The organism is Halobaculum sp. EA56 (assembly GCF_051195075.1).
GTDB lineage: Archaea > Halobacteriota > Halobacteria > Halobacteriales > Haloferacaceae > Halobaculum.
Genome location: NZ_JBNTJX010000006.1, coordinates 1 through 55468, shown reverse-complemented (window position 1 = coordinate 55468; position 55468 = coordinate 1). Strand labels below are relative to the sequence as shown.

Here is a 55468-nt window from a genome sequence, read left to right as displayed (position 1 = left end):
GAACGCCGCGAACAACCCCCGCTCGACCGTCGGAACGGTCACCGAACTGCACGACTACCTCCGCCTGCTGTACGCCCGGGTCGGCCACCCGCACTGCCCGGAGTGCGGCCGCGAGGTGGGCGAGCAGTCCGCCCAGCAGATGGTCCGCCGGGTGTTCGACCTGCCGGAGGGCACCCGCGCGAAGGTCGCCGCGCCCGTGGTGCGCGACCAGAAGGGCGCCTTCGAGGACCTCTTCGAGGACCTCGTCGCCGACGGCTACTCGCGCGTCGAGGTCGACGGCGAGGAGTACGACCTCTCGCTGGACCGCCCGGACCTCGACGAGAACTACGACCACACCGTCGACGTGATCGTCGACCGCGTGAAGGTGCGCGAGGGGGACCGTTCCCGGATCACCGACTCCGTCGAGACCGCGCTGGAGGAGGCCGACGGCGTCCTGAAACTGATCCTCCCGGACCCGCCCGAGGGCGACGACCTCGACGTCGACTTCGGCGGCAACGAGTCCCGCTCGACGGGCGACCTCGCCGGCGACGGCGACGACCGCCTCGTCGTCGAGTTCTCCGAGGACCTCGCGTGCACCCACTGCGGCATCGACTTCTCGGAGATCGAGACGCGCTCGTTCTCGTTCAACTCCCCGCACGGGGCCTGCCCCGAGTGCGAGGGGATCGGCTCGACGAAGGAGGTGGACGAGGACCTCGTCGTCACGGATCCCTCGAAGCCGATCAAGCACGTGTTCGAGCCGTGGAGCTACAACCGCTCGTACTACCGGACCCGCCTCGACAACGTCGCCGAGCACTTCGGCGTGAGCGTCGAGACGCCGTTCGAGGAACTCACCGAGTCCCAGCGCCGGCAGTTCCTCTACGGCACCGACGAGGAGGTGGAGTTCGAACAGCAGACCCGCAACGGGGTGCGCCGGAAGACCCAGAAGTTCGAGGGCGTCGTCCCGAACCTGGAGCGGCGTCACGTCGAGACGGACTCCGACCGGACGCGCGAGCACATCGAGGAGTTCATGGCCGTCACCACCTGCCCCGAGTGCGAGGGGACGCGCCTGAAGCCGCAGTCGCGCTCGGTGTACGTCGACGGCACCTCGATCACCGAGGTGAACCGGCTGTCCATCGGCGACGCGCTGGAGCACTTCGAGGGGATGGAGGAGACGCTCACCGACCGCGAGCGCACCATCGCCGAGGAGATCCTCAAGGAGATCCGCGCGCGCCTCGGCTTCATGGAGGAGGTCGGCCTGGAGTACCTCACGCTCGACCGCGAGGCCTCCACCCTCTCGGGCGGCGAGAGCCAGCGCATCCGGCTCGCCACGCAGGTGGGTTCCGGGCTCGTGGGCGTGCTGTACGTCCTCGACGAGCCGTCCATCGGGCTCCACCAGCGCGACAACGACCGCCTGCTCGACACGCTGGAGGGCCTGCGCGACCTCGGGAACACCCTGCTGGTCGTCGAGCACGACGAGGCGACGATGCGCCGCGCCGACAACGTGATCGACATGGGGCCCGGCCCCGGCAAGCGCGGGGGCGAGGTCGTCGCGCAGGGCGACTTCGACGACATCGTGAACACGGACGAGTCCGTGACGGGCGACTACCTCGCGGGCCGGAAGGTCGTCGAGGTGCCGGAGACGCGCCGCGAGAGCGACGCCGCGCTCACGGTCGAGGGCGCCCGCCAGCACAACCTCAAGGACATCGACGTCGACATCCCGGTGGGGCAGTTCACCGCGATCACCGGCGTCTCCGGCTCCGGGAAGTCGACCCTGATGCACGACGTGCTGTACAAGGGGCTCGCCCGCGAGATGAACGACAACACGGAGGTCGACCCCGGCGAGCACGACCGCATCACGGGGATGGACACCATCGAGGGCGTCCGGCTCATCGACCAGTCGCCCATCGGACGCACCCCCCGGTCGAACCCCGCGACCTACACCGACGTGTTCGACTACATCCGTGAGCTGTTCGCCGAGACCAAACTGGCGAACCAGCGCGGGTACGACAAGGGCCGCTTCTCGTTCAACGTGAAGGGCGGTCGCTGTGAGGAGTGCGGCGGGCAGGGAACCGTCAAGATCGAGATGAACTTCCTGTCGGACGTGCACGTCCCCTGCGAGGAGTGCGACGGCGCCCGCTACAACGACGAGACGCTCGACGTGACCTACAAGGGCAAGACCATCGCGGACGTGCTCGACATGAGCGTCGACGAGGCGTACGACTTCTTCGAGTCCCACTCCGGGCTGGAGCGTCGCCTCGGGCTCCTGAAGGACGTCGGCCTCGGCTACATGCAGCTGGGCCAGCCCTCCACCACGCTCTCGGGCGGGGAGGCCCAGCGCGTGAAGCTCGCCGAGGAGCTGGGCAAGAAGGACGCCGGCGACACGCTGTACCTGCTGGACGAGCCGACCACGGGGCTACACAAGGCCGACGAGCGGAAGCTCATCGACGTGCTCCACCGGCTCACCGACAAGGGGAACACGGTCGTCGTCATCGAGCACGAGCTCGACCTCGTGAAGAACGCCGACCACGTCGTCGACCTCGGCCCCGAGGGCGGCGAGGGGGGCGGCGAGGTCGTCGCCGAGGGTACCCCCGAGGAGGTCGCGCGGATCGACGAGTCGCACACGGGTCGGTACCTCCGCGACTACCTCCCGACGGTGGACGCCGAGGGGCCCCGAAGCGACCGGCGGATGCCCGCGCTCGCGGCCGAGGGCGGGGCCGACGACGCGGACGCCGACGAGGAAAGCGAACCGGTCGAGGCCGCCGCGACCGACGACTGAGGCGAGACGCGAGGCGGAGCGAGGTACGACCGGCGGGAGTACCTCGTTGCGAACGGGGAGCGGAGCGACCCGTGAGCGAGCCGAGCGTCTCGGTCGACCGCGGCGAGGTCCTCGTGCCGAGCCGCGCAGGAAGACTGCGAGACGCGAGGCGCAGCCGAGCGTCTCGGAGAGACGGCGGAGCGGTCCCGCGTCGCTCCGCCAGGAAACGTGTGAATCGTGAACGAAGTCGACCGTCGTCCGTGGACCGCGCGGTCGGCGGCCGAACGGAGAACGGTGGACGCCGACCGGACAGCCCGCCTCAGTCGCGCTGTCGGTCCGTGTCCTCGGCCTCGGGGTCGCCGTATCGCTCGCGCACCTCGTCCTGATACGCGCGGACGTACGCCTCCTGGCTGTCGCCGCCGGCGGTCGCCTCGACGTCGACGAGCAGGTCCTCCAGGTCGTCGCGCGGCTGGTGGGAGAGGTCGCGGAAGCACTCCTTGCAGAGGTACTCGAAGTCCTTGTCGCGGCGGTTCCACCGGTCGCCCTCCTTGTCGTACTCGCGGGCGTCCTCGCGCGGTAGGGACTCGCCGCAGGCGATGCAGGTCACGGCCGTCCGGTCCCGGTCCCGCCGGGAACCCCACATGGTTCGTACTGCGGCGGCTGCGAACTTAGCGTTTGTCGTGCGGACAACGTTCACGTCTCACGATCGCACGGCCGCCCCGTGACCCGTCGACGGCGCTGGGTCGACGTGCGGGCACGGGACGCGGCGGCCGGTCACGAGCGGGCGATTTATCCGCCGGACGCGCGGAGTCGGGGTATGGACGTCAAGTCACGCCACCACCTCCGCAGCGACGCCGTCTCGGAGATCCGCGAGACGCTCGCCGGGACGCTCGGCGTCGACCTGGAGGGCGACTCCTTCGAGCTGGTCGAGCTCACCGACTCGCCGTTCGACCTCGTGCTCGTCGACGGCGACCCCGACGTGCTGTACTACGAGGGCGACGGCGGCGAGCGCGAGCCGTTCGTCACCGTCCGCGGGGCGAACGCCCACCCGCCCGAGCGCGGCGTCGTCACCGTCGACGCCGGCGCGGTGTCGTTCGTCTCCGACGGCGCCGACGTGATGCGGCCCGGGATCGTCGAGGCCGACGACTCGATCGGCGAGGGCGACCTCGTCGTGATCGCCGAGGAGACCCACGGGAAGGTGCTCGGCGTCGGGCGCGCGCTCGTCGACGGCGACGACATGGTCGGCGACTCCGGCAAGGTCGTGAAGTCGCTCCACCACGTCGGCGACGAGCTCTACGAGTTCTCCGTGTAAACTACCCCACCCTACTTCGCTCGGTCTGACGACCTCGCTTCGTTGAGGGTGGGGCTTTCGCGTGGACTCCCGCTCTGGCCGGAATCCCCGGCAGGAGGGTCATACTCTCCGTTCGCGTTCAGCGTCCCGCGATTCAAGCGCACGCCTACGGGTGCGCCTCCGCCGTCTCCAGTTTGGTTCCGGCGGAGATACCGCAGTCCGATGTTTTTCGCCGCGTTGTAGTCGGCGTGGTTCGCGTAGCCACATCTCAGGCACGCGAATCCCTCACCGTCGCGGTTGTCCGGGTGCGTGAACCCACAGTGTGAGCAACGGCGTGACGTATTCTCCGGGTCTACTTGCTCCACGTCGATGCCGTGCAGTTCGGTCTTGTATTCGACGTACTCGTACAACCGCTCAAACGCCCACTTGTGCCCCCACGAGGCACCGGAGAGGCGGTCGCGGATGCCGGTCAGCTCCTCGAAAGCGATGACCGTACAACCGTTCTCGACGGCTTCTTCGATGATGCCGTTCGCAATTCGGTGGAGCATCATCTTGAACCGTCCCGTCTCCTTCCGTCCGACCGACTGGATGTTCTCGTGTGCCGCTCGCGTCCCGCACTGTTGCAGGTCGCCACGTCGGTTCTCGTATTCGCGCCGCCAGTGGTCGAACTCCTCGCCAGTCCAGAACGTGCCTGTCGAAGTGACTGCGAGTTGGTTCACGCCGAGGTCAACGCCGAGGACTGTGCTGTGCCCGGTCGTTGCCTGTTCCGGCTTGTCAGACTCCACCCCCGCCTTTGTGCGGAGATGAAGGTACCACTCGCCGTTCTTGTGGTGGAGTTCTGCACCCGTTACCTCGTAGTCGTCGTTGTCGAGATACCGGCTGTGGGGCGTGTCGCGTTCCTCGTCGGGTAGGACGTACTCGACTTCGATACGTCCGCCCACGGTTGCCAGCGACACGTACTCGTCGTGGAAGGTTGCACATCGTTTGTCGTAGACTGCGGTCGGCTTTGAGAAGTGTGGTTTGCCAGCGTACTCGCCCTGCCTCCAGCGAGCGACGACGCTCTGTACGGCGTCGGCGGCCTTGTTGCGGGCGTTCTGGACGAGATTCGCGTGCAACCGTGTCCGGTCGCGTACCTCGTCGTAGGTTTCTGCCTGCAACTGAGCCTTGCTCGTGGTTTTGTAGTCGCCCTGCCAAGCGTGGTCAACGACGTAGTTGGCGGCCCACAGAAACTCGTCTACGGTGTCGCGGAGAAGTGCGGTGTCGTCACTGTCCACGTCGAGTTTGACCGGGACAGTGCGCCGCACCTCTATACGTCAGATGTGTGGTTGGTGGTTTATTAGATCTGGGGAGAAAGGGAGGCTACAGTCTGTGGTCTGTTGTGGAGTTGTCGGCTTCCTCTCCGGGCTACTCGTTCGTGGTTCGAAAATCTCCGATTTTCGTCATCACGAAAGACCTCCGGTCTTTCGAACGACTTCGCTCACTCCTTGGAGGCCGGAGGCTCCGCCTCGAAACTACTGACCCGGCCCGCTACCCCTCGGTGCCGACGCGAGCCGGGCGCGCGCCGCGCTCCGGCAGTCAGGCGAAGAACACGACCACCGCGACGGCGACTGGGCTGCACACCAGCAGGCCGATCCCGTAGAAGAACACGCGCACGTCCGAGGGGAGCGACTCGGGCGCGTTGTCGGCGGCGTCACTGACGGTTCCTGCGACGCCCATCGAGTCCGCGTTGAAGACGGCGGTCGTCGTGCGGACGTTGCCGCCGCCGCCGACCGCCCACAGCAGCGTCGCGAGGCCGGCGGCGAACGTCACGACCGCCGCGGCGGTGCCCGCGACCGCGACGAGGACCGCGACGGTCCCGCCGGCGGCGAGGAGGCTGTACCGGAGCAGTCCGCGACGGAGGAGGGTCCAGTCCATGCGGTTTCGTGATCGCGTTCCGACAAAACGGTTCGGGCGAGGCGGCCGCCCTGGCGACTCCGTCGCGCCCCTGTCCCGCGCGCCGTCGGACCTATTCGGCGCCGGCCTCGTCCCCGTTCGCGTCCCCCTCGGCGCCGTCCTCGCCGGCGTCGAGGTCGTCCTCCTCCAGCTCGTCGGCGTACTCCTCCATGAGGATCTCCTGGCCGCGGCGGGCCTCCTCGAACGTCTCCCGCAGGTCGGCGATGGGCGTCTCGGTGGCGTCGACGCGGAGGTCGTCGTAGTAGGTGTCGACCTCGCGCTCCTCGGTCGTCTCCACCTTCAGCGCGGCCGACTGCACCGGGAGGTGCTCGCGCTTGTCGCCGCCCTCCTCGTGGCCCGCCGCCAGCGCGTCGATCAGGCGCTCTGCCAGCGGCGCCTCGCCGAAGGCGTCGGACTCGTAGGCGCTCGCGACCGCCTCCACCACCTCCTCGCCCGCGAGGAGGTTGCCAGCGACGGTGTAGTTCTCGCCGCTCGTGTGGCCGTACCAGCCGTGACACTCCTCGCCGGAGAACGTGAACGTCCCGTCGGCGTCGACGCCGTGGAGCTGCCGCTGTTCGGCTCCGTCGTCGGCGTTGAGCAGCGACTGCAGGGCGTCCTCGACGGCGAGCCCGTCGTCGACGTACTCGATCCCCTTCCGGCCGAGTTCGACGTTGACGAGCGACTGCGTCGCCACCGCGCCGTTCTCGGAGGCGAACGGGCAGAGAGTCCCGACGCCCGGCAGGCGGGTCGTGACGGCGACGCCGAAGCGGGTCTGCCGGTCGCCGTCCTCGTCGGTGTACTCCTCGCGGACGCAGATGCTGAAGGTCATGTCGTCCGTCGGTGGGCGCGGTCGGAGCAAAAAGGCGGGGTTCCCGGAACGTCCGGCTCGGGCGGTCCGCCCCGGTCCGGTTTCGAGGGCCGGCGACGACCGCGCGGGGGCGGGCGGGCGACCGCCGCGCGTGTGACGCGCGTCCGACGTACAAACTTAACCGTGGAGCGAGTTTGTGGCCGTACATGGGCATCATGAGCAAGATCCTCGGCGGCGGCGGCACCCACAGCTCCGAGGACTACGTCGAACTGGACCTCGACGACTTCGAGAGCGCCCGCGGCGGCGCGGGGATGCAGGTGCACATCGCGGAGATCGGCGACCAGCGCGACGTGATCGACATCAAGGACGCCGTCTACGACGGCGACTTCGTGATCGCGGACATCACGCGCCACTCGACGACCGACCAGACGGTCGAGCGCATCATCGACGAGCTGCGGCAGGTCGCCAACGAGGTCGACGGCGACATCGTCCAGAAGGGCGACGACCAGCTCATCATCACGCCGACCGGCGTGACGGTGAGCCGCGAGAAGCTCGGGAACTGAGCCGAACCGAGCCGAGCCGAACGGACCCGGTCGGCGTCCGCTCGCCCGTCTCCCTCTCAGGCGTCGAAGTCGGTCAGTTCGGACGCCGGGTCCTCCTCGCCGGCGGCGTCCGAGTCGCGCGCCTCGCGGTAGGCCGCGCGGTACCGTCCGATCTTCCGGAGCAGCAGCAGGGCGAACAGCCCGTCGAACAGGACGATGTACACGAACGAGGACGCCAGCGACGGCAGGCCGACGACGGCGTTCAGCACCGCCGAGCCGATGCCGACCGTGGAGTTGTACGTCGCGTGGATGACCGCCGCGATGATCAGCCCCTTGATCACGATCGGGCCGCGGTCGTCCGGGTTGAACTTCGCGAGCCCGAGGTAGTAGCCCGCGAACGCCGAGTAGATGACGTGGCCCGGTCCCGCCAGCGCCCGGGTGAAGGTGATGCTCCCGCCGACGCCGATGAGCCCGAGGCCGAGGTCCAGCCCGGTCTGCTCGATGCCGCGGGAGATGTACAGCGCGTTCTCGATGAACGCGAAGCCGAGGCCGGCCATCGCGCCGTAGACGGCGCCGTCGAGCACCGAGTCGAAGCTCTCGTCGGTGTAGGCGTACAGCCGGACCGCGAGCAGCTTCACCGTCTCCTCGACCGGGCCGACGACGAGGAAGAAGAACAGGACCGTCCCGAGAAAGCCCAGCGGCCGGAAGAACGGCTGGCCGTAGGAGTTGAGCACCGCGGCGAAGTTCGCCGTCAGGACGCCGAGCAGGAACGTCGCGCCGAGCAGGGTCAGGGGTTCGTTCGTCGTGATGTCCGAGCGGTACACGTACGCCGCCAGCGCGAACGCCGGGATCGCCGAGATCAGCGTGAGCACGCCGATCGCGGGGTCGGTGACCGCGGAGAACCCCCCGACGGCGAGTAACAGCACGAGCGCCAGGAGGATTATCACGGCCCGGGCGGTCCCCGAGAGCAGCCGGTAGAGCGCGACAGCGAGGCCGTCGAGCGATGTCCGTTCCTCCCACGTCGCCACGTCGTACAGGTCCGTCGAGGCGTCCGCGGCCTCCTCGACCGGGTCCGTCCGCTCCTTCTTGGCCATCGTGTGTCAACCCGGTCGACCGCCCGGGACTTGTGTCTTTTCGCGACGACGCGACCGCCGGGGGGACGACGGCCGGGCCGCCCGGGACGGCTCGCGCGTCGACCCGGGACTCCCTCGACCCCTCGCGCGGGACCGGTACGTTTGACACGGCGCCGGTCCAAGCCGACGTATGCACTTCGACCCGCGCGAACAGGCCGCGCTCCGCGAGGTCGGGCTCGACACCGACGACCTCCGGACCGCATCCGACCTCGTCGCCGAGGCGGTCGGGGAGGCGGCGGCCGACCTCGCCGACTTCTTCGGGGGCGGCGGCACCTACTACTCGGACATGGAGACGGCCCACGGCGACGGCGGCGTCCGCGAACACGAGGTCGACCACCTCGACGTGTACACCCACGCGGCGGACCTGCGGGGCTATCTGAGGTTCGACCGCTGGGGCGTCCCCGTCGAGGACGGCCGCGTGCTGAACGACGAGACGGTCGAACTCACCCTCGGCGACACCGTGAACGACCGGGTCCGGTTCGCGACCGACCCCGACGCGCTATGACCGCCGACGGGGGCGAGGGGGCGGGGGACGGCGCCGGCGAAGCCGCCGATACCGCCGACGGGGCGGCCGGGACCGACGACGGCGACGCCGCGGCCGCGTCCCGCCGCGTCCGGGTCAGGGGGATCTACTCGACCGCCCTGACGCGCTCGCTGCTGGACGCCGGCCACGAGGTCGTGCAGGCCAGCCCGCCGATCCGGCGGCGCTTCGAGGCGGACCTCCCGGCGGCCGACCACGACGCCAGCGTCGAGACGACCGACGACCGCCAGGGCGTCGGCGTCGCCGGCGACCCGGACGCCGTCGCCGACCTCCGCGCGCACCTGCTCGACGTTGGCCTGGACGCCCTCGCGTGGGACGACCCGGCCCCGCGCGGCGCGGTGTTCGACGGCGTCGTCTCGACGACGCTCGGGAGCGGGGCCGTCGTCGACCTCGGCGACGCGGGCGCGGAGGGGTTCCTCCCGTTCGACAACGCCGACGGCTACGTCGGCGAGGACGACGTCATCCGCGTGCAGGTGCTCGACCCCGCGGCGCCGTGGGCGGACGACCGCCCGGTGCTCGACACGCGGGTCCGCGCGATGGCCGGCCTCGCCACGCTCGTCCCCGGCCGCGAGGGCGTCCGCGTCGACGGCGCGGACGACGCGGCCGCCCGCGAGCTCGCCGGGATGACGGACCTGCTCTCGGTCGACGTGCCCGACGGGTGGGGGATCGAGTGGTCGCGCGACGCCCGCGAGGCGGACATGGACGCGCTGGGCGACGCGCTCGCGCGGGCGGGCGACCGGGCACGGACGCTCGACGCCGTGCTGGAGGAGCCGCAGGGGGAGCCGGGCCGCCTCGCGGCGCCGGCGGCGGGCGCGTGGGTGTGGTTCGGCCGCGAGTGCCGGTTCGCGCTGGACGGGATCCGCCGGGAGGTGACGAGCACGATGCCGGGCCACCACCGGACGAAGGCCGCCTCGCGGGCCGCCTCCGCCGGCGTCGACCTCGCGGAGGCGCTGTGTTCGTTCGACGGCGACGGCGTCGCCTTCGGCGACGAGGAGACCGAGGTCGACTTCCCGTTCGGCGTCGTCGCCGACCAGTTCGGGCCGCGCGAGGGCGACCGGGTCGCCATCGGCCACGGCAAGCCGGACGGCCGCCTCATCGTCCTCGGGCGCGGCGAGGTCACCGAGGTGGACCCCGCGGCGGGGTCGCTCACGCTCGAACGGCAGATGAGCGCGGGCGGCACCTACGACGCCCTCGACGCGCGCCGGGAGGCCGGCGACGTGGCGACGACGACGTTCCGCGAGGGGCGGTGGTGGTACCCGACGGTCTACCGCGACGCCGACGGGACCAGGAAGGGCACCTACGTGAACGTCTGTACGCCCGTCGAGGCGTTCCCCGAGACGGTTCGGTACGTGGACCTGCACGTCGACGTCGTGAAACACGCGGACGGCCGCGTCGAGCGCGTCGACGACAACGAACTCGACGAGGCGGTCGAGCGCGGGGAGGTGACCGAGGGACTGGCCGAGAAGGCCCGGAGCGTGGCGTCCGCGCTGGAGCGGGCGCTGTAGGGATCACTCCACCTCGCGGATCACCGGCGCCGGGTTGCCCCCGACCACGACCCCCGGCGGTACGTCGTCGACGACGACCGACCCGGAGGCGATCACCGCGCGGTCGCCGACGTCGACACCGGGGTTGAGCACCGCACGGCCGCCGATCCACACGTCGTCGCCGACGGCGACGGCCTCGCCGGACTCCCTCCCGCGACGCTTCTCGGCGTCCATCGGGTGCGTCGCCGTGTAGACGTGGACGCCCGGCCCGAGCCGGCAGTGGTCGCCGAACTCGACGGGGGCCACGTCGAGGACGACGCAGTCGAAGTTGGCGAAGCAGTCGTCGCCGACGGCGACGTTGTACCCGTAGTCACACCGGAACGGCGGCTCGACGGCGACGCCGTCGCCGACGGACCCGAACAGGTCCGCGAGGATGTCGCAGCGGCGGTCCGACCCGTCGGGGGCGGTGTCGTTGTACTCGGCCGTGAGCCGCCGCGCGCGACGTCGGTCGGCGACGAGGTCGGGGTCGTCGGGGTCGTACGGCTCGCCGGCCGCCATCCGGTCGCGTTCGCTCGGCACGCCCGGACCGGGACGCCGACGCGAGAAAACGGTTCCCGTCCCGACCGCTCAGAAGTGACCCGACGACTCCTCGCCGTACTGCAGGTCGCCGCCGCGGCCGCCCTCGACGGTGCTGGAGCCCATCTCGCCGGTGTCGGGCACCTTCACGTGCACCTCCTCGACCTCGTCGAAGTCCATGATCAGGTCGCGTTTGATGTTCTGGGCCGTGATGTCGGAGATGCCACAGCCCGAGCAGGTGCCGCCGAGCTCGACGACGACGACGCCCTCCTCCGGGTCGGCCTCGCGCACGACGCTCGTCCCGCCGTGCATCTGGATGATCGGCATCTGCCCGACCATCCACGTCTCGACGCGCTCCGCGAGGTCGCTCATTGCCACCACTTCGGCGCCGGAGGCTTGAAAGCTTGCGGTTGCGCGGCACCCGCCGAGCGCGGAAGAAACTCCCTCACGGTCGTTACGGACGGATACGCCCGCGGACGCCGGCTCACTCCTCGCCGTCCCCGTCCCGGTCGCGGTCGGCGCGCCGGCGACGCGCCCGCCGGGACGCCAGCGCCGCGCCGCCCCCGAGGGCGGCGAGCGCGCCGGCGACGCCGAACCCCGGCGCGGCCGCCTCCGAGGGCGTGTCGGTCGCCGTGGGCGACGGGGTCCGGGTCGGCGTGGGGGTGGCGGTCGGCGTGGGCGAGGCGGTCACGGTCCCGGGGCCGGACGCCGTGCCGGTCGGGGTCGACCCCTCGCCCGCCGTCCCGGTCAGCCGCGAGCGGTCGCCCCCGATGCCGGCCGCGTCGGGGAAGGTCCACAGGCCGGCGGGGGCGCCGGCGCGGGTGCCCATCGAGGAGGCCACGAGGAACTCGCCCGGGACCGCGAGCGCGGCCGCCCAGAACCGCCCCTCGTCGGGGTCGGCCCACCACGTCTCCTCGACCGGGTTCGCCGGGTCGGACACGTCGTGGCGCTTCACGCCGCCCTGGTACCAGGAGGTGTACAGCGTGTCCCCGCGGAGGTCGAGGTTGTGGGCGGTCGTCCACGTCCCGGCGAACGTCGGGGCCGGCGTCGGCGGCGGGGCGACGGTCGACAGGTGGGCCGGGTCGTCGGGGGTCGACACGTCGTACAGGTCGACGCCGCTGGGGCCGCCGATCACGTCGCCGTCGTACTCGACGGCCCACGTCTCCCGGCCCACCGCGAGGAGGTCGCCGCTCGGCGCGAGCAGGGAGTAGTGGTGGTTCCCCGGCGGCACCACGCTCTCGCGCGGCGACGGGTCGCGGAGGCCCGCCGGGTCGCCCGGGTCGACGTGCCCGATCGGTGTCGGGTCGGCGGGGTCGGACACGTCGAGCAGGACCGTGCCGGCGTCCCAGTAGGCGAGCGCGGCGACGTCGCCGCGGACGGTCACGTCGTGGATCGTCCGCAGTCCGCCCGGGACCTCGCGCCACGCCTCGTCGGCGTCGAACAGCGACCACCGCGACACCTCCGTCAGGTCCTCGACGTCGACGACGACCAGCGGGTTCCCGTCGGCGCCGTTGCCCGTGAGGTAGCAGTGCCGGCCGTCGAGCGCGCAGTTGTGGATCGGGAAACCGGTCCCGTGGAAGCCGAGCTCCGCCGGCTGCTCGGGGTCGGACACGTCGACGACGAGGAGCCCCCGCGGGCTGTCCTCCCGCGTGGGGTTCGCCGGGCCGACGACGGCGAGGCGGTCGCCGTCGGCCTTCACGTCGTCGAGGCGGCGGAGCGGGCCGTCCTCGCGGTCGGCGAGGAGGTCCCGGCGCTCGGCGAGCACCGTCGGGACAGCCGGGTCCGAGAGGTCGACCGCCGCGTAGCCGTCGCCGAGCGCGAGGTACGCGGTGCGCCCGTCGGCGGAGACGACGACCTCGCGGGTCCCCTCGACGGCGACGGAGCCGAGCGGCGCGTAGGCGCCGTCGGTCCCGTCGTCCCCGTTCCCGCCGCCGTCGCCGCCGCCCGCGGTTCCGGTTTCGGTTCCGGTCGCGTCGCCGCCGGGGTGTGCGCTCGCGAGGCCCGCGACGGCGGACGACCCGCCGACGACGCCCGCGCCGAGCGCGGCGGCGCCGGCGCGGAGCACGTGGCGTCGTCGCATACCGGGGCCAGGGTCCGGAGTCGGATAGGGGTAGCGGCGGGCGGCCGCCGGTCAGGCGTCGCGGCCGGCGGGCCGCGGGGGCGTCGCTCCGCCGGCGACTCAGGCGGAGCGCTCGCCCGTGCCGCCGGTGATGGCGGACGCGAGCGCGCCCTTCACGACCACGTCGTCGCCCATCTCGGTGAGGCGCACGTCGGGGACGTTGACGAACGTGGTCTCCTCCAGGCGTTCGCGGACCGGGTCGAGGATCAGACCGGGGTTGTTGAGCGCGACGGCGCCGCCGACGCGGACGACCAGCGGCGCGTACGCGTTCGCGAGGTTGGTGAAGCCGACGACGTTCCACTCGGCCACGCGGTCGACGACGCGGTCCGCCAGCGGGTCCTCCCCGTGGGCGCCGAACACGTCGACGGCGGAGAAGTCGGGGGAGCCGACCGGGAGGTCCGTGGGCACGTCCTCGACGTCGGCGATGTGACGCGCGTACTTCGGAATGTTCTCGCCGGAGCAGTACGCCTCCCAGTGGCCGTCGCGGCCGCACCCGCAGGTCATCGTCCCCTCGCAGTCGACGACCATGTGTCCAACCTCGCCGGCGTTGCCGTCCCACCCCGAGAGGACGTGCCCGTCGACGCAGACGCCCGCGCCGATGCCCGAGGAGATGGTGACGTACGCCATGTCGTCGGGGTTGCGGTCGCTGTGGAAGCGCTCGCCGATGACGCCCGCGATGGTGTCGTTGTGGAGGAAGACGCGGTCGGTGTCGAGCAGCTCCCGGAGGGGTCCCACCAGCGGGACCTGCCCGATGTCGGGGATGTTCGCCGGGCCGTCGATGATCCCCTCGGCCAGGTCGAGCGGGCCGATGGAGGCGACGCCGGCGGCCGTCGCCGCCCCGGGGTCGACGTTCGCGTCCGCGCACGCCTCGCGGACGACGCGCAACACCGCCTCGGTGATCGCGATGCCGGAACTGCGGGGGGTCGCGGTCTCGGCGCGCGCGACGATGTCGGCGGTCTCGTCGCCGACGACGGCGCGGAGGTTCGTGGCCCCGAGGTCCACGCCCACGTAGTAGGCCATCACCCGGGCAGTCCACGCGGCCGCACTTACCGGTGCCGCTTTTTCACACGCGGTCGAGGACCGAGTTCGACGGCGCTCCCCGTCGCGGGATCCGACCGGAACCCTCCTCGCGGACGCACGTCCGGCCGGTTCACTCCTCCCGGACGAACGTCACCGGGCACGGCGCCGACAGGATGATCTGCTGGGCGGTCGACCCGAACACGGCCTTCCCGGTGGGCGAGCGCTTGCGCCCGCCGACGAAGACGCGGTCGGCGCCGACGCGCTCGGCCAGCTCCGCGACCGCCTCGCCGGGGTCGCCGACGACGCCCTCGACGTCGTAGTCGACGCCCGCGGCCTCCAGCGCCTTCGTGGCGCGGCGGACGCCCTCCAGGCGTCGGGCCACGTCCGTGGGCGTGCCGTCGACGCCCTCCAGTCGGTCGAGCGCGTCGTCCACGTCCGACTGCGTCTCGAAGGCGTGCGCCACCACGACGCGCGCGCCGGTCACTGAGGCCAGATCGACCGCCTCCTCGGTCAGCCGGTCGAGCCGCTCGCCGTCGTCTCGCTTCACCGTCAGCAGGATCGTCTCGATGCTCATACCTCCTATACCACCCCGTCCGTCAAAAGTCTGGTGGCTATTTACTCGATATCGAATGAATGTTTATAACGGTCCATACCGCCCGAATTCGGCGGATACGAGGTGTGTGTTCACGAGTCACGCCGGGGCATCAGGACCCGTTGCTGGGGGGGCGTCGACGGACCTGTCGGGAGGACGGACACGACCGGCTCCCGGCATCGGTGTCGGAGAACGGGAGGGTTCGTCTGTCGGCTGCGCGGAGACCGACCGAGCGCGGGGTCAGTAGTCGGGGGCGTCGTCCTCGACCTCGCGCTTCATCGACTCCCGCCGCGACTTGGCGTCGCGGCCGGTGGCGTCGAGCAGGAACGCGTTCTTCGCGTCGACGGCGTCGGCGGCGGCGTCGGCGTTGCCCTCGGCGATGACTTCCTCGGCGGGACGCTCCTCGAAGTGGACCGCGAGCTTGTCCTTCTTGCCCGAGTAGGAGGCCGCCCCGGCGACGACGCGTTCGAAGACCGGGTTTTCCGGGTCCTCCACGACGTACAGTTCGTGCCCCTCCCACTCCTCGGTCCCGGCGACGGGACCGAACCGGTCCTCGATCTCGCCTTTCAGGTCGGGCATGCGGTCCTCGAGATGCTCGCCGCGACGCATCTTGTACTCCTTCATGCCCGGGCGTTTGCCCGGGGACCGTAAACACGTTTCGTCAGACGGCGACGCGACGTGTCTGTCGGTCGAAACGGCACGATCGGGGGAAGGGTAGTCGGCGAAGACGGACCTATACGCCGACTTACATTAGTCTGCCGGCCTACCGGAGTTCCCGCTCCTCGATGTAGCCGCGCTTGCAGTCGGGGCAGATGTCCCCGGCGCGCATCGAGGAGGCGCCGACCGGTTCGCGGTTGCCGCAGTCGGGGCAGACGTACACCGTCTCGATGCGGTCCGAAGTCGTCGTCAGATCGACGCGGGGGCCCGCCGAGCCCTCCCCGCCGGGGGCGGCGCCCTCCCCCGCGCCCTCGTCGGCGGCGTGTGACTCCCCGGCGGACCCCGCGCTCCGCGGGCCCGCGGCGTCGCGTTCGGGGGCGGCGCCCCCGCTCTCGATGAACTCCACGTCCTCCTCGCCGGCGACGTCCTCGTCGACCTGCGGGGTGAGGTTGCCGTCCACGGAGACGCCCGCGTCCGAACCCGCCTCGTCGATCTCGGCGTCGTAGCCCTCGTCCTCGCCCGCCTGCTCGGGCCACCCGCCCGGACCGTCGCCGTCGACGAACTCGGCGTCGTCCCCGCCGGCGGCGTCCGGCCCGGCCTCGCCGGCCTCCGACGCGTCCGGCACCACGTCGGTTCGCGCCTCGTTGGCCGCCTCGTCCTCTGCCGTCGGCGCGTCGTCGCCGAGGAACTCCACGTCCTCGGACTCGCCCTCGGCGGGGCGGTGTCCCGCCTCGGATCCGGCGGCGGAGGCGTCGGCGTCCGCGTTCTCGGCGTCGGGGTCCGGCCACTCGGCGGGCCCGTCGCCCGACGCGCCCGCCCCGTCACGCCGGTTGGCGTCGGCGTCGGGCCACTCGCCGTGGCCCCGCTCCCCGGGAGCGGACTGCCCCGCGGGCTCGGCCTCGTCGTCGGCCGCCGGAGCGGGGTCCGCCTCCGGCGCGACGGAGTCGTCGAGGATCTCCGCGTCCTCCTCGACGTCCGTGTCGACCCCCGCTCCCTCCCCCGCCGGGTCGGCGGCGGGGTGGTCGAACTCGTCTGCGTCCGGGTCCTCGACCGCGGGCCCGCCCGTCTCGGCGTCGGTGACGACCGCGTCGGCGTCGGCGTCAGCGTCGGCCGGTTCGTCGCCCTCGACGGGCTCGCCGTCGACGACGGTGCCGGCGTCGGCGTCAGCGTCGGCCGGGTCGTCGTCCCCCGCCGACGGCTCGGACGGAGTCGCGGCGGTCGCGGCGGCGCCGGATTCCTCCAGCAGTTGGTCCGTCGAGGTGACCTCCTTGTTCTCGGAGACGACCCGCGTCTCGCCGCAGCGACGGCACTCCTTCACCTCGGTGACGGTGATGAGGACCTCGTCCCCCCGTTCCTCCCGGTCTCGTTCCGTCCTCGGCTCGGTGAAGTCGTGGCCGAGGAGACACCTGAGTCCCATTGTGCCTACGAACCGTCCTCGCCCATAAAAGGGTTCGCTCGCGTCTGACGCGTCCCGTGTGGGCTGCCGGGCCGGCGGGTCGCCGCGGCATCGGTCCCCGCTTCGCGCCGGCGCACGTGCGCGAGCCGCGGGGCACGACGCCGGCCGAGCGTGACGCGGGCCCGGCGGCCGCCGGTACACGTAAGCCGCCGCCGACCGATCCGGGGAGCATGAGGGTGCCGCCCGAGTTCCGCGACAGGGACGACACCGAGGTGGCGGTGCTCGACGCGCTCGTCGGCCGCGCCGAGGACGGGATGACGGTGCTGGAGCTCAGGTCCGGCGTCGACGCCACCATCGACGAGGTCGAGGCCGCGCTCTCCTCGCTGAAGGAGGCGGGGCTCATCGAGGTCGAGCGGGCCGACGAGCGCGTGCGCATCTATCCCGACGACCGCGTCGTGCCGGACCCGGGCGAGCAGCTCGACGCCGACCCCGGCCTGCTCGACGCCATCCGCGAGCGCCTCGGGCTGTAAGGGCCCCGCCAGCGGGGGTCGCCACTTCCGCACCCCTTTTGCCCTCGGCGGGGGACCGTACGGGTATGAGTCTCGTCGCCGACGTCCACGCCGATCACGGGGCGACCTTCACCGAGCGCGGCGGCCGCGAGGTCGTCGCCGACTACGGCCGTCCCGACAGCGCCGTCCGCGCCGTCCGCAACGGGGTCGGCGTGATCGAGATGGGGTACGGCGTCGTCGCCGTCGAGGGCGACGACCGCGTCGAGTTCGTCGACAACGCCGTCTCCAACCGCGTGCCCGCCGGCGACGGCGAGGGGTGTTACGCCCTCCTGCTCGACCCGCAGGGCGCCATCGAGACGGAGCTGTTCGTCTACAACGCCGGCGAGCGCCTCCTGCTGTTCACGCCGCCGGACCGCGCGGAGCCGCTGGTCGACGACTGGGAGGGGAAGATCTTCATCGACGACGTGCGGCTCCGCGACGCCAGCGACGAGTTCGGCGTCTTCGGCGTCCACGGACCGACCTCAACCGAGAAGATCGCCTCGGTGCTCAACGGCGCCGGGTCGCCCGAGCCGGTGCTCACGTTCGTCCGCGGGCGCATGAACGACGTGGGCGTGACCGTGATCGCGAGCGACGCCCCGACCGGCGAGGAGGGCTACGAGGTCGTCTGCGCCGCCGACGAGGCCGAGGACGTGTTCGACACCCTCCTCACCCGCGGGCTGAACGCTGCCCCGTTCGGCTACGCGACGTGGGACACGCTCACCGCCGAGGCGGGGACGCCGCTGTTCGACACGGAGCTCCGCGGCCGGCTCCCCAACGTCGCCGGCGTCCGCTCGGCCGTCGACTTCGAGAAGGGCTGTTTCGTCGGCCAGGAGGTCGTCTCGAAGGTCGAGAACCGCGGCCGCCCGAGCAGGCGCCTCGTCGGCCTCCGGCCCGAGTCGCTCCCGGAGTCCGGCGCGGCCGTCTTCGCGGGCGACGCCTCCGTGGGGGAGGTGACCCGCGCGGTCGAGTCGCCGTCCCTCGACGCGCCCATCGCGCTCGCGTACCTCGACTTCGGCGCCGAGGAGGACGACCTCGCGGTCCGGGTCGACGGCGACGAGGTCGCCGCCGAGCGCGCCGACCTCCCGTTCGTGGAGGGGAGCGCGCGCTCCGGACGGCTGCCGACGTACCCCGAGGCGGCCGAGGAGGCGTAGCGGCGGACCGACCGGACGCGACGATCCCCGACTCCCGATGGCGGTACGGGCGGGAGTCGGGGATCGACGCTCGGTCCGTCCGAACCCCGGGCGGGAATGGAAGGGGCCGCGTCGCTCGACGAAGGCGCGGACCGGTGAGCACCGCAGGGAGACGAGCGCAGCGAGTCGACCGAGAAGCGCGCCGGCCGGACCGAGTCGAGCGACGCGGGGGCTTCCACGGTCGTCGACCCGGTCGGTTCAGTCGGATCCGCGTTCACGACACCGACGTCAACAGCGACCCGGACGGCGGACCCTACGAGAACAGTTTCTTCAGGTGCTCGCGCGAGAAGAACGAGCTCGGCTCGTCCATGTGCACTCCGATCTCCCCGGAGAGCGCCCACAGCCCCGCGCGCTGCACCGGCTCGGGGAGCGAGTACGCCCGGCGGATCCAGTGGCCGAGCCGGATCTCCCGGCTCAGCTCCGCGCGCCACCCCTCCTCGTACCGCGGGAGCGTGTTCGGGTCCTCGGGGTCGATCACCTCGGCCGCCACGTCGGCCGCGCGCATCCCGTAGAGGATGCCCCCGCCGGTGAACGGCTTCGTCTGGGCGGCGGCGTCGCCGAGGAGGAACCCCCGCTCGGCGACGGTGCGCTCGGGCGGGCCGATGGGGATGGCGCCCGAGCAGAAGCGGTCCGTCTCCACCCCGTACTCGGCGGTGAGCCGGTCGAACAGGTCGTTCACCTCGTGGCCCGGCGGCGCCGCGAGGCCGTACTCGACGCCCGCCTCGCCGCGGGGGATGCGCCACGCGAAGAAGCGCGGCGCGGTCAGGTGCACGTCGACGTAGTCGCCGCGGTCGGTCTCGTCGGTGAACGCGAGCACGCCGTGGAGCGTCTCCGTCGGCTCCGGCAGGTCGAGCTGGCGGCGGACCCGCGAGACGGGGCCGTCCGCGCCGGCGACCATCCGCGCCTCGAACGTCTCCTCGCTCCCGCCGACGCTCGCGGTCACCTCGACGTAGCCCGGCCGCTCCTCGACCGAGGTGACGGTGTGGCCCTCGCGCACGTCGGCGCCGGCATCGCGGGCGGCCTCCGCGAGCGTCCGGTCGAGCTCGACGCGGTCGATGACGTTCGACACCTCCTCGCGCTTGTAGAAGCGGTTGCCCGCGCTGTCGGGGCCGCCGACGTGGAAGTCCGCGCCGTACACGCGGTTCTGGAGCAGTCGCCCCTTCGCGTCCCCCGGAACGTACCCCCAGATGTCCGTCGAGACGTGCCCCGAGCAGGCGAGCGGCTCCCCGATCGACCCCTTCTCCAGGGCGAGCACGTCGTAGCGGGCCTCCGCGGCCCGGCGGGCGAAGCGCGCGCCCGCGGGACCGACGCCGACCACGACGAAGTCGTACATACCCGTCCGTTCGCGCGGACGGAGATATATCCGTGGGTCGCCCGACGCGACCGAGACTGGACCCGTGACCTGACAGCGGTGCGGACCCCGGGAACCGCCGTCGCGACCGCTCGCGGTTGCATGGCTGACAGGCGACCCCCGCTCCGTGTCCGCGCGGGTGGGTCGCTGCTCGCGGCTCGCGTCGCTCGCCGTTCGCGTCGGGGCGCTCGCCTCGCTCACGCCCCGCTCCCGCCGTGGCCCGCGCGGTCCGTCGGTAGCTCACGGGGGCGCCGGTCCCCCCCTCCGGTTTGAAGCTACGGGACCACGACCAGCCCGCGGGCGGTCTGATCCCGGACGCGCTCCGGCCAGTCGACGCCGACCTCGGCCCACGAGTCGCCCGCGTCCCGCGTCCGGTACAGCCCCCGGTTCGAGAGCGCGTAGAACTCCCCCGGATCGGCGGCGGCGAGCACCGGACGGGTGACGCCCTCGCCGAGCGGGAGGCCGCGACCGTCGAGCCGCTCCCAGTCCGAACCGCCGACGCGCCGGTACACGTACGTCTCGGCACGCTCGGCGGAGTGGGCCTCGCGCGCGGACCGGGCGGCGGAGACCAGGACGCGGTCGGGGTCGGCCGCGTCGACGGCGACGCTCCAGCAGTAGGTGCGGTCGAGCCCGTCCTGCGGACGGCTCCACGTCTCGCCGCCGTCGGCCGTCTCGGCGTAGCCGTCGCCCGCGGCGGCCCACGCCCGGCCCGGCGCGTCGGGGTGGGTCGTCATCGAGTGCGTGTCCCGTCGGGAGCCGGGAACACGGTCGCGCCACGTGTCGCCCGCGTCGTCGGTCGTCACGAGCGCGCCGGCCTCGACGGCGACGTACAGGTGACCGGCGTCGTGCGGATCCGGCTCGATCCACCGCACGTGGTGGGTGTGGGGCCGCGGCGGGAACGACCACCGGTCGCTGGAGGGGAGGTCCGTCAGGCCGTCGCGGTGTTCCCACGTGTCGCCGCCGTCGCCGGAGCGGTAGACGCGGGAGGGCTCCGTCCCGGCCCATATCACGTCGGGGTCGTCGGGCGACACCGCAGCGGCCGTCACCGACTCCTGCTCGATGGCGTCCGCGCCGACGCGCTCGAACGTCGCGCCCCCGTCGGTCGATCGCCGGAGCCCGGACTCGAAGGTGCCGACGAACACGCGGTCGGAGGCGTTCGGGTGGACGGCGACGCACTCGAGCGCCCGACCGTCGAGGTTGTCCGCCGCCGCGGCGGTCTCCGCGGCGGGGTCGACCGCGAGGAACCGATCGCGCATGGCGGCGTACACGGTGGTCATGTCGAACACGTCGTCGTCCGCGGACAAATCGGTGCCGCCGCGAGCACCCCCGTTCGGGTCGCTCGACGATCCCCCCCCCGTGTCCTTCACTCGTCGTACGTCCCGCCGTCGAGGTAGTGGCGGGTGCGGTCCCGGGTGGACTCGGCGACCTTCCGGAACCGGACGACTCGCTCGTCGCCCTCCCGCTCGTCGGCGAGCACGTCGAGTTCGACGCCGAACGAGCGGAGGTGATCGAGCAGCGCGCCGACGTGCTCGGGGTCGCCGCGGGCGACGTGCTCGTCGCCGACCCCCTCGTCGGCGGCGACCTCGCGGATCGTCTCGACGAACGGGAGCAGCAGCGACTCCCCGAGGTCGCGTGCCCGCTCGCGCAGTCGCCCCCCGTCCTCGTCGAACTCGTACGCCTGGAACGCCTCCCGCATCACCCGCGAGAAGAGGAAGTCCCGACCGCGCTCGAACGGGGTCCCGGCCGCGTACGCCAGCTCAGCGTGGTGGTGTGCCTCGGTGGTGTACTTCAGCATCGTCGTCCCGTCCGGCGACTTCATGACGACGCCCTCGCGACCGCGCTCGTCGAGTTCCTCGATCGCCTCCCGGACGTGCCCGGGGACCGACTCGGGCTCCCACTCCCCGAACAGCCGGGGCTGCGGGAGGCCGTACGAGGCGCACCGCTCGCGTCGCCGGTCGACCGGGAGGGGCTCGCCGGTCGCCCGGTCGCGGACGTCGAAGACGCGGAACGCGTGGGAGTCGACGCCCTCGTAGTCGTGGGTGGTGTACGGCGTCTCCGGGCCGATCAGCTCCGCACACACCATCGCGTCCGGGTGGCCCGCGAAGAACGCGCCGAGGTCGAGCAGCGTCCGCGCCCGGTCGGTCGTGTACGGGCAGAGGTAGCCGCTCCGGGTGAACGCCAGCGGGTCGCCGTCGCCGGGGTCGACGATCCGGACGTTGAACCCGTTCAACTTCTCCTCGACGGCGACCCGGCCGGCGTCGAAGTGCTCCGCGACGGTCGGGTCGAGCACGAGCGCGCGCGGCACGCTCGGGTAGCCGCGGACGACGGTCTCCCCGTCCACGACGACCGTCCCGCGTTCGAGGCCGTGGCGGGCGTCCGGGAGCGCCGCGCACCCGCGCCCGAGGCGGTCGTGGCGTTCGAGGTGCTCCGCGAGGTCCGCCGGGTCGGTCGCGTCGGGGTCCAGCCGGTCGTACAGCGTCTCGGCGGCGTTCCCCATGCCTAGGCCACACGTGAACGCGGGAGGAAAACCCCCGCGGCCGCTCCGACGGCAGTACAACGGCCCGACGTGGGGCGCTCGGCGAGGGCCGACCGCCGACGCGAACGGGCGGAGTGCGACCGCGACTCCCGCGACGTGGGCCGGCGACGGTGTTTTTGCGGCTCGGCCGACAACGCTCGGCCATGTCGGAGGTACCGCCGCGACAGCAGTTCGTGCTCGACACGTCGCTGTTCATCACCGAGGGGATCCGCCGGGAGGGGGAGTCCGTCGAGGAGGCGGCGCTCCGGCTGCTCGACCTGATCGCGACCGCGCGCCTGGAGCTCAACGTCTCCTGTTACGTCCCGCCGTCGATCCACGACGAGCTGGCGACGATGCTGCGCGACCGCGACGTGAGCGACGAGGTGTTCTCGAAGCTCGACACCTGGGTCGTCCGCAAGAGCCCCGACCGATACGGCGTCCAGATCCCCGCCGACATCGTCTACCAGTTCGTCGACGAGATGAACGACCGCGTCGACCGGGGGCTGCGCGTCTCCGAGGAGGCCGTCCGCGAGGTGGAGGCGCTCGACCCCGACGCGGCCGACGGCGGCGGCGCCGGGGCCGACGGCGACTCGGAGTACATGACCGAGGCCGACCACGTCGTCTCGGACCTCCGCGACAAGTACCGCCGGGCGCTGCGACAGGGCGTCCTCGACTCGCGGGAGGACTTCGACCTCCTCGTCCTCGCGCGCGAACTGGAGGCCGGGGTCGTCACGGAGGACCGCGGGATCATCTCGTGGGCCGACCAGTTCGGCCTGCGGTACGTCCGCGGCAGGCAGTTCCCCACGCTGTTGCGCGAGTACCTCCGCGCGTCCGGCGTCGAGGGGTACGCCGGGCCCGAGGCGTATCCGGAGGCGGACGGGGGGGACGCCGACGGCGACGCCGATCCCGAAGATCCGGCGTAGTCTCGCGGGCGATCACGGGGACCTCGTCGCGGTGAGCCGGGACGCCCGCGCCGCTCGTGGCTCACTCGTTCGGCCTCGCCTCGCTCACTTCGTTCGCTCCCCTGACCACGTACTCTCTGTGGGCGGCTCGGCCCGGGAGCGCGCCGCCGTCCGTCGTCGGCTCGGTCGTTCGCTATGCTCACTCCCTCGCCGACGCACTCCCCGAAACCCTCACGTACCGCACCCCCGTACCCCGCGGCATGAGTGACGCACAGCAGGACGAGGAGCCGGCCCAGGGCACCGCCGAGGACCAGGGGCCGGTCACCATCACGCAGGGCCTCGCGGACGCGCTCGCCGACAAGCGCGAGTCGCTGTTCGCGGAGTTCGAGCTCCGCGACGAGTTCCCGCCGGCGGTGAGGCGGGAGGCGAAGGAGCGAACCGAGGGCGTTCAACAGGAGATACAGGACGCGATCGACGAGCGGCGCGACCTGCGGGACCTGACGACGTGGACGACCGACCCGGCGGACGCTCAGGACTTCGACGACGCCATCTCCATCGAGGAGGACGGCGACGAGTACCACCTGTGGGTCCACATCGCCGACGTGAGCCACTACGTCCACCCCGACTCGGAGATGTGGGCGGAGGCCGTCGAGCGCGGGAACACGGTGTACCTCCCGGGCTACACCGTCCACATGCTCCCGCCGATCCTCGCGGAGACGGTCTGCTCGCTCGTCCCCAACGAGGACCGCCTCGCCCACACCGTCGAGATGCGCCTCGACAGGGAGACGCTGAGCTTCGAGGAGCTGGACATCTACAAGTCGGTCATCAACTCCGACGAGCGTCTCACCTACAAGCAGTGCGAGCGGCGTCTGGAGGACCCCGACGCGCCGCTGCACGAGAAGTGCACCCTCGCGTACGAGGTCGCCGACCGGCTCCACGAGCAACGCAAGGCGGACGGCTCGCTCGTGTTGAACCCGAGCCGCGACCGCGCCCACACGATCATCGAGGAGTGCATGCTGAAGGCGAACAAGGCGGTCACCCACGAGCTGATGTGGAACCGCGGGGTCGAGGCGATGTACCGGGTCCACCCCCAGCCGACGCCCGAACAGTGGAACGAGGCCCTCAAGGAGATCCAGGAACTCGACGGCGTCTCCATCCCCGGCGACGCGTGGGGCGACGACCCCCGCAAGGCGGTCAACGCGGCCCTGGAGGAGGCGCCGGACCGGCAGCTCAACAAGATCCAGCGGGCCGTGCTGAAGGTGATGCCGCGGGCGAAGTACATGAACGACCCGTTCGGCGGCCACCACGCGCTCAACTTCGACATCTACGGCCACTTCACCTCGCCCATCCGCCGGCTCTCCGACCTGATCAACCACTGGATCGTCCACGAGAACGACGTGCCCGAGAACCTCGTGGAGTTGTGCGACCACGCCTCCGACAAGCAGAAGGACGGCGAGACGGCCGAGCGCCTCTACAAGCAGTTCATGCAGGAGGTCGGCCTCGACCCGTACGCCGTGAACAACCGCGGCGTCGAGGTCGTCGACGACCCCGAGGACGCCCAGTACGACCGCCCTGAGACCGTCCCCGAGTAGGGTCGCGGACGGCGCGGGGCCGCGGGTTCTCGCGGACCCGCCGGTCCCGGGACGTCGTCGACGACCGCAACGACCGGTATCGGACCGCCGTCCGCTACCCGTCGGCGACGACGACCAGGTCGGTCGTGCCCCCGCGTCGCTCGAAGTGGACCGTGCAGTCGTTGCGCCGCAGGAACGATTCGACCTCGTCGACGCTCGTCTCGGTCACGTCGATACGCGCGCGGGTCCCCGTCTCAACCTCGACGCGCTCGGGCGAGGCGACGGTCGGTGTCGTGCTCATACACCCTCGTGCGGACGGAGGGGACTTGTACGCGAGCCATGCGGAGTGAAAGTGAAACCGAGGGACGGCGTCCGGACGCCGGTCCGCGTGCCGGCCGACGGTCCGGGGACGGTCGAACCGGTCCTCAGAACGGCCGCCGCGCCCGAGACGCGGCGCGTCGACACCGCCGGAGAGCGCGCAGACACCCGTCGCCGGCCGACGAGAGGGCGCTTCCGACCGTCCGCGTCGCTCCCGCCCCCACGCGGCCGGCGCGCGCGACCGCCGTCCGGGCCGCGCCGCCGAACCGACCGGCGGCGGAGGCGGCCGACCGACCGGCCTCGGCGACGGAGCGCCCCGCCCGCGCGGGCGAGAGAAGGCTCCCGGTCGCGACCAGGCACGCCGCCGCCAGCGTCGGAACGGTCGCCGCGGTCGCCAGCGCGGAGCGGTCCGCTCTCGGAGCGTCCCCGTCCGTCCGCCCGAACCCCTCGGGGTCGGCAGCCGCGTACGGGTCCGGGTCCCGGAGGTCGGTCAGGACCCGCCGGGCGATGACGGCGGCGCCGTTCTCGAACGCCGGCGGGTCCGGCGGGTCCGCTACGGCGTCGAGCACGTCGATCGGGTCGGGGGCGACCGCGAACCCCGCCACGTCAAACCGTTCGAGCCAGTCGGCGACGGCGTCCTGCTCGTCGGTCGCCGGGTGGACGACGCAGGGCGTTCCCGCGACGGCCGCGTCCATGACCGTCGAGTACCCCGAACAGACGACCGCGTCGGCGCCGCGGACGTACGGCAGCAGCGACTCGACCGGATCCCACGACTCGTCGGAGACGTCGAGCACGTCGTACCCCTGTCTGCGGAGGTGCGTCGCGATCCGGGATAGCGACGAGTAGTGACTCGGGACGACGACCACGTCGTACTCCTCGCGGACCGGCGGCTCGCCGTCGAGCGCGACCGGCGGGATCCGCGTCGCCCGCGCCGGGTCGGCGCCCGACTCCGGCCACACGACCGGGTAGAAGAACTCCCGGGCGGTCGATAGCTGGAACAGCGTGTGAAACCGGGCGCCCGTTCGTTCGAGGACGTCGTCGTACAGTCCCGGCATGTCGTGTTTCAGCACGTACAGCGGCACGTCGCACCGCGAGGCCGCCAGCGCGGCGAACATGTCGTCGGTCACCAGCGCGTCGGGGTCGGTCGCCGACAGCCACGCCCGGTAGTCGGCGATGCGGCGCAGGCTCGCCGGGACGCTCCTGCTCGCCGCACGCCACAGCGACCCGTCCTGATAGGTGTCGATGTAGTCGACGGTCGTCGGCTCGAACTCGTCGTAGCCGTTGAGCGCGACGAACTCCGTACCCGCGCCGCCGCCGGCCATCCGCACGGTCCCCCCGGCGTTCTCGATCGCCTCCGCGATCGCCAACATCCGTGTCGCGTGTCCCGCCCCCTCCGGGTAGTGCGCGACGGCTACCGTCGGTGCCATGTTGGATCCACAGCGTACTTCGGCGGGGCGTTGATGTGTCTTGTGGCGACCGTGGAGCGCCGCGGGGACCGATCCCCGACTCGCCGGCGGTCGAGTCTGCCCGCTCCCGGGCAACCAGGTCGAGGACGGCCTCGGACCCGCCGAGCACGACGGGACCGACGAACGGGCCGACCGATCCGAACAGACCGATCCCACCGAGGACGCCCACGGCGATGGTCGCGACGTCGATCGACCCGTCCGGCCGACGACCACCGGACGGAAGTAGCGGTCCGTGGCGCTGACCGGCGAGCCGTGGACGGAGAGCAGTACCGCTACGGCGGGCCGACCGACCGCGAGTAGGTCACTCGCGACCGGAAGCCTGACGCCGAACGCCCCGACGAGCGGGAGCACCGTGAGGACGAACGATTAATCACCGCGTCCGCCGAACCGGCTGCCATGGTTCAAGCCCCCGTCCGTGGAGGGCGCTAGGCGTGGCGGGAGTCGTCTTCTGGGCGCTCGTCGTGGTGGCGACGCTCACCAGCCTCGCCACCGCGTGGGCGCTCGGCGCCAACAGCAACTCGCCGCCGTTCGCCCCGGCGATCGGCGCCAACGCCATCTCGACGATGCGGGCGGCCTTCCTCATCGGCATCCTCGCGGCGCTGGGCGCGCTCACGCAGGGCGGGGCGATCTCCGAGACGGTCGGGGCGGGGCTCATCGACGGCGTCCAGATCACGTCGCTGGCGGCGACGGCCGGCCTGCTGACCGCCACCGGGTTCATGGCGTTCGGCGTCTACACCGGCTATCCGGTCCCGGCGGCGTTCGCGACGACCGGCGCGATGGTCGGCGTCGGCCTCTCGCTCGGCGGCGACCCCGCTATCGACACGTACCGACGCATCGCGCTCTTCTGGGCGCTCGTCCCGCCCGTTTCGGGCGGGCTCGCCTATCTCACCGCCACGATCCTCCGACGCGACGACATCCCGGAGACCGTCGGCGTCCCGCTGCTCGCGGCGGTCGTCGGCGGCATCGTCGCCAACGTCCGACTGGGGGTCATCCCCTCGCCGCCCGACGCGACCCAGAGTTCCGTCGCGGGGTTCATCGCGCGTCAGGTCCCGACGCCGACGGTCGCCGGGGTCGACCCCCTGGCGGTGATCGTGACGCTGGCGGCCGCCGCGGCGGGGTTCCGGTTCATCCGCCGGCGGACCCGGGCGTCGGTCGACGACGGCATCCGGACGTTCCTCATCCTCCTCGGGAGCGTCGTCGCCTTCTCCAGCGGCGGCAGCCAGGTCGGGTTGGCGACCGGGCCGCTGGAGAACCTCTACGGGGCCGAACTCGGACTGCCCGGCATCGTCCTGCTGGCGCTGGGCGCGACCGGCATCCTCGCGGGCGCCTGGATGGGCGCGCCCAAGCTGCTCCAGGCGACCTCCCGCGAGTACGCACAGTTGGGAGTCAGGCGCTCCATCGCCGCGCTGGTTCCCGGGTTCGTCATCGCACAGCTGGCCATCGCGCTGGGGATCCCTATCTCGTTCAACAACATCATCATCTCCGGCGTCATCGGCGGCGGGCTCGCCGGCGGCTCGGCGGGCGTCTCCCGCCGGAAGATCGGCGTGACCATCGCGTTCTGGCTCGTCACGCTCGCCGCCTCCACCGCGATCGGGTTCGGGCTCTACAGGGTCTTCGCCGCGGTGCTCGGCGGGTGAGCGGACGCCGGCTCAGCGGACGACGGTCACGGTCACGGGGGCCTCGCCGACGACGCTCGTCGCCACGGTCCCGAGCAACCGGCGAGCGATGTCCCCCCGCTCGCCGCCGTGGCCCCCCATCACGACGTGGTCGACGTCGTGGGCGGCGACGTAGCCGAGGATCGCCTCGGCCGGGTCGCCGGTCTCCACCGCCGTCTCGACCTGTCTGTCGACGTCGGTGGCCCGCGCCCTCGCCCGTTCGACGACGCGGTCGGCCCGGTCCCGCGCGTCCGCACGGCGGTCCCCGTCGGTGTCGAGGATCCCCCCCTCGCTCATGCCCTCGTCGATCGGTGTCACCACGTTCAGGACCGTCACCCGACAGTCGAAGAGGTCGAGCGCCTGCCTGAACGCCTCGTCCGCCAGCGGCGACCCGTCGAGCGGGACGAGGACGTGCGATGGCGCCATACGACCGCTTGGGTCCCCTCGCACATATCGACGGTGGTCGTCCGACGGACGGGCGGCGACGACACGGCGACCGACCGGACATCGAAGTCCGGATAGCCGTGATTGCATTGGTGTATGCTAGCTTATCTCGTCTAGGCGCGTCCCTTCTATCGGATCACCATGCCCGCACTGGTCGATAACAAGGAGATCGTCCGCCGGTTCGCGGAGGAGTTCATCAACGGGGGGAACTACGACACGGCGGAGGAGTTCCTCGCCGAAGATATCGCCGACCACACTCCGTCGGGCGAAACGACCGGCCGTGAGGCGGTCGTGGAAACCCTGAAGACGGTACGGACCGCGTTCCCCGACTTCGTCGTTACGCCGCGGGACATCGTCGCGGAGGACGACACCGTCGCCGTTCGGATGACGCAACGTGGAACCCACGAGGGCACGTTCATGGGAATCGAGCCGACCGGAAACGCGTTCGAGATCGAAGCGATGGCGTTCATGCGGCTGGAGGACGGGAAGATCGTGGAGCGGTGGGGCAGGCCCGATCTGCTCGGGCTGTTTCGGCAGCTCGGGCGGACGGAGCTTCCCGCTCCGCCAGCCTGAAGAGATCGTCGGGTCTCCGTATCTCTCCCCGGGGTCCGTTCGCGACCCTACCGAACTTCCCAGTTTTGTACCTCCGTAAGATCTCGCCGTCGCGGGAACACCGGGGACGCGCGAACGCTACGTACGGCGCACATACTCGTCACGTACGTGCTGTTTCGAGTGGTGTCCGGTAACAGCTAACACGATAGCCGCCGTAGGGACAGGCGGCGTTCTCAGTAGCGGTAGAGGGGACGGGGAACCTCCGTCGCCGGAGACGCATCGGACGGTGATCTCAGTGCCAGCAAGAACCGACATCGACACACGTCATGAGGCGGCGGAGCGGAACTACGAACTCCCGATCGGCACGGTCGAGTGTACGGTCGTCAGCGACGGCAGCTACGCGTACCCCGATCCCGGACGGGCGTTCTTCGCCAACGCCGACGAGGACGAGTTAGCGACAGTCCTCGAAGGATACGGGATCGATCCGGCGTCGTGGGAGACGTACGTGAGCCCGTATCCGTGTCTCGTCCTCCGGACAGCAGACCACACCGTTCTCGTTGACACCGGCGGTGGCGACCTGGGCGAACACACCGGCAAGCTCCAGTCGAACCTTCGGGCGGTGGGTGTGGACCCGGCGGCCATCGATCGGGTGCTCCTGACGCACGTTCATCCGGATCACGTCGGTGGTACCCTCGATGCGGACGGGGCGCCCGCGTTCCCCAACGCGCAGTACCTCGTTCCGGACCGGGAACACGAGTTCTGGTTGACCGATCCGGACCTCTCCGAGTTACAGGTCCCGGACCACGTCAAGGAGGCCATGATCACGTTCGCGGAAACCAACGTCCGTCCGTTGGGGGAGGCCGGGCGCCTCGATCGGCTCCCGGACGGACCGACGGAGATCGTCCCGGGCGTCCGAACGCTTCCGGCCCCGGGACACACGCCGGGACACGTCGCCGTCGAAGTCACGTCGGAGGGCGAGACGTTCCTCTATCTGGTCGACCTCGTGATCTTCCCCGCGCAGATCGAACGACCGGACTGGTACGCCGCGTTCGACCTCGACCCGACGACGCTCGTTGACTCCCGACGAACTCTGCTGGAGCGAGCGGTTGCCGAAGACGCACTCGTCATGGCCCAACACTTCCCGACGCCGGGGCTCGGTCACGTCGAACGCACCGACACCGCGTACGAATGGGAGCCGCTTTCGGGAACGAACGAGTGAGATCCTCCGCCGCCCGACCGAACATCGACGCCACTCCCGAAACACGCCGGAGCGTGGGCGGGAAGCGAGCGCCGACCGCCCCGAGCAAACGGCCGATACTTCGGGGACGGCGTGGGTGCAACCCAGGTCCCGGCGAACTTCACCTCCTACGCGGGTTGGTTGCGCGAGGCTGTCACTGAACGATTCCGTGTCAGTGCTGCTCTCGCGAGAAATCGGGGCCTTCGCGAGCACCCCGTATAGAAGTGGACTCGCTGGGATTTGAACCCAGGGCCTCTTCCTTGCGAAGGAAGCGATCTACCGCTGATCTACGAGCCCGCATCCGAACGAAACCCGGGACGACACTTGAGCGTTCCGTTTCGCCCTCCCCTCGTGCGTTCCTCACACGCGAAGCAGCCGCACGCGGCCCGCCGCCAGCCCGCAGGCCAGCCCGACGAAGTGGGCGATCAGCGCGCTCCCCGGCCCGCTGAACGCGACGGCGACGAGGAGCGCGACGACGGCGACGGCGACGGTCACCGCGCGCGTCGACGCGCCGAGCCGGTCGGCCAGCCTCCCCAGCGCGTCGGCGGCGGGGTTGGCGGCGACGACGTAGCCGACGAGCGCGAACGCCGCGCCGCTGATCCCGACGACGCCGACCCCGGCCGGCGCGAACAGCCCGCCGAGCCACACCTGCGCGAGGCCGGCGAGCGCGCCCGTCGAGAGCACGAACGCGTGAAATCGAACCCTGGTCGTCGCCGCCGCGACGGGGACTCCCGCGACGACGACCACGACCGCGTTCGACAGCAGGTGGCCGAAGCCCGCGTGGGCGTACACGCTCGTCACGAGCGTCCAGGGGCGCGCGAGCGCGGGCGGCGACAGGACGAACAGCAGCGCCGCCAGCGGCGCCGCGAGGAGCCCGGCGAGCCAGAACGCGCCGGAGACGAGCGTCATCGCCGCGAGCGTCTCGGCGACCGGCCGGAGGGGGGTCCCGTCCCGCGGGCGTCCACGCCGCGTCGGCGTCGGGGCCCGATCGGAGGCCATACCGGAGGCTGCGCTCCGCGGACGCAAAACGGTGCCGTCGCTGGGGGCGGGAAAAACGGGAGAACGGAATCGGACGGGACGTCGGACCGGGGAGCCGGTCCGGTGCGCCTCAGGTCAGTCCTCGAGGACGATCTCGATGGAGACGTCGTTCGGGACCTGGATCCGCATGAGCTGGCGGAGCGCGCGTTCGTCGGCGTCGATGTCGATCAGCCGCTTGTGGACGCGCATCTCCCAGTGCTCCCACGTCGCGGTCCCCTCCCCGTCGGGGGACTTGCGCGACGGGACCTCCAGCGTCTTCGTGGGGAGCGGAATGGGGCCCGACAGGGCCACGCCGGTCTTGTCCGCGATCTCGCGGACGTCGTCGCAGATGTCGTCCAGGTCGTCGGGGCTCGTGCCCGCGAGTCGGACGCGCGCTTGTTGCCCGGGCATTTACCGCTCGTCGACGGAGAGCACCTTGCCGGCCGCGATGGTCTGACCCATGTCGCGGATGGCGAAGGAGCCCAGTTCCGGGATCTCGCTGGACGGCTCGATGCTGAGGGGCTTTTGCGGGCGCACCGTCACGATGGCGGCGTCGCCGGACTTGATGAAGTCCGGGTTCTCCTCGGCGACCTCGCCCGAGGACGGGTCGAGCTTCTGATCGAGCGACTCGATCGTACACGCGACCTGCGCCGTGTGGGCGTGGAAGACGGGGGTGTAGCCGGCCGTGATGACCGACGGGTGCTGCATGACGACGACCTGCGCCTGGAACGTCTCGGCGACCGTCGGCGGGTCGTCCGCGGGGCCGCAGACGTCGCCGCGGCGGATGTCGTCCTTGCCGACGCCGCGGACGTTGAATCCGACGTTGTCGCCGGGGCCCGCGTAGTCGACCTCCTCGTGGTGCATCTCGATCGTCTTCACCTCGCCGCCCGCGTCGGACGGCTGGAAGGAGACGTTGTCGCCGGGGCGCATCTCGCCGGTCTCCAGGCGTCCGACCGGGACGGTCCCGATGCCGGAGATGGTGTACACGTCCTGGATGGGCAGCCGCAGCGGCGCGTCCGTCGGCGGCTCCGACTCGGGGAGGCTGTTGAGGGCCTCCAGCAGGATCTTGCCGTCGTACCACGGCGTGTTGTCCGAGCGCTCGGCGATGTTGTCGCCCTCGAACGCCGAGATCGGGATGAAGCTCGCGTCCTCGGTGCCGAAGCGGACCTGCTTGAGCAGCTCCTCGACCTCGGAGACGACCTCCTTGTAGGAGTCCTCCGAGTAGTCGACGAGGTCCATCTTGTTGATCCCGACGATCAGCTCGTTGATGCCGAGCGTGCGGGCCAGGAAGACGTGCTCGCGGGTCTGGGGCGCGACGCCGTCGTCGGCCGCGACGACGAGCACCGCGTTGTCGGCCTGCGAGGCGCCCGTGATCATGTTCTTCACGAAGTCACGGTGGCCCGGGCAGTCGACGATGGTGAAGTAGTACTCGTCGGTGTCGAACTCCTGGTGGGCGATGTCGATGGTGACACCGCGCTCGCGCTCCTCGGCCAGGTTGTCCATGACGTAGGCGAACTCGAATCCGCCCTTGCCCTTCTCCTCGGCTTCCTCTCGGTGCTGCTCGATCACGTGCTCGGGGACGCTCCCTGTCTCGAAGAGGAGCCGCCCGACGAGCGTGGACTTCCCGTGGTCGACGTGGCCGATGATGGCCAGGTTCTGGTGGGGTTTGTCGCTCATGTTGGAATCACGCGCTGAGGCGCTCTGTAAGGACTTGTATCGGTCGAACGCCCTAAAACCATTTCGATACGCGGGGCAGTCTACCCCTCCGCCCTCTTGCGATTTCGCGTGTGTCCCCGTGCCGTGTGTCGTGTTTGCACGCGCGATCGACCGGCCGTCGCCGCCCCCGATCCGGGGGTTCCGTTCGCGTACGAACGGCTCGAACGAAGCGGCGGAACCGACGGGACGACGCGAGCGATGCGACGGGCGGGGGGAGATCGTCCGGCGACGGCCCGGGGGAGCCCGGATCCGCTCCGCCGGGCCCGGTCGGTCCGTTCCGCCCCGCGGCTCTCACTCCAGGCGCGCCACGTCGGCCAGCACCGCGCTCGCGGTCTCCTCGCCGCCGGCGCCGCGCCCGGAGATGGCGAGGCCGCCGGCGTACTCGTGGTCGATCTCGACGATGTTCCTCGTCCCGGTCACCGCGAGCGTCCCGTTCTCGGGGACGAGCCGCGGGCCGACGCTGACGGCCTCGCGCGTGGCCTCCCCGACGAGCCTGACGGTCCGGCCGTCCTCGGCGGCGAGCTCGAGCGCGCTCCCGGGGATGTCGCGGATGCCCTCGACCTCGGCGTCCGCGAGGGTCACCTCGGCCGCCCGGAGTTCCGCGAGGGAGTCGCAGTCGGCCTCCCGGAGCACGTTCGCCAGGATGACGCACTTCAGCGCCGCGTCGGTGCCCTCCACGTCGAAGGAGGGGTCGGCCTCCGCGACGCCCAGGTCCTGCGCCTCCGCGAGCACGTGGTCGTAGTCGAGCCCCTCGGCGGCCATGCGCGAGAGCACGAAGTTCGCGGTCCCGTTGAGCACGCCCCGGACCGCCGAGACGTGCTCGGCACCCAGGTCGTCGACGGTCGCGCACACCGGGATGGCGCCGCCGACGGTCGCCTCGAAGTACACCTCCCCGGCGGAGTCGGCCTCCAGCTCGCGCACGTCGGCGTAGCGCTCGGCGACGGGGCCTTTGTTCGCGAGCACGACGTGGCGATCGCGCTCCAGCGCCGTCCGGAGGTGCGAGAACCCCGGCTCGGCGTCCCCGAGCGTCGTCGGCGTCGCCTCCACGAGGGCGTCGTACTCGCCGGCGAGCGCGTCGCCGGGGGCGGCGTCGCCGAGCGGCTCGCCGGCGTCCTTGCGGGTGAGGGCGGCCTCCACGTCCACGCCGTCGGCGTCGACGACGGCCGACGAGGAGTCCGCCAGGGCGGTCACCTCGTGGCCGTACTCGTCGGCCAGGTCCGCGACCGACCGACCGACCGCGCCGGCGCCCAGCACCGCGAGCCTCATGGGCGGCCCTCCAGCGGGGCGATGACGTCGAAGCCCTTCTCGTCGGCCACCTCGCGCACCGTCTCGACGACGTCCGCGATCTCGCCGGCGCGCGCCCGCAGGCGGAGCCGGGCGCTCGAGTGCGCCTTCGACCCGGCGCCCGCGGGCGCCGACAGGTCGATGTCGGCGACCGACGCGCCCGATCGGTCCTGGATGCTCTTGAGCGTGTCCGACAGGTCCGTGTCCACGAGGTGGCCCACGAGGATCAGCGTCACCTCGTCGCCGTACTCCTCGGCGTCCGCCTGAATCACGTTCACGCCGCGCTCGCGGAGGTCCTCGAGGATGGGCTCGAAGCGCGCGGGCGGGCACTCGATGTCCACCTCGACGGGGATCCGCCCCCGCGGCGTGAGGCTCCCGCGCTCGTGGAAGATGGACAGCAGGTTCGCCCCGTTGTCCGCGATGGGCTCCAGCGCCGCGAGCAGCTGGCCCGGCTCGTCGACGAGCTCCAGCCTGATCGTGTGGGCCTGAAGCTCGGTCTCGCGCCCCCCGTCCGGCTCGGCGTCCTCGGCGTCGTGGTCGCGGTCGCCGTCGGCGGCCGCCTCGCCCGGCGCCTCGGAGTCCACCGACTGCTCGTCGGGGGCTGGCGTCGACTCCGAGGGCATCTACGCGCGCCCCCGTTCGTCCGCGGTCGGCCCCGTCGGGGCGGCGTCGTCGCCGACGCGACGGCGCGAGCCCGCCTCTCCGCTCTCGTCCGCCGTCGACCGTGTTCCGCCGGGGGGTGTGGCTCCGGACCCGATAATTGTGATCGGCGTGCGGGGCTGGGCGTCCTGTCTGCAGCCGTCGCGCCGACCGTGGGTCGTGCCACTTGGCATATCGTACCCGTGTAGACGGGGAGGTGATAAGCCTTCTACCCTGGCGATGCTTGCCAGTGTGTAAACGATCCTGTGAGATAGTCGACGAAGCTTCACCAGATCGCCGGGTGATCCGACGGATCGACGCCGACGCGACAGTGCTGCCGCTCCTCGAGGGTGTGGAAAGAGAGAGAAGCCGCAGCGTCGCGGCGATCGCTTAGATGTAGTCGACCGACTCGGGCAGCTCCAGCTTCATGCCCTTGCGCTCGCGGATCTCCATGATCTTCTCGCGCTGGAGGTTGTCGACCAGCACGCGGAAGCCCGCGTTCTCCGTGTTCCAGGAGGCGCGACCCTCCGTGGCCGAGCGGATGTCGCTGGAGAAGCCGATCATCTCCTCGACGGGCGCGATGCCCTCGATGACCATGAGGTCGCCCTCCTGGTACATGTCGTCGACGCGGCCGCGACGGCCCTGGATCTCTCCGGAGGCGTCGCCCATGTGTTCGCTGGGCACGTCGATGCGGACGTCCTGGATCGGCTCGAGGAGCCGGACCTCGCCGTCGATGAGCGCGCGGTGGACGGCGTCGCGGACGGCGGGGATGACCTGCGCCGGGCCGCGGTGGATGGTGTCCTCGTGCAGGCGGGCGTCGTGCAGGCGCAGCAGCGCGCCCTGCACCGGCTCGGCCGCCAGGGGGCCGTCGTCGAGCGCCTCCTCGAGGCCCTCGATCACCAGCTCCATCGTCTCGTTCAGGTGCTGGATCCCCTTCGTGTCGTCGATGAGGACGTTCGTCCCGTGGATGTGCTCGACGTTCTGGGAGGTATCCTTGTCCATGCCGGCCTCCTGGAGCGCCTCGCGGCGCTCCAGCTCGGGCATGTCCATCGACGCCTCGCCGAGCTTGATCGTCTCGACGATGTCGTCGGCCAGCGGCTCGACGGTGATGTAGAACTTGTTGTGACGGTTCGGCGAGACGCCCTCGACCTCCCGGGAGGCCGTCTGCGGCTGCTCGCGGTACACCACGATGGGCTCGCCCGTCTCGACGGGGATTCCCTGGTTCTTCTGGATGCGCTGGGTGATGACCTCGAGGTGGAGCTCGCCCTGCCCGGAGATGAGGTGTTCGCCGGTGTCCTCGTTGATCTCCACGCGGATGGTGGGGTCCTCCTTGGCGACCTGCTGGAGCGTCTTGATGAGCTTCGGCAGGTCGTCCATGCTCTTGGCCTCGACGGACTTCGTGATGACCGGCTCGGAGATGTGCTCGATCGACTCGAACGGCGTCATCTCCACGTCGGAGACGGTCGAGCCGGCGATGGCGTCCTTCAGGCCGGTGACGGCCGCGATGTTGCCCGCCGGGACGCCGCGGTCGAGCTCCTCGCGCTCGCCGCCCATGTAGATCCCGACCGACTGGACGCGGTTCTTGCCCGCGGTGCCGGAGACGTACAGCTCCTGGCCCTTCTCGAGGGTGCCCGAGAAGACGCGGCCGGTGACGATCTCGCCGGCGTGGGGGTCCATCCCGATGTCGGTCGCCATGAACACGATGTCGCCCTCGCGGTTGACCGTCCGCATGTCCTCGGCGATGTCGGAGTCGTCGTCGCCGCGCCAGATGCGCGGGATGCGGAACGGCTGCGCCTTCAGCGGGTTCGGGAAGTGCTCGGCGACCATGTCGAGCACGACGTCCGCCAGCGGCGTCCGCTCGTGCAGCTCCTGGCGCTTGTGCTCGCGCTCCAGCTCGATGATGTCGGCGAACGACATGCCGGTGCGCTGCATCGACGGGAGCGAGACGCCCCACTTGTACAGCGCCGAGCCGAACCCGACGGTCCCCTCCTCGACGGAGACCGTCCAGTCCTCGTCGATGTCGTCCATCTCCTCGGTCATCCCGCGGATGAGCTCGTTGACGTCGGCGATGACGTCCTGGAGGCGCTGCTGCATCTCCTCGGGCCCCTCCTGGAGTTCGGAGATGAGGCGGTCGACCTTGTTGATGAACAGCGCCGGCTTGACGCCCTCGCGCAGCGCCTGCCGGACGACCGTCTCCGTCTGGGGCATCGCGCCCTCGACGGCGTCGACCACGACGAGCGCGCCGTCGACGGCGCGCATCGCGCGGGTCACGTCCCCGCCGAAGTCGACGTGGCCGGGCGTGTCGATGAGGTTGATGAGGTGGTTCTCCCCCTCGTACTCGTGGGTCATCGAGACGTTCGCCGCGTCGATGGTGATCCCGCGCTCCTGCTCGTCCTCCTCGGTGTCCATCACGAGCTGGGTCGCCTCGTCCGCGTCGGCGATCATGCCCGCGCCGGCGAGCAGGTTGTCCGTCAGTGTCGTCTTCCCGTGGTCGACGTGAGCGGCGATGGCGATGTTCCGGATCTGCTCCGGCTCGTCCATCAGCTCCTCACATTCCTGTACGATTTTCTTTCGTCGGCCCATTACCGTCCGGTATTCTCCGCCCGGTCAAAAGGGTAGTGCTTTGCCGGCGCCGAAACCGCCGAATCCGGGGACGTGACACCGTGGTACGCCGTCCCGTGGGGATCGTCCGCCCCGGCCGACGGCGGGAACGGGGGCCCCGCGGCGCCACGGCGGTCCCCTACGGTGCCGTCCAGCTCTCGTCGCGGTGCTCGTCCGCGACGACCTCGTCGCGGAACATGTCGATGATCCCCATCAGCTCCCGGGTCTCCGGCTCCGGCACGCCCACGTGGTACAGCGTGGCCTTGATCTCCGTGCGCACCACGTCGAACTCCAGTTCCGTGACCTCCAGTTCCTCGTGGGCCTCCTCCATGTCCCGCCCGGGGTACACCTCCGGTCCCCCGGTGTGCTCGATGGTCCACGCCGTGACGAGGTACTTGAACCCCGCCGGGTCGTGCTCCTCGTGGAACTCCGCGGTGACGGGGTTCCGGTTGGCCGTGTCGTTCTCGAACAGTCGCTCGGTCAGTACGTCCACCGCGCCGGCGATGCCGTAGGCGCCACCGAGACGCTCGTACAGCGACTCGGACTCCTGATCGCTCATCCGAACACAGGTCCTCGTCTATACATAATAATTGTACGTGATGGTTTCGCCCGCGACGCACAACCGTGCCGTCCGTTCGGCGTCCGACGGGACCCGCCGACGGCACAAGAGTCAAACCGGCGCACCCCGTGTCAACTGCACACATGGACATCCGCGTCCGGGGCGCCGTCCCGCCCGACCCCTTCCTGGGGGCGGCGACCCTCTTCGAGACCGAGCACGACCTCTCGCTTCCGGTGGAGGTCAGCGTCCGCGACAGCCCCGAGGAGCGCACCTGGGCCGCCCACTACGACGACCGGCACGTGCTCAACATCTCCCGGAAGGCGGCCACCTCGGCGATGGCGCGCGAGCTCGCGCTCCACGAGCTGTCGCACATGGCCCGCTACGAGGAGCCGCATCCCTCGCACCACCAGTCGACCGACGAGGCGCTGTTCCTCGCGCTCTCGGGGGCCTCCGTGGAGCGGCGGAAGCTCGCGCACTGCTACCAGATCGCGAACCACATGAAGGACGTCTACGCCGACGACATCACCCTCTCTGTCGGGCCGGGCGGGAAGCTCGTCACCTTCTTCGAGTCGCAGCTGGCGGCCGCGGTCGCCGACCGCCCGCGCGAGCACCCCAACCCGGAGTCGCGGCTCGTCACCCGCGGCGCCGACCCCGACATCACCGCGGTGAACGCGGCGTTCGCGCTGGCGATGTGCGAGCGCCACGGCCTCGTGGACGACGACCACCGCCTCCACGACCTCGTCCACGCGGCCGACGACGACGCCCCCGGCGTCGACGTGCCGGCGTTCACGCGGTTGTTCCGGTCGCTCGCGCGCGACCCCTCGGAGTCGGAGTACCGGAAGGCGCTGGTCGACGCCGCCCGGCTGTACGCCGTCGACGCGGACGGGGGCGCGCCGGCGGCCGACTGAGCGGCGCCGGGGGCCGCGTCCCGCCGGCGCGGCAGCTACTTGCCGGCCGCGTGCGAACGACCGGGTATGGACCCCGACCCCTCCACGGACGCCGCCGAGTCCCCGAGGGGATCCGCCGCCGATTCCGCATCCGGCCCCGGCCCCGATCCCGACGGGACGGGCCGTTCGCCCTTCGCCCCGCGGACGCTCCTGGCGGACGGCGCCGTCGCCGGCGGCGTCGTCGCCGGCCTGTACGGCCTGCTGTACGCGGTCCCGTTCCTGCCCTTCGCCGTCCCCGGCTACCTCCTGATCGTCGGGTTCGACGCGCTCGAGGCGACGCTCCCGGCGTTCCCGAGTTCGGCGGCCTACGACGCCGCGTTCGCCGGATTCCTCGGGGTGCTGGCCGTCCTCGCGGCGCTCGCCGCGTCGCTGGCGCGCTCGGCCGACGGCGTCGACGGGCCGCGGGTCGCCGCCGGCGCGGCGCTGGCGGTCGTCGGCGGGCTCGGTCTGCTCGTCGCGGCTGGGGTGTTCGCTCCCCGCTCCGGCGGTCAGTACGGGCCGCTGCTGCTGGTCGTCGGAGCGAGTCTCGCGCTGGTGCTCGTCGGTCGATACCTCGCGTTCGGTCGCCTCGGCCGCCGCGGGGAGTAGCGGCCGAGGGACCGGGGGTGGCTCGCGAGCCTGACGGGCGCGTCCCTTCGCCCGTGGCGGGTGTGGTCCCGCCCCGGTATTTGAACCCTCGCCGCCGCACGCGAGCGACCCTGCCGGTCAGTGCCGTGTCGACTTCCCCCGCGTCACCCCTCGCCGGGCCGCCCGCCCGACCGCGGGCCGGACCCGTCGACCGCGCGTCGGAACCGATTTGTCCTGCCCTCGTGAGGGTGCGGGTATGTCCGTCGACGCCGTGTTGTTCGACCTGGACGACACGCTCTACCCGTACGCCCCGTGCGACGAGGCCGGCAGGCGCGCGGCGTTCGAGACGTACCGCGACCGCGGCGGCGACCTGGACGCCGACGCCTTCGAGGCGCGGCGCCGGCGCGCCCGCCGCGCGACGAAACGCGAGGTCGGCGGGACCGCCAGCGCCCACAGCCGTCACATCTACTACAAGCGGCTCGCCGAGGGGTTGCCCGGCGCGTTCGACGCCGACCTCGCCCGCGCGCTCGGCGACGCCTACTGGGACGCCTTCCTCGCGGAGATGACGGCGTTCGACGACGCGCTCGACACCCTCGACGCGCTGGCGGAGGGAGGGGTCGACGTGGCCGTCGTGACGAACCTCACGACCCGGATCCAGCTCCGGAAGCTCGCCCGCCTCGGCGTCGACGGCCGCCTCGACACGCTCGTGACGAGCGAGGAGGTCGGCCGCGAGAAGCCAGCCGCGCCCGTGTTCACGACGGCGCTCGCGCGCCTCGGCCGGACGCCCGCCGAGACGCTCGTCGTCGGCAACTCCCCCGCCAACGACATCGAGGGCGGCAACGCCGTCGGCGCGACGACGGCGCTGTTCAACGGTCCCGCGGACGCGACCGGCGGGGGCGACGGCCACGGCGCCGGCGAGGCGGCGGAGGACCCGGCCGCGACCCTCCGCGAGCCGGACCACCGCCTCGACTCGCTGTCGGCGGTGACGGAGGTGGCGCTGTGAGCGACGGGACCGTGGGGCCGGACGACGGCGGCGACGACCTGCTCCTCGCGGACGCCCGCGAGGCGGTCGTCGAACACGCGCCCGACCTGGCGGCGCTCACGCCCGGTCGGACGGGCAACCTGAGCGTCCGCGACGGCGACCGCTTCGCCGTGACGCCCACCGGCGTCGCCTACGACGCCTTCGACGCCGCGGACGTGCCGGTCGTGGACCTCGACGGCGAGCGCGTCGCCGGCCGGATGAAGCCCTCCAGCGAGGTGCCGATGCACCGCCACATCTACCGGGGGTACGGCTCCGAGGCCATCGTCCACACCCACTCGCCGTGGGCGACGACGATGGGCGTGCTCCACCGGGAGCTCCCTCCCATCCACTACATGATCGTCTCGGTCGGCAAGCGCGTCCCCGTCGCCGAGTACGCCCCCTACGGCACCGAGGAGCTGGCCGCGAACGTCGTCGCAGCGATGGAGGAGGCCGACGCCACGGCGTCGTTCATCGAGAACCACGGCCTCGTCGTCACCGCCGACGACGTCGGGACGGCCCTGGAGCACACGACCCACGTCGAGGACCTCTCGCGGCTGTACCTCCGGGCGTCGGCCGTCGGCGAGCCGACCGAGCTGCCCGAGTCGGAACTGGACACCGCCATCGAGCAGTTCCGGAGCTACGGGCAGGGGGAGGAGTGATCCAGGAGTGACACGTAGCGAGCGGAAGCCACCCTTTCGGGGGTGGGAGGATGTCAAACGTCGTCAGGGATTTGCTGGTCGGCGTCGTACGGCCGCACATGGCGCCAGCGACCGTGCTCACCTGTGACGGCTGCGGATACGAGGCACAGACGGGCGACGACGCGTGGAACCACGTGAGCGACCCACGGCTCGGGACGCTCACCCGCTGTCCCGAGTGCGGCAGCACGAACGTTCACAACAGGGGCTGACGTCCGTCCCGCCGACGCGACCAGTCGGCCGCGCAACAAGATATAATATTCAATAGAAATACATGTTTTCACGTGTCCGACGAACTGTTGGAGGTCGTGTGTGACGCCCGCCGCAGGCGGGTGCTCTACGAGCTGCTCGACGCCGAGGGGGAGGCGGCCGTCGCCGTTCCGGAGGGGGTCGTGCCCGGGAGCGCGGGCAGGGACGACCGGATCCTGTTCGAGCACGTCCACCTCCCGAAGCTCGCCGATGCGGGCCTGATCACGTGGGACCGCGAGGCGGGAACCGTCGGTCGTGGACCCGCGTTCGACGAGGTCCGCCCGCTGCTGGAGGCGCTCGAACAGGTGGTCGAGGAGGACTGAGCGGCGACCCGGCCACGCCCGGCCGAACCGAGGGGGCGGCCGACCCCGGCGCCGCCGCTCCGGGTCGCGAGAGAACGGAGAGCGAGGGAGAGATCCGTCGTCGTCAGCGCGCGGCGGCGGCGACGCGTTCGGTCTCCTCCTTCTGGGAGATCGCGTACGTCTGCACGTCGTACCGCGCGGCGCCGACGAGCTGGTCGGCGAGCGCCTCGGCGGCGCTGGTCGTCGTCTTGTAGCTGGACCCGCGGACGCCCTCCGCGATGAACTTCAGCGACTGGTCGACGCGGCGCTGGGGCGCGACGTCGACGGCCTTCGGGACGGAGATGCCGCCGTACTTCAGGCGGACGGTCTCCTCGCGCGGGGCGGCGTTCTCGACGGCCTCCACGAGCGTCTGCACCGGGTTCTCCTCGGTGCGCGAGTGGACGATGTCGAAGGCGTCGCGGACGATCCGCTGGGCCTGCTGCTTCTTGCCCGTGTTCTCCTCGGTCTGCATCAGGCGATTGATGAGCCGCTCGACCAGGGAGATCTCGGACTTCTGGAACTGCTTGGACGCGTGGCGGCCCATCGTGTGGGCGATGGGGGTCACGTTCATGTACCGCCGCGTGGACGGGTCGCTGTACTCGATCTCCGAGACGTCCCACTCGCCGAACAGCAGGGCGTTCTCGACGGCCTGCTCGGAGTCGGCGGGGGCGTCCGGCTCGGGGGCCTCGGCCTCGGCGTCTGCGTCTTGGTCTGCGTCGGACATTATCGGACGGGCTTCTCCGCGTTGCCGCGGACGAGTTCGATCATCGACACGCCGTTCACCTTCTCCACCTTGTAGTTGACGCCGGAGAGGTCGCCCATCGCGCGACCCTTCGCGCCGCCGATCCCCGCGATGGTGACCTCGTCGTGCTCGTCGATGAACGAGATCGCGCCGTCGCCGGGGCAGAACGCCGTGACCTGCTTGCCGTTCTTGATCAGCTGGACCCGGACGCACTTGCGGATCGCGGAGTTGGGCTGCTTCGCCTCGATGCCCACCTTCTCCAGGACGATGCCGCGGCCCTGGGGGGCGCCCTCGAGGGGGTCGGACTTCTCGGAGAGACCGCGCTCGCGTCGCGCGTACTCGGAGTCGGACCACCGCCGCTTCTGGCGGTCCTTCTTGAGCTTCCGCGCGGCGTATTTGCCGTTGGCCATCGTGCTCCCCGGTTTTCCGCCGAGCTACCTAAGGGTTCCCTTTCCGCGACGCCGAGACGACGCGAGAGGCGATTAGCGGTACCTCTCGCGGGATCTGAGGGCGTCTCGGGAGATCGGATCACGGGCGCAGCGACGGTTTCGGCGCGGATCCGCCGCTCTGCGGGCGTCGCTGTCCGCTCCGGTCGGCCGCTACATCTCCAGGGAGACGAACTCGATGTCGTGCTCGCGCATGAACTCGGCGAACTCGGAGACGATGGGGGGCAACGACTCGAAGACCCCCACGCTCGAAGGCCGCGACGACTACGTCGTCGCCGACGAACCCCGTGAACAGCACCTTGTCGTCGGCGACCTTGATGATCTGGTTCACGTTCGTCGCGTTCATCTCCTGCTCGTAGCTCTCCTTGGCGACGACCTCCATCAGTTCCCCTCGGACCAGATCCTCACGGTCCGCGGTCCACTCCAGATCCGAGCGGAGTCGGATCGGGTCCACCTCGCGGTCGTCGGGGTCGACGACGGCGAAGAAGCGCAGTCTCTCGCCCGCGTGCCGTTCGGTGATCGCGGCCATCTCCCCGGGAACGTCGACGCCCATAAATACCCTCGGGAGATAGTCGAAATAAACCCCGTCGATTCCGGGCAACTCCGCCGCCACCGCGCGGGACCCGTCCTACACCCGGCCGCTCGCGACGAGCACCAGCCCGATGCTTCCGAGCAGGACCAGCGCGTCCAGTCCCGCCGCCGACACCGGGAGCGTCTCCTCGCCGACGGCGCCGGCCGCCAGGAGGGCGAGCGCGACGGCCGTCGGCAGGGGACGCCTCCGAAGCGACCCGAGGAACGCCCGGGTCGACCAGTACAGGTGCGAGAGCGCCCCCCGGAGGAGCGCGCCCGGCGCGGCGCCCCGTCCGGGGGGTTCGGCCGGCGCGAAGCCGTCGAGGGCCTCCCGCGGGACCCGCCGGACGTCGCCGGTGTGGACGCGGGTCCCCTCCCCGTCGCCGATGCGGAGGAGGGTGATCCCGTCGTCGTCGGCGCCGACGACCCGGTACACCCCGGCGGGGTAGTCGGCGTCGGTCGGACGGAGGTGGTCGGACACGCTCGGATCGGAGGGGGACCGGTCCGTCATCGTCGGACCGTTCGCGTGGACGGATAAAAAACGGGCCGTCGAACGGCCCGGGGGACCGGCTGGGGGGACGCCCCGCCGGTCCGGTCGACCCCGGGCGGCTACGCCAGCTGGACGTCGTCGATGTCGAAGTGGCGCCGCGCGAGCGTCCGCGCCACCTCGATGTTGCGTCCGTCGGCGCCGATGGCGACGCCGCGGTCGGCCTCGACCACCTCGACGTACGCGACGGTGTCGCCCTGCTCGCTCACCGTCACGCCCCGCACAGCCGCGGGGGCGAGGGCGTTCGCGACGAACGCCTCGGGCGTGTCGGCGTCCTCGATCAGCTCGACGTCCGCGCCGAGTTGCTCCTCGACGCGCTCGACCGTCCGCCCGCCGGGGCCGATCGCCTCGGCCATCTCCCCCGCCGGGAGGAGGAACACGAGGCGGTCGCCGTCGTCCTCCACGAGGCAGTCGACCGGCGCGACGTCGACGAGGTCGTCGAACGCCCCGATGTACCGGCGCGCCTCGTCGGAGATCTCGACGCGCACCGTCAGTCGTCCGCGGACTTCGGGTCGGGCGCCGAGCCCATCCGCAGGTCCACGTCGCCGGTGCCGATCGACACCGGCTTCCCGACGATGACGTTCTCGATGACGCCGTTGAGGTCGTCGGCCTCGCCGTGGATCGCCGCGTCGAGCAGGTGGTTCACCGTCACCTCGAAGGCGGCCCGCGCGAGCACGGACTCCTTCGACCCGGAGATGCCGTGCCGGCCGATCGACTCGACGGTCCCGCGGTTCGTCATGATGTCCGAGACGAGCATCAGGTGCCGAATGTTCACGTCGTCGAGGCCCTGCTCCTCCAGCGTCTCCATCGTCTCGTTGATGATGGTCTCGCGGGCCGCCTCGACGCCGAGCGTCCGGTAGATCTCGTGGATGTTGTTACACGTCGTGCGCGAGGCGTCCACGCCCTCGATCTCTAAGGCGTCGGCGAACGCCGACCCCTCGGTGTAGAGGACGTACTCCTCGTCGCCGTTCTCGACCTCCTCCTTGCGGATGACGACGCGGCTGACCTCCTCGATGCCCTTGAACACGATGTCGCGGAGCTGCTCGACCAGCTGGAGCAGCTGGCGGTAGCTGGGCTCGTCGGGGCCGAACTCGATGGCCGTCCCCGAGTGGCGCGCGGAGACGCCCAGCGAGTCCTCGATGACGTCGGCGACGATCCCCGCGACCTCGACGGGGTCGTCGTGGGTGGGCCACCGCTCCAGCAGCGTCTCCTCGTTGAGGTCGACGCGCACGACCATGTCCGCGACGTTCGTGGACACGTCCCCGAGCGCGAGGATCTTCGTCGCCTCCAGCTGCCAGACGACCTCGTGGGCCTTCTCGCGGTCGGTGGCGTGCTCCTCGTCCAGGTGGACGATCATGATCGGCGTGTCCGGGGTCTTGCGGGCGTCCACCAGCTCGATGAGCCGGGGGAGCCCCTGGGTCACGTCCATCTCCGCGACGCCCGCGTAGTGGAACGTGTTCATCGTGTTGTGCGTGACGACGCCCTCGGCGGTGGTGAACGTCTCCAGCCCCTCGACCGAGAAGTCGTACACGTACTCGTGGTCGCTCTCGACCGTCTCGATCGAGGCGATGCGGTCCCAGACCACGTCACCGTCGACGGCGCGTTCGAGTTCGGCGAGCGCCTCGGAGTCGACGCCGGCCTCGTTCGCCTCTTCGAGGAGCCGAGAGAGGCGGTTCCGACCGATCCGCTGTCGGTTCGTCGCGGCGTTCACCTGCCGGCTCGGAATACCGGCGTCCGAGGCGACCTCGCCCAGTGCGTCGCCGAAGTTCGGGATCTGGTCGGTCGCGTCCGGACCGTCTGCGTCGACCACGTCGGCGAGGTCGTCGAGCGCGGCGCCGCGCTCGCCCACCATCCCGACGCGATCGCGGAACCGTCCGACGTGTTTCGCGGGGATGCGGAGCGTCCGGGAGTCGTCGGTCCGCCCGAGCGTGGCGTACACCCCGACGCGCGACAGAAGCAGCGCGATGCCGGCTGTGAGCCTGTCGCTCGTGGAACTCGACCGGATCGAGTTCGACCCGACGTTCCCGTCGCCGCTGAAGTAGCCGCGAAGGAGCGCACGAACGAACCCGTCGGGGGCACCGACGGCGAATCCGGGGACGATCTTCTCGCCGTCGACGACGCACGTCGCACGGAGCAGATCGGCCAGCACCGTCCCGTTGACGCGGATATCGTACCCGTCAGCGAAGCCGCTCGTGTTCTCGTACTCGTTTACCGAGAGGTCGTACCGTTCGGCGAACGCACGGACGCCCTCCTGGAACGTCTCGTCGACGTTGGACACGGAGGCGTAGTGGTCCGTAACGTTCCCTTCGGCGAGCCACGCGCCGAAGAAGAACCCGGTCGTTTCATCGAGCGGAAGCTCCTCGGGTAGGCCGACGCTCCCGCCGACCGGGTACGCGTAGCCCTCCTCGATGTCGCCGGCGTCGAGCGCCGATCGCTTGTTCGCGACCTGCGCGTCCCCGGCGGGGAACGTCGCGCCTCCGTCGGTGAGCGTCGACGTGAACCAGTAGTCTTCGCCCGAGAGGTGCTCCCGGAGGTCGACGCTGTCCGGAGCGTCGCCTGCCCCGTCGAGGTCCGCGACGACCGGGATCCAGTCCCCCTCGTCGAGGTTCTCTCCCGCCACCGGGACGACCTCGTTGTCGCGGCGGGTTACGAACGAGTGGGCCTTCGTCGCCCGGATCGACCGTCCGGATTCCAGCTCGAACCGGAGCAGTTCCTCGGGCGTCTCGTGTCGGCTGATCTCCTCGACCGGCTTCCACTCGACCCGCTCGTCCTCCCGGAGGCTCGGCACTTCGAGCCCCTCGGGCGCGAGCGCGACCTCGTGGCCGTCGATCTCGCGGACCTCTCGCGACTCCAGTAGCGTGTCGACGAGCTGCCCGATCTCGGTCACGTCGGTCTCGCCGTTCCGGCGGACCAGTACCCGCTCGTCGGCGGGGACGCTCATCTGCGTCCCCGGCTCCCCGATGGACTGCGCGGAGACGGTCCCCACGGGGTCCAGCGGGTCGACGCGGGTGTCGAGGTAGCGCGACTCGGCCGCCTGGGCGATCTCGTCGGCCTGCTCGACGGTGACGCCGCCGCGCTCGTCGATCGTCTCGTAGATCTCGTCGCGCAGTCGGCGCGGCAGCTCGGTGTCCTCGACCACCAGCGCGATGTCCTCGGTGACCGTCTCGTGGGCGTCCACGAAGCGGTCGACCGACTCGACGGCCTCAGTCATCGCTCACCCCCATGCCGCCGGCCTTGTCCAGGCCGGGCCCGGCGTACTCCGAGAGGTTCGTCGGCTCCTCGCGGCGGCCGAGGAACCGCTCCTTCTCCTCCTCGGAGCCGAACTCGGCGTCGACGATGCGGTCGGTGATCTGCTCGATGTCGATGGGGGTGTCCTCGCTGGAGGACACCTTCACCGGCGAGGTGCCGTCCTCGCCGAACTCGAACTGGACGATGGTGCCGGAGGTGTCCCGCACCGTGCCGTCGTACTGCGCCTCCAGCTCGGAGAGCGCGTTGATGAGGCGGCGCTGGAGGTACCCGGACTTGGAGGTCCGGACCGCCGTGTCGACGAGCCCCTCGCGGCCGCCCATCGCGTGGAAGAAGAACTCCTCGGGCGTCAGCCCGGAGCGGTAGGAGTTCTCCACGAAGCCGTGGGCCTCCGCCGAGAGGTCGTTCTCCTCGTAGTGGGCGAGCGTGCGGTCCTCGTAGCCGCGGTTGATGCGCTCGCCGCGGACCGCCTGCTGGCCGACGCAGCCGGTCATCTGCGTGAGGTTCAGCATCGACCCGCGGGCGCCCGAGCGGGCCATGATGACCGCGGGGTTGTCGTCCTCGAAGTGGTCCTCGGCGATCTCGCCCGCGCTGTCGCGGGCCTTGCCGAGCGTCTGCATGATCTTCATCTCCAGCGTCTCGTCGACGGTGCGGCCGGGCAGGCTCTCCAGCTCGCCGGCCTCGTACGTCGCGATCAGCTCCTGCACGCGCTCGTAGGCGGAGTCGATCGCCTCGTCGACCTGCTCGTTGGCCTCCGGCGGGATCGACTCGTCGTCGATCCCCAGCGAGAAGCCGAAGTGCATGATGGCGCGCATCGCCAGCGACGCCACCTCGTTGATGAACACGCGGGCGCGGGTCTTCGAGTACACCTTCGTGAGCGTGTCGACGATCTCGCCGCCGAAGCCGCCGACGGCGTCCTCGTCGATGGTGCCCTCGACCAGCTGGCCGTTCTCGATGCGGACGGTGTCGCCCGTCGAGGAGGTGAACTCCAGGTTCAGGTCGTCGGGCAGCAGCTCCGAGAACACCGTCCGGCCGGTCCAGACGGGCTCGCCGGCGTCGTTCGTGCCGTCGGGCTCGGGGAGCTCGTCGACCGAGGTCGCACGGAGCAGGTCCAGCGCCTGCGTCTCGGTGAACTCGGGGTTGTCGTGGGTGAGGAGGTAGGTGCCCGAGATGTGGTCCTGGATGGCGCCGATGATGTTCTCGCCGAAGCGCGGGCTGAGGATCTGCTCCTGCACGCGCATGAGGACGCGCGCCTCCGCGCGGGCCTCCTCGTTCTGGAGCGCGTGCATGTTCATCTCGTCGCCGTCGAAGTCGGCGTTGTACGGCGGGCAGACCGTCGTGTTCAGCCGGAACGTCTTGTACGGCATGACCACGACCTCGTGGGCCATGATCGACATCCGGTGCAGCGAGGGCTGGCGGTTGAAGATCACGATGTCGCCGTCGACGAGGTGGCGGTTCACCTCCCAGCCGGGCTCGACCTTCTCGGCGAGCTCCTCGCAGTTCTTCTCGGTCACCTTCAGCCGGCGGCCGTCGGGCCGCTTGACGTAGTTCGCCCCGGGGTGCGCCTCGGGCCCGTTGCGGACGTACTGCCGGGCGCGGTCGAGGTTGCGCTCGGAGACGTTCATCACCTGCGTCATCTCCTCGGCGACGCGCTCGGGGACGCCGACCTCGTTCAGGCTGAGGGTGGGGTCCGGACTGATGACGGTCCGGGCGGAGAAGTTCACGCGCTTGCCGGACAGCGAGCCGCGGAAGCGACCCTCCTTGCCCTTCAGCCGCTGAGAGAGCGTCTTCAGCGGGCGGCCGGAGCGGTGTCGCGCCGGCGGGGTGCCCGAGATCTCGTTGTCCACGAACGTGGTGACGTGGTACTGGAGCAGCTCCCACAGGTCCTCGATGATGAGCTGGGGGGCGCCGGCCTCGCGGTTCTCCATGAACCGCTGGTTGATCCGGATGATGTCCACCAGCTTGTGGGTCAGGTCGTCCTCGGAGCGCTGGCCGTTGTCCAGCGTGATCGAGGGGCGCGTGGTGACCGGCGGGACCGGAAGCACCGTCAGGATCATCCACTCGGGCCGGGACTTCTCCGGGTGGATGCCGAGCGGCTCGAGGTCCTCGTCCGGGATGTCCTCGAACCAGTCGCGGATGTCGCTCGGCATCAGCTTGTTCATGTCCTCGACCGTGAGGTCGACGTCGAGCGCCTTCTCGATCGCCTTGCGGTCCTCCTTGCGCGGGCGGAACTCGCCCGAGAGGATCTCGTTGATCCGGTCGAGCGCGATGCCCGTCTCGTCGGCGAGGTCCATCGGGGAGACCGCCTCGGCGTCCTCCTCGTCCTCGTCGGGCTGCATCGCGCGGGTGATGATCTCGGAGTAGTCGCCCGAGAGCACGTCCTGGACCTCGTAGTAGGTGGTCGGCTTCTCGTGTTTGATGTCCGCCTGCGGCTCGCCGCAGTGCGGGCAGTTGTTGGCCTTGCGGGCCTGCCGGACCGCCGACTTCAGGACGTCGGTGGGGTCGCCGCCGAGGTCCTTCGTCCGCCGGAGCTTGTCCTTGAACTCCTCCTTCTCCTCCTCGGTGAGCGCGAGGCGGCCGCAGTTGCGGCACGTCGCGCGCAGGAGCCGCCGGATGAGCTTCGTGAAGCCGACGTGGATGACGGGCGCCGCCAGCTCGATGTGGCCGAAGTGGCCGTTACACGACCCGGAGTGCTTGCCGCAGGTGCGGCACTCCAGCCCGGGGTCGATGACGCCCAGCCGGGGGTCCATCAGCCCCATGTCGATGGGGAAGCCGTCGTCGTCGTAGGTGTCCGCCGTGATGACCTTCGTCGCGGACATGTCCCGATACGTCTCCGGGTCCATCAGCCCGAAGTTGATGCCGCCGATCTCTTTGGGTGTCTGACCTGCCATTGTGTGTTCGTGTTAGACTGCGTCCTCGAGTTCGAGGGTCGGTCGAATGCCGAGCGCCTTCATCTCGTCGAGCAGCAGCTTGAACGCGTAGCTGATCTCGATCTCGTGGATGTCGTCCTCGTCGCCCGTGATCGGGTCGTAGATGCGGCGCTGCTCGACGTCCTCGACGGCGACCATCCCCGTCTCCTCGGAGATGTAGACGGTCTCCTTGTCCGAGGAGTCGAGCAGGCGTTCCTTCAGCGCCATCGCGGCGCCGTGCCCGATGAGCACCTCGCGCTCCATCTCGCCGACGCGGAGGCCGCCCTCGCGGGCGCGCCCCTCGGTCGGCTGCCGGGTGAGCACCTGCACCGGCCCGCGCGAGCGGGCGTGCAGCTTGTTGCTCACCATGTGGTACAGCTTGTGGTAGAAGATCGTCCCGACGAAGATCTCCGCCTCGATCTTCTCGCCGGTGACGCCCGAGTACATGACCTCCTTCCCGGAGGACTTGTACCCGTGCTCCTCCAGCGACGAGCGCAGCTCCTCCTCGTCCTCGCCCTGGAAGGCGGTCCCGTCGACGCGGCGGCCCTCCAGGGAGCCGACCTTGCCGCCGAGCATCTCCAGGACGTGGCCCACCGTCATGCGGGAGGGCAGCGCGTGCGGGTTCAGCACCAGGTCGGGGACGAGGCCGTCCTCGGTGAACGGCATGTCCTCCTGGGGCGCGAGGTGGCCCACGACGCCCTTCTGGCCGTGCCGGGACGCGAACTTGTCCCCGAGCTCGGGGATCCGCTCGTCGCGCACCGAGACCTTCGAGAGCTTCGAGCCGTCCTCGCCCTCCATCAGCGTCACCGTGTCGACGACGCCCGACTCGCCCGAGCGCATCGTGACGCTCGTCTCGCGGCGCTTCTGCGGCGACAGGCCCCCCATGTCGTCGGGCTCCTCCAGGAACCGCGGCGGGCTGGTCTTCCCGAGCAGGACGGAGTTCTCGTCCACCTTCGTCTCGGGGTTGACGAGGCCGTCCTCGTCGAGGTGGGTGTACGCGTCCTCCCCGCGGGCGCCGCGGACGTCCTGGGAGGGGATCTCGAAGCGGTCCTCCTGGCCGCCGGGGTAGCGGCGCTCCTCGCCCTCGTAGGTGCGGAAGAAGTGAGACCGCTGCATCGCGCGGTCGACGCTCCCCTTGTTCATGACGAGCGCGTCCTCGATGTTGAACCCCTCGTAACTCATGACCGCGACGACGAAGTTCTGCGCGGCCGGGCGCTCGTCGAACCCGATCTGCTCGGTGGTCTGCGTCTTGACCATCGACAGCTGCGGGTAGTGCAGGAGGTGCTGGCGGGTGTCCGGCCGGATGCGGTAGTTGGCCGAGGGGAGCCCGAGCGACTGCTTCATCATCCCCGCGCCCATCGTGATCCGGGGGGAGGCGTTGTGCTCGGGGTACGGGATCATCCCCGCGCCGATGCCGAAGATGAGCTGCGGGTCGATCTCCAGGTGGGTGGTGTTGTGCTGGATGTCCTCCTCGTCGGTGGCGACGAGGATGTCCTCCTCCTCCTCGGCGTCGATGAACTCGACGATGCCGTGGTCGACGAGGTCCTCGAACTCGATCTCGCCGTTCTCCAGCGCCTCGATCGTCTCGTCGTCGAGCAGCGGCTCCCCGTTCTCGACGACGATGAGCGGCCGGCGCGCGCGGCCGGCGTCGGCGTTGACGATGACCTCGTTCGTCCGGTCCTTCACCGAGACGTTCACCATGTCGGAGACGTCGCCGCGGCGGCGCGCCTCCCGGATCTGTGCGGCCAGCTGGTCCGGGTCCGGATGGGTCCCGACCAGGCTCCCGTTGACGTAGACTTTCGCTTCTCGTGTGCTTGCCATGATATCAGTCGTCCGCGGACGCGCGGTCGACGCCCTCGATGCCGGGGATTCCCTCGACACCCATGGACGCGAGTTCTCGCTTCAGCCCCTGTTCGTCCTCGACGTTCTGGGAGAGCTCCATCGCCTGCGCGAAGTTCTTCACCAGGCCGCAGTTGGGCCCCTCCGGCGTCTCGGAGGGACAGATGCGGCCCCACTGGGTCGCGTGCAGGTCGCGCGCCTCGAAGTGCGGCTGCGACCGCGACAGCGGCGAGCGGAGGCGACGCAGGTGCGACAGCACGCCCATGTAGTCCGTCCGGTCGACCAGCTGGGAGACGCCCGAGCGGCCGCCGACCCAGTTCCCCGTCGCGATGGGGTGCTCCAGCCGTTCGGTCAGCACGTCCGAGCGGACCACCGTGTTGACGGTGAGCTGCCGGTTTCGCATGTTTGCGCGCTCCAGCTGGTACTTCACGTCGCGCGCCAGCTTGTTGAGCGCCGTCCGGAACAGGTCCGTCATCAGGTCGCCCGAGACCTTGAGGCGCTTGTTGGCGTAGTGGTCCTTGTCGTCGGACTCGCGGCGGTCGAGCGCGAGCTCGAAGCAGGCCTCCGCCATCCGGCAGAGGTAGTACGCCTTGTTGATCCGGACGTCCTCCTCGTCGACGCCCTCCTCGTGGAGGTGCGGCAGGAGGTAGCGGTCGATGACGTAGTTCGCCCGCTTGAGCTGGTAGTTCTTCCCCTGCCCGGAGGCGACGCGCTCGCCGAGGGTCTCGATGGCCTCCTCCTCGGTCTGGACGTCGGCCTCCTCCAGGTTCTCCAGCATGAACTTCACGATCTCCGGGTCGTCGGAGACGCGGTGGACGATCTCCTCGTCGGACTCCAGCCCGAGCGCCCGGACCAGGGTCACGAAGTTGACGGAGCCGGACACCGAGGGGAAGCTCACCTCGAGCAGTCCCTCGCGGTTGCGCTCACAGAGTACGAGCGCGCGGTAGCCTCGGCGCTGGGAGAACGTCTTCGCGACCTGGATCTCGTCGCCGTACTTCGAGTCGTACTCCGCGAGGATCTTGTTCGGCGCGAGGTCCTCGCTGGTCATGAGCACGCGCTCGGAGCCGTTGACGATGAAGTAGCCGCCGGGGTCGACGGGGTCCTCGCCGATCTCGATGAGTTCCTCGTCGGAGAAGCCGGAGATGTTGCACTTGTCGGAGCCGACCATGATGGGCATGCGGCCCACCTTCGTCTCGGTCTGGTCGACGACCGTCTCGGGCTCGTCCTCGCCGCCGCGGATGATCTTCATCTCCATGAAGACGGGGGCGGCGTAGGTGATGTTCCGGAGGCGCGCCTCCTGGGGGTACAGCAGCTCCTCGGAGCCGTCGGCCTCGCGGACGCGCGGGGTCGTCATCCGCACGTCGCCGAGTTCGACGTAGACGGGCTCTTGCCCCTCCTTGTCGCCGATGTCCGTCTCGATCGTCTCCTTCTCGTCGACCACGCGCTGCATGCCGCGGTCGAGGAAGTTGTTGAACGACCGGAAGTGGTGTTCCGCCAGGCGTTCCTGGGAGAAGTACTCCCGCGAGACGGAGCGTCGGGCCTCCCTGTTCATTCTACCACCAGCCGGTAGACGACGGCTCGGTCGGTGGTCCGGGAGTCCCGTTCGATGCGGATCACGTCGCCCGGCTCGGCCTCGTCCGGGAGCGCGGGGTCGGACCGCTTGATCTTGGGGAGGTCGGTCCGTTTGACGTTGTACTCCTCGAGCACCTCCTCGACGCGCTCGGGGTCGTCGAGGAGCGTGTGGTCGGGTACGAGTTCGTGTTCGCTTACGTTTACCATGGCTTGGTGAGGTTCGTAGTCGCGCGCGGCCGTCTTCGCTGGGGAGAAGTCTTCACGAGATACTACGGCGGTCTATACGACCCGTCCACATAACGCTTGTCAAACGCCGACGGGACCGTCGGCTAGTCACCGGATCGCTCGCACATCCGAGCATCCGTGTGTGAGCACAAGAAGGTTGCGGCGCACGGTATCGCGGGACACGGCCGGGGTCGATAACAAGGCTTAATTATCTACCCGGGAAAGGAGAAGATGCGCAGAGGCGCGGTGGAAACCCGCCGACGCGAGGCAAGCCCGGATGGTGTAGTGGCCCATCATTTATCCCTGTCACGGATGAGACGCGGGTTCAAATCCCGCTCCGGGCGTCCTTTTCGGTGACGCATCGACGACGAGCCGAGCGAGTTGCCCATGTGTCCGTGACCCCGTCACGAGCGGATCTGAACCGGGGAGTGGAGCGAAACGCAGTGAGCGGGACGACTTGGTGCATCCCGGTCCAGGCACCCTCTGACCACCAAAACCGAGGAACGTAGAGGGTGGCGTCGTCGTGTGTTGCGACAAGCACGGATCGATCGTGACGAGATCGGTCTCCGAGGCGCTCTCGGTTCGGATTTAAAATACGATCACGGTCAAGGATCCGTATGGTCCCGACGGACGGTCTCACAAATTCGAAGGACACCGGTGACGTGACCGAGGCGCGCTCCATCCTTGAACTGACTTCCGCCGGATACAGCGTCTCCGTACCCTTCGGCGACAACGACAGCTATGATCTACTGGTCGAGGTTGATGATGGCTTCATCCGAGTGCAGTGTAAAACCGCATGGTCGGTCGATTCTCGTGTGATCCGATTCAACACTCACTCCCAGACGACAGCCGACGGTGAATACTACGAACGGACGTACGACGGGGAGGTGGACGCGTTCTTTGTCAGGTACCCGGAAACGGATATGTGTTACTGGGTAGATATAGATGATGTCTCCGGACACCGAATGGACCTCCGTGAGGAGGCGGAGATCGACCACCCAGCGATCAACTGGGCCGAAGACTACGAGTTCGACGGCACTATCCCCCCGTGACGAACCGGAGATCCCGTATCGCCTGAACGACCGGTCTCGGCCACCAACGTCTTATCGCGGGCTTTCGCTCGTACGGGCGATGGACGAGCACCGCCTGCTCCACGTCGACG

Annotated in this window: 54 protein-coding genes and 2 tRNA genes (1 of these 56 cut by a window edge); 20 read left to right on the top strand and 36 right to left on the bottom strand. The window is 70.6% G+C overall.

Going from position 1 to position 55468, the window contains the following annotated elements:
* Nucleotides 1-2755: the 3' portion of an excinuclease ABC subunit UvrA gene (gene uvrA / locus ACQUQ1_RS11890; RefSeq protein ID WP_435064518.1), read on the top strand. 269 nt of this gene lie to the left of the window's left edge; the window shows 2755 of its 3024 coding nt (coding positions 270-3024); its start codon lies beyond the left edge, outside the window; the stop codon is at nt 2753-2755.
* Between the two features lie 298 nt (nt 2756-3053).
* Here uvrA and ACQUQ1_RS11885 read toward each other — a convergent pair whose 3' ends face one another.
* Entirely contained in the window at nt 3054-3377 is a 324-nt protein-coding gene (locus ACQUQ1_RS11885) for a DUF7562 family protein (protein WP_435064517.1), read from the bottom strand.
* A gap of 174 nt (nt 3378-3551) precedes the next feature.
* Between ACQUQ1_RS11885 and ACQUQ1_RS11880 the strand changes: the two genes are divergently transcribed.
* Entirely contained in the window at nt 3552-4046 is a 495-nt protein-coding gene (locus tag ACQUQ1_RS11880; RefSeq protein ID WP_435064516.1) for an RNA-binding protein, read from the top strand.
* A gap of 11 nt (nt 4047-4057) precedes the next feature.
* On the opposite strand, the gene ACQUQ1_RS11875 is transcribed toward ACQUQ1_RS11880, so the two are convergent.
* From ACQUQ1_RS11875 to ACQUQ1_RS11865, 3 genes are all read right to left on the bottom strand, one after another.
* Entirely contained in the window at nt 4058-5335 is a 1278-nt protein-coding gene (locus tag ACQUQ1_RS11875; protein WP_435064680.1) for an RNA-guided endonuclease InsQ/TnpB family protein, read from the bottom strand.
* A 265-nt stretch (nt 5336-5600) separates the two neighbouring features.
* The gene (locus tag ACQUQ1_RS11870) at nt 5601-5939 is read right to left on the bottom strand and encodes a hypothetical protein (protein ID WP_435064515.1); all 339 of its coding nucleotides are present in this window, start codon (nt 5937-5939) and stop codon (nt 5601-5603) included.
* Between the two features lie 91 nt (nt 5940-6030).
* The gene (locus ACQUQ1_RS11865; RefSeq protein WP_435064514.1) at nt 6031-6786 is read right to left on the bottom strand and encodes a DUF1028 domain-containing protein; all 756 of its coding nucleotides are present in this window, start codon (nt 6784-6786) and stop codon (nt 6031-6033) included.
* Nucleotides 6787-6971: 185 nt separating this feature from the next.
* Here ACQUQ1_RS11865 and ACQUQ1_RS11860 point away from each other — a divergent pair, with 185 nt between their 5' ends.
* The gene (locus ACQUQ1_RS11860) at nt 6972-7328 is read left to right on the top strand and encodes a cell division protein SepF (RefSeq protein WP_435064513.1); all 357 of its coding nucleotides are present in this window, start codon (nt 6972-6974) and stop codon (nt 7326-7328) included.
* 56 nt (nt 7329-7384) lie between these two features.
* Here the strand turns inward: ACQUQ1_RS11860 and ACQUQ1_RS11855 are convergent, their stop codons facing one another.
* Entirely contained in the window at nt 7385-8401 is a 1017-nt protein-coding gene (locus ACQUQ1_RS11855) for a PrsW family intramembrane metalloprotease (RefSeq protein ID WP_435064512.1), read from the bottom strand.
* Between the two features lie 169 nt (nt 8402-8570).
* Between ACQUQ1_RS11855 and ACQUQ1_RS11850 the strand changes: the two genes are divergently transcribed.
* Both ACQUQ1_RS11850 and ACQUQ1_RS11845 read left to right on the top strand, forming a co-directional pair.
* A complete protein-coding gene (locus ACQUQ1_RS11850; protein WP_435064511.1) occupies nt 8571-8945 on the top strand; it encodes a DUF7532 family protein in 375 nt (124 codons plus the stop codon).
* On the top strand, nt 8942-10486 hold the full coding sequence (locus ACQUQ1_RS11845; RefSeq protein WP_435064510.1) for a DUF402 domain-containing protein: 1545 nt from the start codon (nt 8942-8944) through the stop codon (nt 10484-10486). Before ACQUQ1_RS11850 ends, ACQUQ1_RS11845 begins: the two co-directional genes overlap by 4 nt.
* 3 nt (nt 10487-10489) lie before the next feature.
* Here ACQUQ1_RS11845 and ACQUQ1_RS11840 read toward each other — a convergent pair whose 3' ends face one another.
* The 7 genes from ACQUQ1_RS11840 to ACQUQ1_RS11810 form a co-directional block, all read right to left on the bottom strand.
* Nucleotides 10490-11044, bottom strand: a complete 555-nt coding sequence (locus ACQUQ1_RS11840; protein WP_435064509.1) for a maltose acetyltransferase domain-containing protein — start codon at nt 11042-11044, stop codon at nt 10490-10492.
* Nucleotides 11045-11092: 48 nt separating this feature from the next.
* The gene (locus tag ACQUQ1_RS11835) at nt 11093-11413 is read right to left on the bottom strand and encodes a NifU family protein (protein ID WP_435064508.1); all 321 of its coding nucleotides are present in this window, start codon (nt 11411-11413) and stop codon (nt 11093-11095) included.
* Between the two features lie 112 nt (nt 11414-11525).
* Nucleotides 11526-13121 (bottom strand): LVIVD repeat-containing protein, encoded by a 1596-nt coding sequence (locus tag ACQUQ1_RS11830; protein WP_435064507.1) that lies wholly within the window; start codon nt 13119-13121, stop codon nt 11526-11528.
* A gap of 99 nt (nt 13122-13220) precedes the next feature.
* Nucleotides 13221-14180 (bottom strand): ROK family protein, encoded by a 960-nt coding sequence (locus ACQUQ1_RS11825; protein WP_435064506.1) that lies wholly within the window; start codon nt 14178-14180, stop codon nt 13221-13223.
* A gap of 130 nt (nt 14181-14310) precedes the next feature.
* Complete coding sequence (locus tag ACQUQ1_RS11820) at nt 14311-14754, bottom strand: universal stress protein (protein WP_435064505.1); 444 nt, start codon at nt 14752-14754, stop codon at nt 14311-14313.
* A 258-nt stretch (nt 14755-15012) separates the two neighbouring features.
* On the bottom strand, nt 15013-15396 hold the full coding sequence (locus ACQUQ1_RS11815; RefSeq protein ID WP_435064504.1) for a DUF5611 family protein: 384 nt from the start codon (nt 15394-15396) through the stop codon (nt 15013-15015).
* A 139-nt stretch (nt 15397-15535) separates the two neighbouring features.
* Complete coding sequence (locus ACQUQ1_RS11810; RefSeq protein WP_435064503.1) at nt 15536-16846, bottom strand: DUF7093 family protein; 1311 nt, start codon at nt 16844-16846, stop codon at nt 15536-15538.
* A 209-nt stretch (nt 16847-17055) separates the two neighbouring features.
* Here ACQUQ1_RS11810 and ACQUQ1_RS11805 point away from each other — a divergent pair, with 209 nt between their 5' ends.
* Nucleotides 17056-17355 (top strand): DUF6432 family protein, encoded by a 300-nt coding sequence (locus ACQUQ1_RS11805; protein WP_435064502.1) that lies wholly within the window; start codon nt 17056-17058, stop codon nt 17353-17355.
* Between the two features lie 65 nt (nt 17356-17420).
* Nucleotides 17421-18524: an aminomethyltransferase family protein gene (locus tag ACQUQ1_RS11800; protein ID WP_435064501.1), complete on the top strand. Its 1104-nt coding sequence runs from the start codon at nt 17421-17423 to the stop codon at nt 18522-18524.
* 292 nt (nt 18525-18816) lie between these two features.
* Here the strand turns inward: ACQUQ1_RS11800 and ACQUQ1_RS11795 are convergent, their stop codons facing one another.
* The 3 genes from ACQUQ1_RS11795 to ACQUQ1_RS11785 form a co-directional block, all read right to left on the bottom strand.
* Nucleotides 18817-19896 (bottom strand): geranylgeranyl reductase family protein, encoded by a 1080-nt coding sequence (locus ACQUQ1_RS11795; RefSeq protein WP_435064500.1) that lies wholly within the window; start codon nt 19894-19896, stop codon nt 18817-18819.
* 293 nt (nt 19897-20189) lie between these two features.
* Entirely contained in the window at nt 20190-21191 is a 1002-nt protein-coding gene (locus ACQUQ1_RS11790) for a WD40/YVTN/BNR-like repeat-containing protein (RefSeq protein ID WP_435064499.1), read from the bottom strand.
* Nucleotides 21192-21277: 86 nt separating this feature from the next.
* On the bottom strand, nt 21278-22411 hold the full coding sequence (locus ACQUQ1_RS11785; RefSeq protein WP_435064498.1) for an RNA ligase: 1134 nt from the start codon (nt 22409-22411) through the stop codon (nt 21278-21280).
* Nucleotides 22412-22593: 182 nt separating this feature from the next.
* Here ACQUQ1_RS11785 and ACQUQ1_RS11780 point away from each other — a divergent pair, with 182 nt between their 5' ends.
* Nucleotides 22594-23352, top strand: a complete 759-nt coding sequence (locus ACQUQ1_RS11780; RefSeq protein ID WP_435064497.1) for an RNA ligase partner protein — start codon at nt 22594-22596, stop codon at nt 23350-23352.
* A 239-nt stretch (nt 23353-23591) separates the two neighbouring features.
* Nucleotides 23592-24923 carry an RNB domain-containing ribonuclease gene (locus ACQUQ1_RS11775; protein WP_435064496.1) on the top strand — a complete coding sequence of 444 codons (1332 nt, stop codon included), beginning with the start codon at nt 23592-23594 and terminating at the stop codon, nt 24921-24923.
* Between the two features lie 94 nt (nt 24924-25017).
* Here the strand turns inward: ACQUQ1_RS11775 and ACQUQ1_RS11770 are convergent, their stop codons facing one another.
* On the bottom strand, nt 25018-25203 hold the full coding sequence (locus ACQUQ1_RS11770; protein ID WP_435064495.1) for a hypothetical protein: 186 nt from the start codon (nt 25201-25203) through the stop codon (nt 25018-25020).
* Between the two features lie 124 nt (nt 25204-25327).
* Entirely contained in the window at nt 25328-26647 is a 1320-nt protein-coding gene (locus ACQUQ1_RS11765) for a glycosyltransferase (protein WP_435064494.1), read from the bottom strand.
* 470 nt (nt 26648-27117) lie between these two features.
* On the opposite strand from ACQUQ1_RS11765, the gene ACQUQ1_RS11760 reads away from it, so the two are divergent.
* The gene (locus ACQUQ1_RS11760; RefSeq protein ID WP_435064493.1) at nt 27118-28323 is read left to right on the top strand and encodes an anion permease; all 1206 of its coding nucleotides are present in this window, start codon (nt 27118-27120) and stop codon (nt 28321-28323) included.
* 12 nt (nt 28324-28335) lie between these two features.
* On the opposite strand, the gene ACQUQ1_RS11755 is transcribed toward ACQUQ1_RS11760, so the two are convergent.
* Nucleotides 28336-28767 (bottom strand): universal stress protein, encoded by a 432-nt coding sequence (locus ACQUQ1_RS11755; protein ID WP_435064492.1) that lies wholly within the window; start codon nt 28765-28767, stop codon nt 28336-28338.
* Nucleotides 28768-28926: 159 nt separating this feature from the next.
* On the opposite strand from ACQUQ1_RS11755, the gene ACQUQ1_RS11750 reads away from it, so the two are divergent.
* On the top strand, nt 28927-29358 hold the full coding sequence (locus tag ACQUQ1_RS11750; RefSeq protein WP_435064491.1) for an ester cyclase: 432 nt from the start codon (nt 28927-28929) through the stop codon (nt 29356-29358).
* A 274-nt stretch (nt 29359-29632) separates the two neighbouring features.
* Nucleotides 29633-30556 carry an MBL fold metallo-hydrolase gene (locus tag ACQUQ1_RS11745; protein WP_435064490.1) on the top strand — a complete coding sequence of 308 codons (924 nt, stop codon included), beginning with the start codon at nt 29633-29635 and terminating at the stop codon, nt 30554-30556.
* A 243-nt stretch (nt 30557-30799) separates the two neighbouring features.
* Here the strand turns inward: ACQUQ1_RS11745 and ACQUQ1_RS11740 are convergent.
* From ACQUQ1_RS11740 to ACQUQ1_RS11705, 8 genes are all read right to left on the bottom strand, one after another.
* Nucleotides 30800-30871 (bottom strand) — tRNA-Ala (locus tag ACQUQ1_RS11740).
* A 63-nt stretch (nt 30872-30934) separates the two neighbouring features.
* Complete coding sequence (locus tag ACQUQ1_RS11735; protein WP_435064489.1) at nt 30935-31573, bottom strand: rhomboid family intramembrane serine protease; 639 nt, start codon at nt 31571-31573, stop codon at nt 30935-30937.
* A 114-nt stretch (nt 31574-31687) separates the two neighbouring features.
* A complete protein-coding gene (rpsJ, locus tag ACQUQ1_RS11730) occupies nt 31688-32002 on the bottom strand; it encodes a 30S ribosomal protein S10 (protein WP_073306642.1) in 315 nt (104 codons plus the stop codon).
* A complete protein-coding gene (gene tuf / locus ACQUQ1_RS11725; protein ID WP_435064488.1) occupies nt 32003-33268 on the bottom strand; it encodes a translation elongation factor EF-1 subunit alpha in 1266 nt (421 codons plus the stop codon). It lies immediately after the preceding gene.
* A 330-nt stretch (nt 33269-33598) separates the two neighbouring features.
* Nucleotides 33599-34573 carry a homoserine dehydrogenase gene (locus tag ACQUQ1_RS11720; protein ID WP_435064487.1) on the bottom strand — a complete coding sequence of 325 codons (975 nt, stop codon included), beginning with the start codon at nt 34571-34573 and terminating at the stop codon, nt 33599-33601.
* Nucleotides 34570-35214 (bottom strand): amino acid-binding protein, encoded by a 645-nt coding sequence (locus ACQUQ1_RS11715; protein WP_435064486.1) that lies wholly within the window; start codon nt 35212-35214, stop codon nt 34570-34572. The genes ACQUQ1_RS11720 and ACQUQ1_RS11715 overlap by 4 nt, the downstream gene beginning before the upstream one ends.
* A 406-nt stretch (nt 35215-35620) precedes the next feature.
* Nucleotides 35621-37813: an elongation factor EF-2 gene (locus ACQUQ1_RS11710; RefSeq protein ID WP_435064485.1), complete on the bottom strand. Its 2193-nt coding sequence runs from the start codon at nt 37811-37813 to the stop codon at nt 35621-35623.
* A 157-nt stretch (nt 37814-37970) separates the two neighbouring features.
* Nucleotides 37971-38390: a group I truncated hemoglobin gene (locus ACQUQ1_RS11705; protein WP_435064484.1), complete on the bottom strand. Its 420-nt coding sequence runs from the start codon at nt 38388-38390 to the stop codon at nt 37971-37973.
* Between the two features lie 143 nt (nt 38391-38533).
* Between ACQUQ1_RS11705 and ACQUQ1_RS11700 the strand changes: the two genes are divergently transcribed.
* The 6 genes from ACQUQ1_RS11700 to ACQUQ1_RS11675 all read left to right on the top strand — a co-directional run bounded on the left by ACQUQ1_RS11700 (nt 38534) and on the right by ACQUQ1_RS11675 (nt 42192).
* Complete coding sequence (locus ACQUQ1_RS11700; protein ID WP_435064483.1) at nt 38534-39298, top strand: DUF5781 family protein; 765 nt, start codon at nt 38534-38536, stop codon at nt 39296-39298.
* A 66-nt stretch (nt 39299-39364) separates the two neighbouring features.
* Nucleotides 39365-39925, top strand: a complete 561-nt coding sequence (locus ACQUQ1_RS11695) for a hypothetical protein (RefSeq protein ID WP_435064482.1) — start codon at nt 39365-39367, stop codon at nt 39923-39925.
* Nucleotides 39926-40160: 235 nt separating this feature from the next.
* On the top strand, nt 40161-40907 hold the full coding sequence (locus ACQUQ1_RS11690) for an HAD family hydrolase (RefSeq protein ID WP_435064481.1): 747 nt from the start codon (nt 40161-40163) through the stop codon (nt 40905-40907).
* On the top strand, nt 40904-41584 hold the full coding sequence (locus ACQUQ1_RS11685; protein ID WP_435064480.1) for a class II aldolase/adducin family protein: 681 nt from the start codon (nt 40904-40906) through the stop codon (nt 41582-41584). Before ACQUQ1_RS11690 ends, ACQUQ1_RS11685 begins: the two co-directional genes overlap by 4 nt.
* Before the next feature lie 98 nt (nt 41585-41682).
* Entirely contained in the window at nt 41683-41832 is a 150-nt protein-coding gene (locus ACQUQ1_RS11680; RefSeq protein ID WP_435064479.1) for a hypothetical protein, read from the top strand.
* A 72-nt stretch (nt 41833-41904) separates the two neighbouring features.
* Nucleotides 41905-42192 carry a DUF7344 domain-containing protein gene (locus tag ACQUQ1_RS11675; RefSeq protein ID WP_435064478.1) on the top strand — a complete coding sequence of 96 codons (288 nt, stop codon included), beginning with the start codon at nt 41905-41907 and terminating at the stop codon, nt 42190-42192.
* A gap of 103 nt (nt 42193-42295) precedes the next feature.
* Here the strand turns inward: ACQUQ1_RS11675 and ACQUQ1_RS11670 are convergent, their stop codons facing one another.
* From ACQUQ1_RS11670 to ACQUQ1_RS11625, 10 genes are all read right to left on the bottom strand, one after another.
* Nucleotides 42296-42934: a 30S ribosomal protein S7 gene (locus ACQUQ1_RS11670; protein WP_435064477.1), complete on the bottom strand. Its 639-nt coding sequence runs from the start codon at nt 42932-42934 to the stop codon at nt 42296-42298.
* On the bottom strand, nt 42934-43362 hold the full coding sequence (locus ACQUQ1_RS11665) for a 30S ribosomal protein S12 (RefSeq protein ID WP_073306653.1): 429 nt from the start codon (nt 43360-43362) through the stop codon (nt 42934-42936). The genes ACQUQ1_RS11670 and ACQUQ1_RS11665 overlap by 1 nt, the downstream gene beginning before the upstream one ends.
* A gap of 118 nt (nt 43363-43480) precedes the next feature.
* Complete coding sequence (locus ACQUQ1_RS11660) at nt 43481-43951, bottom strand: hypothetical protein (protein WP_435064476.1); 471 nt, start codon at nt 43949-43951, stop codon at nt 43481-43483.
* 75 nt (nt 43952-44026) lie between these two features.
* Nucleotides 44027-44479, bottom strand: coding sequence for a hypothetical protein (locus tag ACQUQ1_RS11655; protein WP_435064475.1), 453 nt, complete (start codon nt 44477-44479; stop codon nt 44027-44029).
* 98 nt (nt 44480-44577) lie between these two features.
* Nucleotides 44578-45003, bottom strand: coding sequence for a NusA-like transcription termination signal-binding factor (locus tag ACQUQ1_RS11650; RefSeq protein WP_435064474.1), 426 nt, complete (start codon nt 45001-45003; stop codon nt 44578-44580).
* 2 nt (nt 45004-45005) lie between these two features.
* A complete protein-coding gene (locus ACQUQ1_RS11645; RefSeq protein ID WP_435064473.1) occupies nt 45006-47726 on the bottom strand; it encodes a DNA-directed RNA polymerase subunit A'' in 2721 nt (906 codons plus the stop codon).
* Entirely contained in the window at nt 47719-50652 is a 2934-nt protein-coding gene (locus ACQUQ1_RS11640; RefSeq protein WP_435064472.1) for a DNA-directed RNA polymerase subunit A', read from the bottom strand. Before ACQUQ1_RS11640 ends, ACQUQ1_RS11645 begins: the two co-directional genes overlap by 8 nt.
* 12 nt (nt 50653-50664) lie before the next feature.
* Nucleotides 50665-52491, bottom strand: a complete 1827-nt coding sequence (rpoB, locus tag ACQUQ1_RS11635; RefSeq protein ID WP_435064471.1) for a DNA-directed RNA polymerase subunit B — start codon at nt 52489-52491, stop codon at nt 50665-50667.
* Nucleotides 52492-52495: 4 nt separating this feature from the next.
* Nucleotides 52496-54061 (bottom strand): DNA-directed RNA polymerase subunit B'', encoded by a 1566-nt coding sequence (locus ACQUQ1_RS11630; protein ID WP_435064470.1) that lies wholly within the window; start codon nt 54059-54061, stop codon nt 52496-52498.
* Nucleotides 54058-54288, bottom strand: a complete 231-nt coding sequence (locus ACQUQ1_RS11625) for a DNA-directed RNA polymerase subunit H (protein WP_435064469.1) — start codon at nt 54286-54288, stop codon at nt 54058-54060. The genes ACQUQ1_RS11630 and ACQUQ1_RS11625 overlap by 4 nt, the downstream gene beginning before the upstream one ends.
* A gap of 289 nt (nt 54289-54577) precedes the next feature.
* Between ACQUQ1_RS11625 and ACQUQ1_RS11620 the strand changes: the two genes are divergently transcribed.
* Nucleotides 54578-54650, top strand: a tRNA-Asp gene (locus tag ACQUQ1_RS11620).
* 273 nt (nt 54651-54923) lie between these two features.
* Nucleotides 54924-55358 (top strand): group I intron-associated PD-(D/E)XK endonuclease, encoded by a 435-nt coding sequence (locus ACQUQ1_RS11615; protein WP_435064468.1) that lies wholly within the window; start codon nt 54924-54926, stop codon nt 55356-55358.
* Nucleotides 55359-55468 lie beyond the last annotated feature (110 nt).

What these genes read in the sequence shown, in the direction of transcription:
- ACQUQ1_RS11770 (WP_435064495.1), bottom strand. Translation starts at nt 25,203, where the DNA reads ATGAGCACGACACCGACCGTCGCCTCGCCCGAGCGCGTCGAGGTTGAG.
- ACQUQ1_RS11680 (WP_435064479.1), top strand. Translation starts at nt 41,683, where the DNA reads ATGGCGCCAGCGACCGTGCTCACCTGTGACGGCTGCGGATACGAGGCA.
- ACQUQ1_RS11755 (WP_435064492.1), bottom strand. Translation starts at nt 28,767, where the DNA reads ATGGCGCCATCGCACGTCCTCGTCCCGCTCGACGGGTCGCCGCTGGCG.
- ACQUQ1_RS11805 (WP_435064502.1), top strand. Translation starts at nt 17,056, where the DNA reads ATGAGGGTGCCGCCCGAGTTCCGCGACAGGGACGACACCGAGGTGGCG.
- ACQUQ1_RS11880 (WP_435064516.1), top strand. Translation starts at nt 3,552, where the DNA reads ATGGACGTCAAGTCACGCCACCACCTCCGCAGCGACGCCGTCTCGGAG.
- ACQUQ1_RS11655 (WP_435064475.1), bottom strand. Translation starts at nt 44,479, where the DNA reads ATGACGGACCGGTCCCCCTCCGATCCGAGCGTGTCCGACCACCTCCGT.
- ACQUQ1_RS11780 (WP_435064497.1), top strand. Translation starts at nt 22,594, where the DNA reads ATGTCGGAGGTACCGCCGCGACAGCAGTTCGTGCTCGACACGTCGCTG.
- ACQUQ1_RS11645 (WP_435064473.1), bottom strand. Translation starts at nt 47,726, where the DNA reads ATGACTGAGGCCGTCGAGTCGGTCGACCGCTTCGTGGACGCCCACGAG.
- ACQUQ1_RS11850 (WP_435064511.1), top strand. Translation starts at nt 8,571, where the DNA reads ATGCACTTCGACCCGCGCGAACAGGCCGCGCTCCGCGAGGTCGGGCTC.
- ACQUQ1_RS11830 (WP_435064507.1), bottom strand. Translation starts at nt 13,121, where the DNA reads ATGCGACGACGCCACGTGCTCCGCGCCGGCGCCGCCGCGCTCGGCGCG.
- ACQUQ1_RS11775 (WP_435064496.1), top strand. Translation starts at nt 23,592, where the DNA reads ATGAGTGACGCACAGCAGGACGAGGAGCCGGCCCAGGGCACCGCCGAG.
- ACQUQ1_RS11870 (WP_435064515.1), bottom strand. Translation starts at nt 5,939, where the DNA reads ATGGACTGGACCCTCCTCCGTCGCGGACTGCTCCGGTACAGCCTCCTC.
- ACQUQ1_RS11820 (WP_435064505.1), bottom strand. Translation starts at nt 14,754, where the DNA reads ATGAGCATCGAGACGATCCTGCTGACGGTGAAGCGAGACGACGGCGAG.
- ACQUQ1_RS11800 (WP_435064501.1), top strand. Translation starts at nt 17,421, where the DNA reads ATGAGTCTCGTCGCCGACGTCCACGCCGATCACGGGGCGACCTTCACC.
- ACQUQ1_RS11690 (WP_435064481.1), top strand. Translation starts at nt 40,161, where the DNA reads ATGTCCGTCGACGCCGTGTTGTTCGACCTGGACGACACGCTCTACCCG.
- ACQUQ1_RS11695 (WP_435064482.1), top strand. Translation starts at nt 39,365, where the DNA reads ATGGACCCCGACCCCTCCACGGACGCCGCCGAGTCCCCGAGGGGATCC.
- ACQUQ1_RS11640 (WP_435064472.1), bottom strand. Translation starts at nt 50,652, where the DNA reads ATGGCAGGTCAGACACCCAAAGAGATCGGCGGCATCAACTTCGGGCTG.
- ACQUQ1_RS11630 (WP_435064470.1), bottom strand. Translation starts at nt 54,061, where the DNA reads ATGAACAGGGAGGCCCGACGCTCCGTCTCGCGGGAGTACTTCTCCCAG.
- rpoB (WP_435064471.1), bottom strand. Translation starts at nt 52,491, where the DNA reads ATGGCAAGCACACGAGAAGCGAAAGTCTACGTCAACGGGAGCCTGGTC.
- ACQUQ1_RS11825 (WP_435064506.1), bottom strand. Translation starts at nt 14,180, where the DNA reads ATGGCCTACTACGTGGGCGTGGACCTCGGGGCCACGAACCTCCGCGCC.
- ACQUQ1_RS11665 (WP_073306653.1), bottom strand. Translation starts at nt 43,362, where the DNA reads ATGGCCAACGGCAAATACGCCGCGCGGAAGCTCAAGAAGGACCGCCAG.
- ACQUQ1_RS11715 (WP_435064486.1), bottom strand. Translation starts at nt 35,214, where the DNA reads ATGCCCTCGGAGTCGACGCCAGCCCCCGACGAGCAGTCGGTGGACTCC.
- ACQUQ1_RS11700 (WP_435064483.1), top strand. Translation starts at nt 38,534, where the DNA reads ATGGACATCCGCGTCCGGGGCGCCGTCCCGCCCGACCCCTTCCTGGGG.
- ACQUQ1_RS11815 (WP_435064504.1), bottom strand. Translation starts at nt 15,396, where the DNA reads ATGAAGGAGTACAAGATGCGTCGCGGCGAGCATCTCGAGGACCGCATG.
- ACQUQ1_RS11625 (WP_435064469.1), bottom strand. Translation starts at nt 54,288, where the DNA reads ATGGTAAACGTAAGCGAACACGAACTCGTACCCGACCACACGCTCCTC.
- ACQUQ1_RS11750 (WP_435064491.1), top strand. Translation starts at nt 28,927, where the DNA reads ATGCCCGCACTGGTCGATAACAAGGAGATCGTCCGCCGGTTCGCGGAG.
- ACQUQ1_RS11615 (WP_435064468.1), top strand. Translation starts at nt 54,924, where the DNA reads ATGGTCCCGACGGACGGTCTCACAAATTCGAAGGACACCGGTGACGTG.
- tuf (WP_435064488.1), bottom strand. Translation starts at nt 33,268, where the DNA reads ATGAGCGACAAACCCCACCAGAACCTGGCCATCATCGGCCACGTCGAC.
- ACQUQ1_RS11720 (WP_435064487.1), bottom strand. Translation starts at nt 34,573, where the DNA reads ATGAGGCTCGCGGTGCTGGGCGCCGGCGCGGTCGGTCGGTCGGTCGCG.
- ACQUQ1_RS11710 (WP_435064485.1), bottom strand. Translation starts at nt 37,813, where the DNA reads ATGGGCCGACGAAAGAAAATCGTACAGGAATGTGAGGAGCTGATGGAC.
- ACQUQ1_RS11735 (WP_435064489.1), bottom strand. Translation starts at nt 31,573, where the DNA reads ATGGCCTCCGATCGGGCCCCGACGCCGACGCGGCGTGGACGCCCGCGG.
- ACQUQ1_RS11845 (WP_435064510.1), top strand. Translation starts at nt 8,942, where the DNA reads ATGACCGCCGACGGGGGCGAGGGGGCGGGGGACGGCGCCGGCGAAGCC.
- ACQUQ1_RS11670 (WP_435064477.1), bottom strand. Translation starts at nt 42,934, where the DNA reads ATGTCCGACGCAGACCAAGACGCAGACGCCGAGGCCGAGGCCCCCGAG.
- ACQUQ1_RS11855 (WP_435064512.1), bottom strand. Translation starts at nt 8,401, where the DNA reads ATGGCCAAGAAGGAGCGGACGGACCCGGTCGAGGAGGCCGCGGACGCC.
- rpsJ (WP_073306642.1), bottom strand. Translation starts at nt 32,002, where the DNA reads ATGCCCGGGCAACAAGCGCGCGTCCGACTCGCGGGCACGAGCCCCGAC.
- ACQUQ1_RS11660 (WP_435064476.1), bottom strand. Translation starts at nt 43,951, where the DNA reads ATGGGCGTCGACGTTCCCGGGGAGATGGCCGCGATCACCGAACGGCAC.
- ACQUQ1_RS11860 (WP_435064513.1), top strand. Translation starts at nt 6,972, where the DNA reads ATGGGCATCATGAGCAAGATCCTCGGCGGCGGCGGCACCCACAGCTCC.
- ACQUQ1_RS11790 (WP_435064499.1), bottom strand. Translation starts at nt 21,191, where the DNA reads ATGACCACCGTGTACGCCGCCATGCGCGATCGGTTCCTCGCGGTCGAC.
- ACQUQ1_RS11810 (WP_435064503.1), bottom strand. Translation starts at nt 16,846, where the DNA reads ATGGGACTCAGGTGTCTCCTCGGCCACGACTTCACCGAGCCGAGGACG.
- ACQUQ1_RS11705 (WP_435064484.1), bottom strand. Translation starts at nt 38,390, where the DNA reads ATGAGCGATCAGGAGTCCGAGTCGCTGTACGAGCGTCTCGGTGGCGCC.
- ACQUQ1_RS11835 (WP_435064508.1), bottom strand. Translation starts at nt 11,413, where the DNA reads ATGAGCGACCTCGCGGAGCGCGTCGAGACGTGGATGGTCGGGCAGATG.
- ACQUQ1_RS11885 (WP_435064517.1), bottom strand. Translation starts at nt 3,377, where the DNA reads ATGTGGGGTTCCCGGCGGGACCGGGACCGGACGGCCGTGACCTGCATC.
- ACQUQ1_RS11795 (WP_435064500.1), bottom strand. Translation starts at nt 19,896, where the DNA reads ATGTACGACTTCGTCGTGGTCGGCGTCGGTCCCGCGGGCGCGCGCTTC.
- ACQUQ1_RS11785 (WP_435064498.1), bottom strand. Translation starts at nt 22,411, where the DNA reads ATGGGGAACGCCGCCGAGACGCTGTACGACCGGCTGGACCCCGACGCG.
- ACQUQ1_RS11765 (WP_435064494.1), bottom strand. Translation starts at nt 26,647, where the DNA reads ATGGCACCGACGGTAGCCGTCGCGCACTACCCGGAGGGGGCGGGACAC.
- ACQUQ1_RS11865 (WP_435064514.1), bottom strand. Translation starts at nt 6,786, where the DNA reads ATGACCTTCAGCATCTGCGTCCGCGAGGAGTACACCGACGAGGACGGC.